The sequence below is a fragment of the Kitasatospora sp. NPDC059599 genome, assembly GCF_042735125.1.
Classification (GTDB): Bacteria; Actinomycetota; Actinomycetes; order Streptomycetales; family Streptomycetaceae; genus Kitasatospora.
Map to the genome: position 1 here is coordinate 1 of NZ_JBHWCL010000041.1, position 57671 is coordinate 57671.

General features: G+C 74.5%; 45 protein-coding genes (1 of these 45 running past the window's edge). 25 read left to right on the forward strand and 20 right to left on the reverse strand.

Features of this window, described 5'->3' with window-relative positions; translation table 11 throughout:
* Positions 1-265: 265 nt before the first annotated feature.
* A complete protein-coding gene (locus ACFV04_RS16780; protein ID WP_380347094.1) occupies positions 266-472 on the forward strand; it encodes a hypothetical protein in 207 nt (68 codons plus the stop codon).
* A gap of 2 nt (positions 473-474) precedes the next feature.
* Here the strand turns inward: ACFV04_RS16780 and ACFV04_RS16785 are convergent, their stop codons facing one another.
* A complete protein-coding gene (locus ACFV04_RS16785; RefSeq protein WP_380529750.1) occupies positions 475-1107 on the reverse strand; it encodes an AAA family ATPase in 633 nt (210 codons plus the stop codon).
* A 288-nt stretch (positions 1108-1395) separates the two neighbouring features.
* Between ACFV04_RS16785 and ACFV04_RS16790 the strand changes: the two genes are divergently transcribed.
* Together ACFV04_RS16790 and ACFV04_RS16795 are read left to right on the forward strand one after the other, a co-directional pair.
* Positions 1396-2991: an AMP-binding protein gene (locus tag ACFV04_RS16790; RefSeq protein WP_380529752.1), complete on the forward strand. Its 1596-nt coding sequence runs from the start codon at positions 1396-1398 to the stop codon at positions 2989-2991.
* Between the two features lie 151 nt (positions 2992-3142).
* Positions 3143-3325 carry a hypothetical protein gene (locus ACFV04_RS16795; protein ID WP_360255514.1) on the forward strand — a complete coding sequence of 61 codons (183 nt, stop codon included), beginning with the start codon at positions 3143-3145 and terminating at the stop codon, positions 3323-3325.
* A 159-nt stretch (positions 3326-3484) separates the two neighbouring features.
* Here the strand turns inward: ACFV04_RS16795 and ACFV04_RS16800 are convergent, their stop codons facing one another.
* The 3 genes from ACFV04_RS16800 to ACFV04_RS16810 form a co-directional block, all read right to left on the reverse strand.
* Positions 3485-4474, reverse strand: a complete 990-nt coding sequence (locus ACFV04_RS16800; RefSeq protein WP_380347097.1) for an ABC transporter ATP-binding protein — start codon at positions 4472-4474, stop codon at positions 3485-3487.
* Between the two features lie 190 nt (positions 4475-4664).
* Entirely contained in the window at positions 4665-7481 is a 2817-nt protein-coding gene (locus tag ACFV04_RS16805; RefSeq protein ID WP_380529755.1) for a hypothetical protein, read from the reverse strand.
* On the reverse strand, positions 7478-10681 hold the full coding sequence (locus ACFV04_RS16810; protein WP_380529757.1) for an FtsX-like permease family protein: 3204 nt from the start codon (positions 10679-10681) through the stop codon (positions 7478-7480). Before ACFV04_RS16810 ends, ACFV04_RS16805 begins: the two co-directional genes overlap by 4 nt.
* Positions 10682-11087: 406 nt before the next feature.
* Here ACFV04_RS16810 and ACFV04_RS16815 point away from each other — a divergent pair, with 406 nt between their 5' ends.
* Entirely contained in the window at positions 11088-11825 is a 738-nt protein-coding gene (locus tag ACFV04_RS16815; protein WP_380529759.1) for an ABC transporter ATP-binding protein, read from the forward strand.
* Positions 11826-12448: 623 nt separating this feature from the next.
* Here ACFV04_RS16815 and ACFV04_RS16820 read toward each other — a convergent pair.
* Positions 12449-14065: an alpha/beta hydrolase gene (locus ACFV04_RS16820; RefSeq protein ID WP_380347103.1), complete on the reverse strand. Its 1617-nt coding sequence runs from the start codon at positions 14063-14065 to the stop codon at positions 12449-12451.
* Positions 14066-14552: 487 nt separating this feature from the next.
* Here ACFV04_RS16820 and ACFV04_RS16825 point away from each other — a divergent pair, with 487 nt between their 5' ends.
* From ACFV04_RS16825 to ACFV04_RS16860, 8 genes are all read left to right on the forward strand, one after another.
* Positions 14553-15074, forward strand: a complete 522-nt coding sequence (locus tag ACFV04_RS16825) for a MarR family transcriptional regulator (protein ID WP_360255533.1) — start codon at positions 14553-14555, stop codon at positions 15072-15074.
* A gap of 179 nt (positions 15075-15253) precedes the next feature.
* The gene (locus ACFV04_RS16830) at positions 15254-15745 is read left to right on the forward strand and encodes a hypothetical protein (RefSeq protein ID WP_380529762.1); all 492 of its coding nucleotides are present in this window, start codon (positions 15254-15256) and stop codon (positions 15743-15745) included.
* Positions 15742-16608, forward strand: coding sequence for an NmrA family NAD(P)-binding protein (locus ACFV04_RS16835; RefSeq protein ID WP_380347105.1), 867 nt, complete (start codon positions 15742-15744; stop codon positions 16606-16608). Before ACFV04_RS16830 ends, ACFV04_RS16835 begins: the two co-directional genes overlap by 4 nt.
* Positions 16609-17013: 405 nt before the next feature.
* Positions 17014-20904: a Pls/PosA family non-ribosomal peptide synthetase gene (locus tag ACFV04_RS16840; RefSeq protein WP_380529764.1), complete on the forward strand. Its 3891-nt coding sequence runs from the start codon at positions 17014-17016 to the stop codon at positions 20902-20904.
* A gap of 47 nt (positions 20905-20951) precedes the next feature.
* On the forward strand, positions 20952-22277 hold the full coding sequence (locus ACFV04_RS16845) for a M1 family metallopeptidase (RefSeq protein ID WP_380529798.1): 1326 nt from the start codon (positions 20952-20954) through the stop codon (positions 22275-22277).
* Positions 22278-22377: 100 nt separating this feature from the next.
* Positions 22378-23757, forward strand: a complete 1380-nt coding sequence (locus ACFV04_RS16850; RefSeq protein WP_380529799.1) for a serine hydrolase domain-containing protein — start codon at positions 22378-22380, stop codon at positions 23755-23757.
* A 426-nt stretch (positions 23758-24183) separates the two neighbouring features.
* A complete protein-coding gene (locus tag ACFV04_RS16855; protein WP_380347107.1) occupies positions 24184-25038 on the forward strand; it encodes a GNAT family N-acetyltransferase in 855 nt (284 codons plus the stop codon).
* Complete coding sequence (locus tag ACFV04_RS16860; RefSeq protein WP_380347109.1) at positions 25035-25859, forward strand: lysophospholipid acyltransferase family protein; 825 nt, start codon at positions 25035-25037, stop codon at positions 25857-25859. Before ACFV04_RS16855 ends, ACFV04_RS16860 begins: the two co-directional genes overlap by 4 nt.
* A gap of 75 nt (positions 25860-25934) precedes the next feature.
* On the opposite strand, the gene ACFV04_RS16865 is transcribed toward ACFV04_RS16860, so the two are convergent.
* Positions 25935-27509: an MFS transporter gene (locus ACFV04_RS16865; RefSeq protein ID WP_380529766.1), complete on the reverse strand. Its 1575-nt coding sequence runs from the start codon at positions 27507-27509 to the stop codon at positions 25935-25937.
* Between the two features lie 126 nt (positions 27510-27635).
* On the opposite strand from ACFV04_RS16865, the gene ACFV04_RS16870 reads away from it, so the two are divergent.
* From ACFV04_RS16870 to ACFV04_RS16880, 3 genes are all read left to right on the forward strand, one after another.
* Positions 27636-28418, forward strand: a complete 783-nt coding sequence (locus ACFV04_RS16870; protein ID WP_380529768.1) for a TetR/AcrR family transcriptional regulator — start codon at positions 27636-27638, stop codon at positions 28416-28418.
* A gap of 90 nt (positions 28419-28508) precedes the next feature.
* On the forward strand, positions 28509-29462 hold the full coding sequence (gene pip, locus ACFV04_RS16875) for a prolyl aminopeptidase (RefSeq protein WP_380346875.1): 954 nt from the start codon (positions 28509-28511) through the stop codon (positions 29460-29462).
* A 144-nt stretch (positions 29463-29606) separates the two neighbouring features.
* Positions 29607-30605, forward strand: a complete 999-nt coding sequence (locus ACFV04_RS16880) for a YdcF family protein (RefSeq protein ID WP_360255549.1) — start codon at positions 29607-29609, stop codon at positions 30603-30605.
* Between the two features lie 92 nt (positions 30606-30697).
* Here ACFV04_RS16880 and ACFV04_RS16885 read toward each other — a convergent pair whose 3' ends face one another.
* Positions 30698-31270, reverse strand: a complete 573-nt coding sequence (locus ACFV04_RS16885; protein ID WP_380529770.1) for a PaaI family thioesterase — start codon at positions 31268-31270, stop codon at positions 30698-30700.
* Between the two features lie 300 nt (positions 31271-31570).
* On the opposite strand from ACFV04_RS16885, the gene ACFV04_RS16890 reads away from it, so the two are divergent.
* Positions 31571-32371, forward strand: coding sequence for a hypothetical protein (locus ACFV04_RS16890; RefSeq protein WP_380529772.1), 801 nt, complete (start codon positions 31571-31573; stop codon positions 32369-32371).
* Positions 32372-32416: 45 nt separating this feature from the next.
* Here the strand turns inward: ACFV04_RS16890 and mca are convergent, their stop codons facing one another.
* Entirely contained in the window at positions 32417-33370 is a 954-nt protein-coding gene (gene mca, locus ACFV04_RS16895) for a mycothiol conjugate amidase Mca (RefSeq protein ID WP_380529774.1), read from the reverse strand.
* A gap of 220 nt (positions 33371-33590) precedes the next feature.
* Entirely contained in the window at positions 33591-35045 is a 1455-nt protein-coding gene (locus tag ACFV04_RS16900) for an MDR family MFS transporter (RefSeq protein ID WP_380529776.1), read from the reverse strand.
* Between the two features lie 163 nt (positions 35046-35208).
* Here ACFV04_RS16900 and ACFV04_RS16905 point away from each other — a divergent pair, with 163 nt between their 5' ends.
* Positions 35209-35862 carry a TetR/AcrR family transcriptional regulator gene (locus ACFV04_RS16905; RefSeq protein WP_380346882.1) on the forward strand — a complete coding sequence of 218 codons (654 nt, stop codon included), beginning with the start codon at positions 35209-35211 and terminating at the stop codon, positions 35860-35862.
* A gap of 186 nt (positions 35863-36048) precedes the next feature.
* On the forward strand, positions 36049-36729 hold the full coding sequence (locus ACFV04_RS16910; protein ID WP_360255563.1) for a DUF6445 family protein: 681 nt from the start codon (positions 36049-36051) through the stop codon (positions 36727-36729).
* Positions 36730-36854: 125 nt separating this feature from the next.
* Here the strand turns inward: ACFV04_RS16910 and ACFV04_RS16915 are convergent, their stop codons facing one another.
* Positions 36855-37478: an endonuclease gene (locus ACFV04_RS16915; protein WP_380529778.1), complete on the reverse strand. Its 624-nt coding sequence runs from the start codon at positions 37476-37478 to the stop codon at positions 36855-36857.
* A gap of 61 nt (positions 37479-37539) precedes the next feature.
* On the opposite strand from ACFV04_RS16915, the gene murQ reads away from it, so the two are divergent.
* The gene (gene murQ, locus ACFV04_RS16920; RefSeq protein ID WP_380529779.1) at positions 37540-38559 is read left to right on the forward strand and encodes an N-acetylmuramic acid 6-phosphate etherase; all 1020 of its coding nucleotides are present in this window, start codon (positions 37540-37542) and stop codon (positions 38557-38559) included.
* A 48-nt stretch (positions 38560-38607) separates the two neighbouring features.
* On the opposite strand, the gene ACFV04_RS16925 is transcribed toward murQ, so the two are convergent.
* Positions 38608-39237: a hypothetical protein gene (locus ACFV04_RS16925; protein ID WP_380529781.1), complete on the reverse strand. Its 630-nt coding sequence runs from the start codon at positions 39235-39237 to the stop codon at positions 38608-38610.
* Positions 39238-39653: 416 nt separating this feature from the next.
* Between ACFV04_RS16925 and ACFV04_RS16930 the strand changes: the two genes are divergently transcribed.
* Positions 39654-41012 carry a cytochrome P450 gene (locus tag ACFV04_RS16930; RefSeq protein ID WP_380346888.1) on the forward strand — a complete coding sequence of 453 codons (1359 nt, stop codon included), beginning with the start codon at positions 39654-39656 and terminating at the stop codon, positions 41010-41012.
* Positions 41013-41022: 10 nt separating this feature from the next.
* Here ACFV04_RS16930 and ACFV04_RS16935 read toward each other — a convergent pair whose 3' ends face one another.
* The 4 genes from ACFV04_RS16935 to ACFV04_RS16950 all read right to left on the reverse strand — a co-directional run bounded on the left by ACFV04_RS16935 (position 41023) and on the right by ACFV04_RS16950 (position 44139).
* Positions 41023-42027: a MerR family transcriptional regulator gene (locus ACFV04_RS16935; RefSeq protein ID WP_380346890.1), complete on the reverse strand. Its 1005-nt coding sequence runs from the start codon at positions 42025-42027 to the stop codon at positions 41023-41025.
* A gap of 3 nt (positions 42028-42030) precedes the next feature.
* Entirely contained in the window at positions 42031-42702 is a 672-nt protein-coding gene (locus tag ACFV04_RS16940; RefSeq protein ID WP_380346892.1) for a HEAT repeat domain-containing protein, read from the reverse strand.
* 182 nt (positions 42703-42884) lie between these two features.
* Positions 42885-43397, reverse strand: coding sequence for an isochorismatase family protein (locus ACFV04_RS16945; RefSeq protein WP_380346893.1), 513 nt, complete (start codon positions 43395-43397; stop codon positions 42885-42887).
* Complete coding sequence (locus ACFV04_RS16950; RefSeq protein WP_380529784.1) at positions 43384-44139, reverse strand: TetR/AcrR family transcriptional regulator C-terminal domain-containing protein; 756 nt, start codon at positions 44137-44139, stop codon at positions 43384-43386. Before ACFV04_RS16950 ends, ACFV04_RS16945 begins: the two co-directional genes overlap by 14 nt.
* 142 nt (positions 44140-44281) lie before the next feature.
* Between ACFV04_RS16950 and ACFV04_RS16955 the strand changes: the two genes are divergently transcribed.
* Both ACFV04_RS16955 and ACFV04_RS16960 read left to right on the forward strand, forming a co-directional pair.
* Positions 44282-45592, forward strand: coding sequence for an MFS transporter (locus tag ACFV04_RS16955; protein ID WP_380529786.1), 1311 nt, complete (start codon positions 44282-44284; stop codon positions 45590-45592).
* A gap of 369 nt (positions 45593-45961) precedes the next feature.
* Positions 45962-47461 carry a hypothetical protein gene (locus tag ACFV04_RS16960; RefSeq protein ID WP_380529788.1) on the forward strand — a complete coding sequence of 500 codons (1500 nt, stop codon included), beginning with the start codon at positions 45962-45964 and terminating at the stop codon, positions 47459-47461.
* Between the two features lie 51 nt (positions 47462-47512).
* On the opposite strand, the gene ACFV04_RS16965 is transcribed toward ACFV04_RS16960, so the two are convergent.
* Positions 47513-48994 (reverse strand): glutamate synthase subunit beta, encoded by a 1482-nt coding sequence (locus tag ACFV04_RS16965; protein ID WP_380346899.1) that lies wholly within the window; start codon positions 48992-48994, stop codon positions 47513-47515.
* A 178-nt stretch (positions 48995-49172) separates the two neighbouring features.
* On the opposite strand from ACFV04_RS16965, the gene ACFV04_RS16970 reads away from it, so the two are divergent.
* Complete coding sequence (locus ACFV04_RS16970; protein ID WP_380529790.1) at positions 49173-49871, forward strand: response regulator transcription factor; 699 nt, start codon at positions 49173-49175, stop codon at positions 49869-49871.
* Positions 49868-51250: an ATP-binding protein gene (locus ACFV04_RS16975; RefSeq protein WP_380346903.1), complete on the forward strand. Its 1383-nt coding sequence runs from the start codon at positions 49868-49870 to the stop codon at positions 51248-51250. The genes ACFV04_RS16970 and ACFV04_RS16975 overlap by 4 nt, the downstream gene beginning before the upstream one ends.
* 85 nt (positions 51251-51335) lie before the next feature.
* Here the strand turns inward: ACFV04_RS16975 and efeB are convergent, their stop codons facing one another.
* The 3 genes from efeB to ACFV04_RS16990 form a co-directional block, all read right to left on the reverse strand.
* Positions 51336-52697 carry an iron uptake transporter deferrochelatase/peroxidase subunit gene (gene efeB, locus ACFV04_RS16980; protein ID WP_380529792.1) on the reverse strand — a complete coding sequence of 454 codons (1362 nt, stop codon included), beginning with the start codon at positions 52695-52697 and terminating at the stop codon, positions 51336-51338.
* Complete coding sequence (gene efeU / locus ACFV04_RS16985; RefSeq protein ID WP_380346907.1) at positions 52697-54799, reverse strand: iron uptake transporter permease EfeU; 2103 nt, start codon at positions 54797-54799, stop codon at positions 52697-52699. Before efeU ends, efeB begins: the two co-directional genes overlap by 1 nt.
* Positions 54800-55061: 262 nt before the next feature.
* Entirely contained in the window at positions 55062-55382 is a 321-nt protein-coding gene (locus ACFV04_RS16990) for a hypothetical protein (protein ID WP_380346909.1), read from the reverse strand.
* 409 nt (positions 55383-55791) lie between these two features.
* Here ACFV04_RS16990 and ACFV04_RS16995 point away from each other — a divergent pair, with 409 nt between their 5' ends.
* On the forward strand, positions 55792-57414 hold the full coding sequence (locus ACFV04_RS16995) for a cytochrome bc complex cytochrome b subunit (RefSeq protein ID WP_380346959.1): 1623 nt from the start codon (positions 55792-55794) through the stop codon (positions 57412-57414).
* Positions 57415-57504: 90 nt separating this feature from the next.
* On the opposite strand, the gene ACFV04_RS17000 is transcribed toward ACFV04_RS16995, so the two are convergent.
* Positions 57505-57671, reverse strand: partial view of a hypothetical protein gene (locus tag ACFV04_RS17000; RefSeq protein WP_360255605.1) — the 3' end only. 235 nt of this gene lie beyond the right edge of the window; only the last 167 of its 402 coding nucleotides appear in the window; its start codon lies beyond the right edge, outside the window; the stop codon is at positions 57505-57507.

Genomic DNA, 57671 nt, shown 5'->3' on the forward strand with positions numbered 1-57671 from the left:
TGCGCGTTGCGCGTTGCGCGTTGCGCGTTGCGCGTTGCGCGTTGCGCGTTGCGCGTTGCGCGTTCGGCGCGCCGAGCGTAGGGCCGGGGGCGGGCCCGGTGCGAGCGGATTTTCCGCCCCCGGCGGCGCCGCGTCCCGGCAGGATGTCCCCATGCGCGAGCCCGACACCGACTGGATCACCGTCGCCGCCTACGAGAACCTGCCCGGCCGCCTCACCCCGTGGGCCGCCGTCCGCGCTTGACTGCGCGACCGGGGCATCGACTGGATGCCGTTCGCCACGAACTCGGTGCGCTGGGGCCTGACCTGTGGGATCGGCCCGGACGGCCACTGGCGCGGCTGGTTCGACGTCCAGGTCTCGGCCGATGCCCTGCGCCCGCTGGGGCTCCACCCCGAGCAGCCCACCGCCGCCGTCGATGGGCCCTCCCCGCCCGGCTGGTGGCACGCCGAGGCCGAGCGCCGCGCCCACCGCTGAGCTCAGCGGTCCACCCCGAACCGCACCGCCTCGGCGCGGGAGCGGGAGGCGGCGTCCAGCAGCAGCACCGAGGAGGCCTCGGGCGTCGGCAGCGGCCCGCCGGCGCGCACGTGCCGGGTGAAGGCGTCCAACAGCCGTTCCAGGCCGCGGTGGTGGCGGGCGAACACCCGGCTGGAGGAGTGCCGGCCGCGGGCTCGCTGGCCGTCCAGCGCCGTGGCCGCGCCGACGTCCAGCAGCACCAGGTGCAGTTCGCGACCGCGACGGCCGGCCTCCCGGGCCAGCCAGCGCCGCATCCAGGCGCGGCTGCCGCAGTCGTGCACCAGCAGCGGCCCGCCGCGCCGCACCGAGGAGCGCAGCAGCCGGAAGTGCTCCAGCCGGGCCCACGGCCGGTAGACCGCGTACGGCAGGCTCGCCGGCATCACCGCCTCGCAGGCCTCGTGCACGGTCCGCGGGTCCACCGCGCGCACCGCCGTCCCGGACCACCGGCGCAGCAGCGTGCTCTTCCCGGCGCCCGGCAGGCCGGACACGACCACGACGGCGTCCGCCGGGTAGGCCACGACGAACCCTGCCCCGGCCTCGCCCCGCAGGTCGACCACCGCGTGCGGCACCACCACCGCGTCCACCCTGCCGCCCACCGTTTCCCCCGTTTCCCCCGTTTCCCCCGTTTCCGTCCGACCGGGAACCCTAACAACTGCGCGCGGCGGCCCCACGTCAACCCCCGGCCCTCGTCAACCCCCGGCCCGCGCCGTCACCCGCGCGCCGGGGGCTGCTCCCGGCGATGGTGCCCAGGCGCCGTGTCCGGTCCGGCGGCCCGGTCCGCGCCCCCGCCCGGCCGACGGTGCTCCGGTGGCTCCGGGCGACCGCGGTGCGCTCCCGGGCCGCCCGTCCACTAGGCTGACGCACCGTCAGACGGGAGGCGGGTCATGGCGGATGTGGCTTCGACGTACACCGGGCTGGTGCTGGACGGGCTGGCGCGGGACCCGGGGCGGGTGGCGGTCCGGTCCGGGGTTGCCGGGGAGTCCGCGCTGACCGGGCAGGACTGCCTGGACGCGGTCCACCGCACGGCCCGGGCGCTGGAGCGGGTCGGGCTGGGGCGCGGGGACGGGGTGACGGTGCTGGCCGGGAACCGGCCGGAGGCGCTGCTGGTGCGGCTCGCCGCGAACCTGCTGGGCTGCCGGGTGGCGATGCCGTTCCCGGACGGGCCGGTGGCGGAGCAGGTGGCGCTGGCGGAGTTCGCCGGGACCTCGGCGCTGGTCTTCGACCCCCTGCGCTGCTCGCCCGCGGCCGCCGGGGTCGCGCGTGCCGTGCCCGGGGCCGCCCTGCTGTCCCTCGGCCCGGTGCCGCTCGGGCTCGGCGAGGACCTGCTGGGGCTCGCCGCCGACTGTTCCGCCGCCCCGTTCGCCCCCCGGTACGGGCCCGAGGACGTGATGGCGGTGCGGTTCACCGGCGGCACCACGGGACGGCCGAAGGGCGTGCTGCGGCGCTTCGCGCGGCCGCCGCGCCCGCTGCTGCCGGCCGGTTCGACGTTCCTGCTGTGCACGCCGCTCTGCCACGGCGGCGGCACGACCGCCGACCTCGCGCTGGCGGCGGGCGGCACCGTGGTGCTGCAGGAGGGCTTCGAGGCCGGGGCCGTGCTGGCGGCGGTCGAGCGGTTCCGGGTGTCCCGGATGTACCTGCCGCCGCACCTGTTGTACCGGCTGCTGGACCATCCCCTGCTGCCCGCGACCGACACCGGCAGCCTGCGCCGTATCGGCTACACCGGCTGCCCGCCCTCGCCCCGGCGGCTGGCGGAGGCGACCCGGCGGCTGGGCCGGGTGCTGCACCAGACCTACAGCCTGACGGAGTGCGGGCCGGTCGCCCGGCTGAGCCCGGACGAGCACCTGGACCCCCGGCTGCTGGTCACCGCCGGGCGCCCGTACCCGGACACCGGGGTGCGTGTCCTGGACGAGGACGGGGCGGAGCTGCCCCCGGGGCGGACCGGGGAGATCTGCGTCCGTACGCCGACGGCGATGGTCGGCTACTGGCGCGACCTGGAGTCCACCGCCGCGATGCTGCGGGACGGCTGGCTGCACACCGGTGACCTGGGCAGCCTGGACGCCGCCGGCTACCTGACGGTGGCGGGGCGGCGGGATCCGATGGCGATCGTCGAGGGGCACAATGTGTTCCCCCGCGAGGTCGAGGAGCCGCTGCGCGCCCACCCGGACGTCCACGAGGCGGTGATGTTCACGACCACCGACCCGGACCGGCTGGAGCGGGTCCACGCCGCGGTGGCCCTCGCGGAGGGGTCCCGGACGACGGCCGGGCAACTGCGGCGCTGGAGCCGGGAGCACGGCGGCACGCGGTGCGCGCCGGACACCGTCCTCCTGCTGCCCGCCATCCCGCTGAACGGCCTCGGGAAGCCGGACCTCGGCCTCCTGCGCGCCCTGGCGGCCGACCGCGGCCGACCCGGCAACCGGAACGGCCCGACCGGCGGCAGCGGCCGGACCGCCGCCACGGCAGGGGCGCGCGAGGGGGCGTGACACGCCCCGGCCGTGCTTCGAGCGCCCAAGCGGGCCACCGCTCGCCCGGCACCCGGCGGGAAGAACCGTCCGTGGGCACTCGACCGTGCGGGCCCGCCTGCCGATACATCCCCGGCAGCGTTCCCCGCACCGTCCCCCAGGAGGCACTACCTTGACCTGGCTACGCGTCCTGACCGCACTGGGCATCCTCGCCGTGGCGGCCAGTGCCCTGCTCGTCTTCGCCCTGTGCACCTCCGCGTCGCGCGGAGAGCGCGCCGCGGAGGAGACACCGCCCGACCTCCGTTCGGACGCCGAGAACAGCGGCCTCTTCCGGCGGATGGGCGACGACGACTGACACCGTCCGCCGCCGTCGCCCGGAAGCCGTCTCCCCGAAACCGGCGCCCGGCCACCGGAAGCCGGCAGCCCGTGACCTGGCGACCGGAAGCCGACGACCCGTGACCCGGCCACCGGAAGCCGACGACCCGTGACCCGGCGACCGGAAGCCGGACCCCGGTCAGTGCCCCGCGATGTCGTCCGGGCGCACCTCGATGTGGTCGGCCGCGAGGTCGACCGCGACCCGGTGCTCCATCCCCAGCGCCTCCAGGAACTTGACCGGCAGCTGCACCCGGCCGGTGCGGTCCAGCATCACGTACTCGCGCTCGTTGACCGACTCCTCGCCGTGCTCGTCCGTCACGGTGCGGCGCAGCACCTCGCTGCTGGTCCGGCCGTCCCGGATGGCGACGGTGCGGCGCACCTCGCCCGCGACCATCGGGTCGTGGGTGACGATGACGACGGTGGCGCCGAGTTCGCGGTTGACGGTGCGGAAGGACTCGAAGATCACCCCGGCGGTCTCGGAGTCCAGCTCACCGGTGGGCTCGTCGGCGAGCAGCACCGGCGGGTTGTTGGCCATCGCCACCGCGATCGCCACCCGCTGCTGCTGGCCGCCCGAGAGTTCGTTGGGCTTGCGGTGGGCGAGCTCGCCGATCTCCAGCGCCTCCATCAACTCGGCCACCCGGGCCGCCTGCCGCTTCGCGCCGGTGGCGCCCGACCGGCGGCCGCGCAACTGCATGGGCAGGGCGATGTTCTCGGCGGCGGTGAGGAAGGGCAGCAGGTTGCGCGCGGTCTGCTGCCAGATGAAGCCGACCACCTCGCGCCGGTAGCGCAGCCGTTCCTTGACGGACATCTCCAGCAGGTCGCAGCCGGCCACGGTGGCGGTGCCGGCGGTCGGCACGTCCAGCCCGGCGAGGATGGTGAGCAGGGTCGACTTGCCGCTGCCGGAGGCGCCGACCAGGGCGACCAAGTCGCCCTGCCGGATGGTCAGTTCCAGGCCCTGGAGCGCCTGGACCTCGACGCCCTCGGCACTGAAGATCCGCACCAGCCGGTCGCAGACGATGGCCGCGCCCTCGCCGTAGGCCTTGGGCGAGGCCGCGGCAAGCGCCCGCTGCCGGAGTTCCTGCAGGCTGGGGGCCTCGACGACCGTCTGCCCCTGGGGGGTGCTGTTCACCGCTCGTCTCCTGTCTCGACTGTGTGCTTCATCGTGCCGGTTCCCACGGCCCCGGCGGCGTTCGCCGGTGTCACGAAGCGGTCCGCCGCCGCGGCCCGTGGCAGCGTTTCCCGTGCCACCGCTTCGCGTGTCATTGCTTCGTGTGTCATTGCTTCGCGTGTCATTGCTTCGCGTGTCAACGCCACGTGTGTCATTGCTGCTCCCCCGCGCGCAGTTCGGTGGCGATCTGCCGCCGGCCGGCGACCAGCGTCTCCGCCACCACCCCGAGGCCGACCAGCAGGGCCAGGCCCGCGGTGGGCAGCAGCACCGGCATCAGCGCGGGTTGCAGGGCGTCGCCGACCTTGGCGCCGACCAGGGTGGAGATGTCGAACGCGGGCCCGAGCAGGGCGACCGCGGCCGCGGCGACCAGGCCGCCGCCGACGGCTGCCGCCAGGGTCTGCGGGAGTGCCTCGGCGACGATCAGCGCCAGCCCCTGCCGGGGCCGCAGGCCCATCGTCCGCAGCCGGGCCAGCACCGCCGTGCGGTCGGGCGCGGCCCGGAACAGCGTCAACAGGACGGCGAGCAGGGCGAATCCGCCGCCGGCGGCGGCCGCGTACCAGAACAGCCGGCCGGCGGCGTGCTGCAGCGGGTCGTCGGCGAGGTCCGCGGCGGTCTCCCGGCTGCTGTGCACGGTGTATCCCGCGGGCAGGCCGTGGGTGGCCTTGCCGGCGGCCGCGGCCTCGTCCGCGATCAGCTTGGCCATGCCCGTCGGCTGGGTCACGCCGCCGTCCCTGAGGACCGCCCGGACCTGCTCGGGGTCGGGGTCGCCGACCGCGAACCACTTGTTCACCCGGCCGAGTTCCGGCAGGCGTTCGGTGGCGGGGCCGGCCGGCAGCACGATGAACGGCTTGCCCGGGTCCGGCAGCGCGGGGGTCGCGGCGACCGTCCCGGCGACGGTGGTGCGCACCTGGTTCCCGCTGGGCACGCGGACCTGGGGATCGCCGGCGGCCAGGCGCGCGGCCAGGTCGCGGCTGAACAGCGCGGGCACCGCGGTGTCCGGGCTGCCGGGCGCCCCGGCCAGCTTCGCCGGGTCGAACTCGCCGCGCCCGGTGGTCCGGGCGATCTCGGCGTACGCCGTCGGCTCGGCGACCACCAGGTAGGCCTCGGTGGACTGCTTGTCGGCGCCGATGAACAGGGCCTTGCCCTCGACCCGGATCCCGGTCGCGGCGCGGACCCCGGGCAGGGCACCGGCGGCCTTGGTGAACGACTCGGACAGGGTGGCGTACTCCGGAATCGCCACCGAGGCGTCCCCGCCGGTGGCGATGCGGGCGGCACGCGTCCGGACGTGGTCCACGGTGTCGAGCACGGTGGCACCGAAGCCGGCCGTGGTGACGGCGATCAGCAGGGCGAGCAGCGGAAGCGCGGAGGGGCGCCGCCGGCCCGAGTTGTCACGGGCCGCCCGGGCGAGGCCGAGGAAGCCGATCAGGCCCCGGCCGCGACCGGTCAGCGCGGCCAGCCAGCCGACCACCACCGGTTCGATCCGGGCCAGCAGCAGCCCGCCGGTGACGGCGAGCAGCAGCGGGGCGGCCACCAGCAGCGGGTCCACGCCGACGCCGGAGTGTCCGACCCCGCGGCGCCGGACCTCGGCCACGGCCGCGGCGGTCACGGCCAGGACGGCGAGTTCGCCGATCGCCCGGCGCCAGCCGCCGACCGTACGGCGGCGCGACCACAGCAGGGCCGCCCGGGCCGGGAAGGCCAGCAGCGCGAGCAGGGCCGCGACGAGGGCCGCCAGGACGGCGTACTCCCACCGGGGGGTGGGCAGCAGCACCAGGGCGAGGGCCGTCCCGAGCACGGCGGCCGGCAGGACCGTGGCCGCACCCTCGCCGAGCAGGCGCAGCAGCACGCCGCCGCGCGAGCCGCCGCGGGCCTGGAGCAGCCGGATCTCGGCGGTGCGCCGGTCGGTGGTCAGGGCCGCGGCCAGGAACAGCACCACCACGGCGACCCCGGCGACACCCGCCGGGCCGATCGCGCTGAGCGGCATGGCGGCCTGGTAGCGGGCGTCCGCCCGGGTGAGCAGGTCGGACAGGTTGGAGGTGGTGTGCAGGTCCGCGCGCTTGGTGGCGTCGACCAGGTCCGAGGCGCCGCGTCCGGTCTGGAAGGACGCGAGGGTGGCGCGGGTGTGGTCGAGCTGGTCGGCGCGCAGCGAGGAGGCCTCGACCGGCAGGCGCCAGAAGTTGTCGCCGCCCGAGCCCCAGAGCGCCAGCGCGGCGATGCTTCCGCTGTCGACGAAGCCGGTGGTCTGCCACCAGTTGGTGCCACCGGGCCCTATGTGCAGGCAGGCCCGGGCCGGGCAGCCGAGGTCGTCCCAGAACGGGTCCAGCGGGTCGTTGACGCGGTAGAAGCCGGTCACCACGCTGTTCGCCCCGGTGCCCGGTCCGCCGGCGCCGTTGTCGACGGTGTCGCCGAGCTTGATGCCGACGGTCGCCGCGGCCTTCTCGCTGACCACGATCGGCAGCGGGGCGCCGACCGCCGCCGGGGCGGGCCCGGGCCAGGTCCCGGCGGTCAGGGTGACCCGGTCGGCCAGGCCGTGCAGGTAGAGCAGGGAGATCGTCGGCGCGGCGTTGTCGGACAGCCGGGCGTAGCCCGGGTTGTTCATCCTGGCCTCGGTCTGCGCCTTGGTGCCGTAGGCCTCGCCGGGCCGGGACAGCGTCAGTTCCCGGCCGATCCGTGCGGTGATCTGCTCGCGCGCGGTGTCCAGCCCGGCGGCGGTGTCGCCCGTCCGGGTCTTGGTGGCCGTCTGCAGGCTGGTCAGGTTCAGGCCCTGGTGGCTCACGTAGTCCCGCAGGGCGGCGTCCGCGCCCCGGTCCGCGACGCGGGGGAAGGCCGCCGCCAGGAAGACCGTCACCAGGGTGAGGGCCGCCATCAGCAGCGCCGCCGCGGGGTTGGCGCGCAACCTGGTGCGGACCCAGCTCGCGGGCCGGTGGGCGGAGGCGGGGGTGGGCACGGGGGTGCCGGCCTTGGTGGTCACATCTCCTCCACGAGGCGCAGCCGGGCGGCCACGTTCCGACGACGGCGTCCGACGAGGAAGGCGGACAGCAGCGGGACGACGGCGATCGCGGCGGTGAGCAGGAGCGCCTGGCCCAGCGGCAGTTCGACCACTGCCTCGGGTAGCGGCCGGTGCGCGGCGGAGGTCAGCACGACGAACGGCACGATCAGGTGGACGAGCAGCGCCCCGAGGCCGAGTCCGACGGCTCCGCCGAGGGCGGCCAGGATGGCCGGCTCGGCCGTGGTGGTACGGGACACCGTCCGGCGGGGCGCGCCCAGGGCGAGCAGCAGGGCGGCGTCCTGGGAGCGCTGACGGGCGGAGCCGGCCACGGCGGCGCCGAAGCCGATCGCCGCGAGGAGGGCGGTGACGACCGCGATGGCCGTCAGCGCGCTCTGCGGGGCGGCGCCGACCGGGTCGCTGAGGAAGCCCTCGGCCACCTCGTCGTACAGCCGGACGTCCTGCGCTCCGGGGGCCGCGCGGAGGGCCGAGGCCGCCTGCGCCGGGGTGTGGTCGTCCGGGCCGGTGGCGGGCAGCCACCACTCGGCGTTGTTGGCGACCGTGCCGTGCTGGACGAGCAGCGCCCGCGCGGTGGTGGCCAGGTCGATCACGACCGCGTTGCGGCCCGCCACCGGCAGGGCCTCGACGGCGGCGGTGACCTTGATCGGGAGGGTGGCCCCGCCGAACGGCACCCGCACGGTGTCGCCGACCGAGGAGCCGATGGCCTTCAGGTAGTCACGGGTGGCGACACCCGGCACGGTGGCCGGTGCGCCGGCCTTGCCGCCGCTCCGGGCCCCCCAGGAGATGCCGGCCGGCAGCGGGACGGCCGTCGTGGGCCCGGCCTCGGTGTCGGAGACGGCCAGTGAGCGGAACGCGGTGTCGAGGTCGGTCTTGCTCCTGGCGGCGGCGGTCGCCCCGACGACGGTCAGGGGTGCGGCGACGGAGCCCAGCGGGGCGTCGACCAGTGTGCTCAGCGAGGCCGAGCCGCGCAGGCCGCCGTCGGTCGGGACGCCGTTGAACGGGAGCTTGTAGACGATGCCGAAGCGGTCCCGGACGAGGAGCGTCACCCGCAGGGACGGCTCGGTGGACGGGAACCCGGTCGAGTCGGTCGCGAGCTCGGCGTCGATCCGCAGCGGGTGACCGGGCACCGGCACCCCGTCCGGCGCACCGGCCGGGGCCGGAAGGGCGAGCGGACGGAACAGCTCGTCCCGGGTGTGCCCGTCCAGCAGGTCCTCGCGCACCGGGACGCGGTCGGCGAAGGCGGCGGTGTCCAGGGCGAGCACCTGTCCGGTACCGGAGGGCAGTTGCTGCTCCTCGCGCACCACGGGGACCAGCCGGTCGCCGCCGGGCAGGGCGCCGAAGCGGCCGGCCTGGCCCATCAGCGAACTGTGCGAGGCGGAGATGCGCAGGCCGCCGAGCGTGGTGAAGGCGGCCTGGTCCCGCTGGGAGACGTTCCAGGTGGCCTGCTGTCCGAGGGCGAGGACGCCGGTGGCGACGGCCATCACGAGCAGCAGCACCGGGCCGGTGGCACGGGCGGGTTGACGGGCCAGCTGCCAGCCGACCATGGCCGGGCCGAGGCCCCGGCCGCCGGCGGCGACCCGGGCGCCCAGCCGGGCGGCGAGCGGCAGCAGGCGCAGCACCACCAGGGTGCCCGCGCACAGTGCCAGGGTCGGGGTGGCGACCAGCAGGAGGTCGACGCCGAGCTTGCCCGAGGAGTCGGTGGACAGCCCGCCCCCGTACTGGCTCAGTTGCTGGTAAGCGAGGGCGGCCAGGACCAGCAGGGCGAGGTCGCCGCCGTTGCGCGCGATGCCGGAGACCACGGCCTGGCGGCTTCCGGCCCGGCGGCGCAGGGCCGCGCCGGCGCCGCGCAGCAGGCTGGGCACGGCGGCCAGCACGATGCAGGCGAGGGCGCAGAGCAGGGCGACGGGCCAGAGCGTCCAGCTGATGCCGGTGTCCAGGGCGACCTGGTGGGCCCTGCCGAGGCCGGCCAGGACGCGGACCAGGAAGGGGGTGAGCAGCGGGGCGAACAGTGCCGCGGGTGTTGCGAGCAGCACCAGTTCCAGGGCGGTGAAGCCACCGAGCCTGGCACCGGAGGCGCCGCGGGCCGCGAGCAGTTCGTTCTCCCACTCCTGACGGGAGGAGATCAGCCGGACGACCAGCAGCAGGGCCGCGGCGGCGAGGACGGCCAGTTGGAGCGCGCCGATCAGCAGGGTGGACCGGGCGACCATCATGCTCGCCGACAACTCGCGCATGACGTCTGCCAGTTCGGTCGTCACACCGAGCGAGGCGGCCTTCCGCAGGTCTGCGGTGAGGCCCGGGGCACGGTCGCCGATGGCCTGGGCGGTGTCCCGGTCGACGCCCGTGAAGTCCGCGTCGAGCAGCCAGCCGCGACTGCTCTGCAGCAGACCGCCCGCGGTGAAGGCGCTCTGGTCGACCATCATCGGGCCGAAGGTGGTGAAGCCGCCGACCTCGACCTCGTGGCCGCCGACCGGGTCGATCCGCCAGTACGGGGCGAAGGGGTCGACGGCCCGGTAGGCGCCGGTGACCCGGACGGTCAGCGGCTTGCCGTCGAACCGGTCGGTGAGGCGGACCTCGGCGGGCAGCGCCTGCTCGGTCAGGCCGAGCCGGCCCAGCATGCTCTGCGGGACGGCGACCTGCGGGCCGGTGGCGCCGACGGGTGCGGTGGCGGCGCCCGGCCACGCCCCGGCGACCAGCCGGACGCGGTCGCGGTCGAGGTCCGCGAGGACCGTCAGGTCCACCTTGGCATCGGCGGCCTGACCGGCCGTCCCGCCGGCTGCCGGCGTTCCCGGCGCCGCTCCGGGCGCCGTTCCTGCCGCGTCGGCCCCTCCCGCCGCACCGGCCGCGGTGCTGCCGGGCAGGCCGTAGGAACGGCTGCGCAGCAGGCTGTCGGTGCGCACGGGCAGGTCGCCGAACAGCTTCTGCCGGTAGGAGGCGAGCGCCTCCTCGTCCTTCTGCCGCTGGTCGAGCCCGTGTTCGGCGGTCACCACCACCGTGGTCCGGGCGTGGCCGGGACCCTGCAGTGCCTGCCGCAGGCCGGCCTGGCCGACGCTGCTGTTGAAGGTCACCAGGGCGGTGAGCACCGCCGTGGTGATCAGCACCGTCAGCAGGACGGCGGCAGCCAGCGGCAGTCGCCCGCGCAGTCGGCGCACGACGAAGCCGAGCATCAAGTTCCTCCCCCGGATCGCGTCCCCGGTAGCGTCCACCGGCACCGCCCATCGACCCGATCCGGACACAAATCGGCCACGGATGGACACATCGAGAGCACACCGACGCATTGAACACCGGCATTCGATCACCGGATAGCGGACGATGCTGTCAGATTCGATCCAGGAACGGAAGGGACTTGCGCGAATCAAGTAAGCAGTGAGCAAATTCCTTTCATTGGTAGCATCCCGGCCGAGGATGTGCCGTTGAAATGCCATGAACACTTCAGAACTCCGGCTCCACCGCGTTCCCACGGCCGCGGACTCCGCCTTCCCGGATTCCCGTCCCGGAACGTGAACCGGCGGAGCCACCGCATCCGTGGATACCGGATAGGACCGGGTCGCCACGCCCACAGGGGGACGCCGCATGACACAGGATCAGGCCGCCACCGCGACCGTCACGACCACCGAACCGATGGTGGCCGTGACCGACCTCCGGCGCAGCTTCGGCACCGGCGAGCGGACCGTGCACGCCCTGCGCGGCGTCTCCTTCACCGTCGGGCGCGGCGAACTCGCCGCACTCAAGGGCCGGTCCGGCTCCGGCAAGACCACCCTGCTCAACCTGGTCGGCGGCCTGGACTCGCCGACCAGCGGCAGCATCTCCCTCGACGGCATCGACCTCGCCGGGCTCGACGAGGACGGCCGGCTCGCCCTGCGGCGGGAGCGGATCGGCTTCGTCTTCCAGTCCTTCGGGCTGATCCCGATGCTCACGGCCGCCGAGAACGTCGGCGTGCCGATGCGGCTGCGCAAGGTCGCGGCCGCCGAGCGCGAGGAGCGTGCGCACACCCTGCTCGCCCTGGTCGGGCTGGCCGACCACGCCAACCAGCGCCCCGGCGAGCTCTCCGGCGGCCAGCAGCAGCGCGTCGCCATCGCCCGCGCGCTGGCCAACGAGCCCGGCCTGATCATCGCCGACGAGCCCACCGGCCAGCTGGACTCCGAGACCGGCCGCTCGATCATGGAGCTGCTGCGCGCGGTGGTGCGCAGCGAGGGTGTGACCGTGCTGGTCGCCACCCACGACCCGACGCTGATGGGGCTCGCCGACCGCGTGATCGAGCTGCGTGACGGGCGGGTCGTCGAGGAACAGTCGGCCGGGCAGGCCGCCTGACGGCAGCCGGCCGCGCGGCAGGTGGGCGTGGGGTGGGTGGGCGTGGGGTGGGTGGGTGCGGGGACGCCGAGCGCCTCCCCGCACCCGCCCACCGGCACGTCACGGGCCTTCTGCCGGCGGAACTCCGGTGGCGGTGACCGCCACCGCGAAAGGTGCACCGCGAAAGGTGCACGGCGAAAGGTGCACGGCGAGCCGCGCACTGCGGGCCGCGCACCGCTGAACGTGCACCGCGAGCCGGGGGAAATCCGATCCGGGTTCCCCGCGGCGCGCGGTCAGCGCTTTCCCGATTCGGGAGAAACCGGCGGGGCTCCCGTCGGCACGGGAATTCGACGTCGGGAAACGACGATCGAAATGTGACCCCACGTCCTTTTCCGGCGGTCCACGACGGCACCGATCTCGACCACCGCACCGGACCTCATTGCCGGCGGCACCGGCGGCACCGGCTGGGGTCGGCGCGACGCGGAGCGGCCCGCCCCGGGAAGGTTCGCCGACGATTGTCCGGGCATTCCGGGGCGGGTTCCGGGGCGGTCCCGGAACCCGCCCCGGAAACACGATTGTGGTGGCCGGCGCAGCCGACCACCACAATCGTCATCTCATCCTTCGGACTCCCGGGGGGTGGGTCCTCAGACCGCCGGGAAGATCTCCGCGTCCGGCTTCAGCAGCTGGCCCGGCTTCGGCGCGGTGCCGTCCACCAGGTAGCGGGTGACCAGGTCGTTCAGCGCCTTGCTGCGGCCGACGGCGCAGTGCTCGATGGAGTCGACGCTGACCAGCACCGCGTTGCCCAGCTCCTGCTGCATCTGCTGGGCGAACTTGTACTGGGTCGCCGGGTCGTAGAGGTTGCCGATGACCATCACGGTGTTGGAGGTCTTCTTGTTCCACGGGCCGGAGAAGCGCTCGGCGTCCCGGGCCGGGGCCGGCCAGCTCGCGCACGCGGGCGCGTCGAAGGCCTGGTAGCGGCCGAAGGTCGGCGACTCCTGCTCCCAGGTCTTGGCCACGTTCGCGAACACCCGGTCGTTCGACGGGTACGGCTTGTCCTGGCAGTTGACGCCCATGTAGGAGTCGTCGGCGGTGTACTCGGAGTCCGCCGGGGCCTCCCGCAGCGCCCGCGGCACGTTCACCGACAGGAGGTTGGCGTCCTCCTCCGCGACGTTCGCCTTCGGAGCCAGCAGGGTGGCGGCGTTCGGCTTCTGCAGCACCTGGTAGGTGGCCTGCAGCGACTTGGCCAGCGGGGCCAGCTTGGCCTGCGAGTACAGGGCGCTGGCGACCTCGCTGGTGAAGCTGCTCAGCGTCACCTTGGAGCCGTTCGGCAGCGTGATCGGGCTGGTCCGCAGGTGGTCGCGGAGCCCGTCGAACTTGGCCCGGGTGTCGCCCTCGCCGAAAGCGCAGCGCGGGGCGCCGGCCGCCTGGCAGCGCTTCAGGAACTCGTCCAGGGCGAGCTCGAAGCCGCCCGCGCGCTGGCGGTCGTACTCCAGGCCGTTGTGCAGGCGCAGGTTCGGGTCGACGTTGCCGTCGATGATGATCGCGCGGACCTTGTTCGGGTACATGTTGGCGTACGTCGAACCGATCAGGGTGCCGTAGGAGAAGCCGGCGAAGCTGAGCTGGGCGTCACCGACGGCGCGGCGCATCCGGTCGAGGTCGCGCACCACGTTGATCGTCGACATGTGCTCGATCAGCGGGCCCGCGTTCTTGCTGCACGCGTCCGTGTAGTCCTGGTCCGCGTCCAGCGTCTCGTTGACCTCGGCCTTGGTGACCGGGACGCCGACCATGCGGTTGTTGACCGCGTCGGCATCCTCCTGGGTCTTGAAGCACTTGAGCGGGTTGCTCCGGGCCACACCGCGGGGGTCGAAGCCGATCAGGTCGAACTTGGACTGCACCTCGGGGCCGAAGCGGCTGGTCGTCGCCCACAGGTAGCCGCTGCCGCCCGGGCCGCCCGGGTTGAGGAACAGCGAGCCGATCCGCTTCGACGGGTCGCTCGCCCGGCGCCGCATCATCGCGATGCCGACCTTCTCGCCCGACGGGTTGTCGTAGTCCAGCGGCACGGGGTAGACGGCGCAGTCGTAGATGCCCGGGTCCGGCTTGCTCGGGTCGGGGTTGCACGGGGCCCAGGCGACGGGGTCGACCTTCGCCTCGGCCAGGCCCGGGGCCCGGTCGATCGGCGCCGCCGAGGCGGCGACGGCGGAACCGGTGACAAGGGCGAGAGCGCAGGCGACTGCTCCGGCCGTCGTGGATATGCGGGACAAGGAACCTCCTCGGTACTGAAAAGGGCTGCCCCAGCCTGTCAGCCGGAGATCTCCGTGTGAAGACCTCGGGACCGCAGAATTGTCCGCACTCCATGCCGAAAACAACGGAATATTCTGTGAATGAACCAACTTGACGGTTCATTGACCTGACGGCCAATCATTAGCGGGTCGTTCTGACTCCCGCTCATCCCGGACTGACGCACCGTCGGCCAGGCCGCGGGCCGCCGACGCGACCCACGGCCGGCGCCGCTGCTGCGCGATCGGCTTCGACAAGCCGTCCTCGGCAGCCACCTGGTGGACGGCGTTCGGGCACGGCGGGCCGACCAGGTCCTCGATCCGCTCGAAGCGGCGCCCCCCGACCGGGGCGAGCCGCTCCATCCGGACCCGCATCGACTCCGGCCCGTGGTCACCGACGCCGTCCGCAGGCCCGCCCGCTTCTCCCGGGCGCACTTGACGAGAGATCTGATTAGGCGCCATATTACTTCTCGTGACGCAGCACTCCGAGTTCGACCCCGGCGCACCCACCCTCGACCAGGCCCGCCGCCAGATCGCCCGCTACGGCCTCGCGGCCGACCCGCAGGCGGTCCTGGTCGCGGCCCGACTGATGGCGGCGGGGGCCAGGATCGGACAGGCCGGCGAGGTGCACTTCGGCCGCTTCGGGCTCTCCACCGGCCGCTACCGACTGCTGGCCGACCTGGAGGACCACGGCGGCGAGAAGTCGCCGTCCCAGCTCGCGGCGAGCCTGGGCGTCTCCCGCGCGACCGTGACCGGCCTGGTCGACGGCCTGGAGCGGGAGGGTCTGGTGGCCCGCCGCCCGTCCACCGAGGACGGGCGCGGCAACGTGGTGATCCTCACCGCGCGCGGCGCCGACCGGCTGCGCGAGCTGGCACCCGAGCACTTCGCCCGGATGCAGGCGCTGGTCGGCGGCCTCTCCGTCGAGGAGCGCACCACCTTCCTCGACCTGCTGGCCCGGGTGGTCGCGGGCGTCGACGCGTTCACCGCGGACTGACCGCGGGGCCGTCCGCGACCCGACCTCGAACCTGGCACCCCCACCGCCACACCCCACCGGGCGGGCCGCAGCCGGCCCGCCTTCCCTTCGCCCCAATAGTTAGGTACCTAAGCACAAATACTTAGGTACCTAACCAGAAACCACCGGAACCACGGCAACCCGAACGTGAGGACAACCCCATGAGCAAGAAGGCTCCCGGCGCTCCGCCGCCGTTCGTCCTGTGGCGCGAGGTCCTGGTCGCCTACGTCATGCCCGCCGCGATGGCCGGCCTCGGCGGGGCGGTCACCCGGCAACACGAGCTGGTGGTCGCCGCACTCACCACCATCGGCGGCACCTCGGCCCTGGTGGCCGCCGCGCTCGGCGGCGTCCTGCGCGGGCGCCCCGTCCACCCCCGGCCCGCCCGGACCCCGCGCGCCCTCGCGGCAGCCGTCCTCGGCCTGATCGCCGCCGCCCTCGCCCTCGGCGTCGGCCTCGCCGCCGCGCACTGGCTCCCGCACCTCCCGGCCCTCGCCGACAGCCCCTGGCCGAAGCGGCTGCCGGTCGACCTGCCGGTCTCCGCCGCCATCGCCGCCACCATCACCACCTGGCACTGGCGCGCCAGCCGACGCACGCCCCGCGAACCGCAGCACCGACTCCACTCCGCACCGCAACCCGAAAGGCAGACGTCATGATCGTCATCATGGGCGCCGCCGGCGCCACCGGCGGCGCCACCCTGCGCAGCCTCTCCGCCCTCGGCGCCCCGAGCCGCGCGCTCAGCCGCGACCCCGGCCGGCTCGCCGCCTCACTGGACGGGCGGACCCTCGCCCGGACCGAGCCGTTCCGGGCCGACGCCGCCGATCCGGCGTCCCTCCGGGCGGCCTTCCGCGGCGCCCGCCAGCTCTTCCTCACCATGGCCAACAGCCCGGACCAGGTCCGGTACGAGCTGGCGGCGATCGACGCGGCGCTCGACTGCGGGGTGGAGCACGTCGTCAAGGTCTCCGCGCCCGCCGCCGAGCCGGACTCCCCCGTGGCCGTCTCCCGCGGCCACCACCTGATCGAGGAGCGCCTGCGGTCCTCCGGCGTCACCACCACCGTCCTGCGCCCGTACGCGTTCATGCAGAAGCTGCTGCTGCTGGCCCCCGGCATCGCCGCCGCCGGGGTGGTGCACGGCGCGACGGGGCAGGCCCGCTGCAACTACGTGGACGTCCGGGACGTCGGCGACCTCGCCGCCGACGTCCTCACCCGCCCGGAGCTGGCGGGCGGCACCTACCCGCTCACCGGCGGGCGGGCGTACAGCCACCCGGAGCTCACCGCGCTGCTGGGAGAGCTGCTCGGCCGGCCGGTCCGCTACGTCGACCTCGCCCCGGCCGGGCTGCACGCCCATCTGGTCGAACGTGCCGGGATGCCGGACTGGCTCGCCGCCCACGTGGTGGAGATCCAGCAGCTCGCCGTGGTGCGCCGGGAGACGCCCGACGGCGCCTTCACCGACGCCACGGGGCGCAGCCCCCGTACCCTGGAAGCGTTCCTCCGGGAGCACCTGCACGCCTTCGGCTGACCGTCCCGACCCTCGTGGCGGGCCCGGGCCGACCGGGGCCGCAGGGCCGAAAGAGTGCCGGAAACGGCCGAAACACCGGGCCCGCCACCCGAAGGGAGCAGTATTCGCTGTGGTGTGGATCACGATCGGAAATCCGGCCTGACGATCCGTCAGTTCGACTGACTCATCGTCACATCGGAGCAACACCGCCTCAGTTGTCGACTGACGGATCGTCAGATTCGGCCGCCCCCGGCGGAGTTGGGCCGCGCAACGACCCACCCGCCGACGGAGAACCGGAGCTACCATCGGTTGGGTTGTCCGCTCCGGCCCCGGAGTGGGGTCACCCGGTCCGGCGAGTGCTCCCACCGCCCCCAAGGGCCGGGCATCGGTCGGAACGGGGCGAGGACGAGGAGCGCACGGGCTGCCATGACAGCTGAACCGATCGAGCCGAACGAACCGAGCCGGCCGCACCGGCCCGCCGCGCCGCCGCACGCCCTGTTCCCGGGCCGCCCGGCCGCTGCACCGCGCACCCTGGTGGACCTCCTGGAGGCCACCGTGCGCGCCCACCCCGACGAGCCCGCCCTGGACGACGGCCGCACCGTGCTCGGCTACCGCGCGCTGGCGGCCGAGGTCGACCGGCTGCGCCGCCGGCTGGCCGCCGCCGGGATCGGCCCGGGCGACCGGGTCGGCGTGCGGGTGCCCTCCGGAACCAACGACCTGTACGTCTCGATCCTCGCCGTGCTCGCCGCCGGCGCCGCCTACGTCCCGGTGGACGCGGAGGACCCGGACGAACGCGCCGACCTGGTCTTCGGCGAGGCCGGGGTCGCCGGTGTGATCGGCGCCGGCCTCGTCCTCACCACCACGGCCGAGCGCGCTCCGGCCCCCGGGCACCGCCCCACCCCCGCCGACGACGCCTGGATCATCTTCACCTCCGGCTCCACCGGAAAGCCCAAGGGCGTCGCCGTCACCCACCGCAACGCCGCCGCCTTCGTGGACGCCGAGGCCGCGCTCTTCCTCCAGGACGAGCCGATCGGCCCGGGCGACCGGGTGATGGCCGGGCTGTCGGTGGCCTTCGACGCCTCCTGCGAGGAGATGTGGCTGGCCTGGCGGCACGGCGCCTGCCTGGTGCCCGTCCCCCGCGCCCAGGTCCGCAGCGGCGCCGACCTCGGGCCCTGGCTCGCCGAGCAGGAGATCACCGTGGTCTCCACCGTGCCGACCCTGGCCGCCCTGTGGCCCGCCGAGGCGCTCAACGAGGTGCGGCTGCTGATCTTCGGCGGCGAGGCCTGCCCGCCCGAGCTGGTGCAGCGCCTGGTCACCGAGGGCCGCGAGGTGTGGAACACCTACGGCCCGACCGAGGCCACCGTGGTCGCCTGCGCCGCCCTGCTGAGCGGTGAGGGCCCGGTGCGGATCGGCCTCCCGCTCGACGGCTGGGACCTCGCCGTGGTGGACGAGGCCGGCGCTCCGGTCGCCCCCGGCGGCACCGGCCAGCTGGTGATCGGCGGGGTCGGTCTGGCCCGCTACCTCGACCCGGAGAAGGACGCCGAGAAGTACGCGCCGCTGCCCTCGCTGGGCTGGGAGCGCGCCTACCGCAGCGGAGACCTCGTCCAGGCCGACCCGGCCGGCCTGCTCTTCCTCGGACGCACCGACGAGCAGATCAAGCTGGGCGGCCGCCGGATCGAGCTCGGCGAGGTCGACGCGGCGCTGCAGGCCCTGCCCGGCGTGGCGGGCGCGGCCGCCGCCGTCCGGACCGCGCGCGGCGGCAACCAGCTGCTGGTCGGCTACCTGGTGGTGCAGGACGGCTTCGACCGCGAGCAGGCCGTCGAGCGGCTGCGCGCCGAGCTGCCCGCCGCCCTGGTCCCGCTGCTCACGACCGTGGAGACCCTGCCCACCCGCACCTCCGGCAAGGTCGACCGCAACGCCCTGCCCTGGCCGCTGCCCGAGCTGGAGTCCGCCGGGCCGAGCGAGCAGCTGTACGGCACCGAGGCCTGGCTGGCCGAGCAGTGGTCCGAGATCCTCGGCATCACCGTCGGCGGCCCGCGCGACGACTTCTTCGCGATCGGCGGCGGCAGCCTGGCCGCCGCCCGGCTGACCACCCTGCTGCGCACCCGCTACCCGAGCGCGGCCGTCCTCGACATCTACCAGCACCCGACGCTGCGCAAGCTCGCCCGGCACCTGGAGCGCACCGCTCCCGACCGCACCGAGGCCCGCACCGTCACCCTGGTGCCGACCAGGGCCAAGCTGCTGCAGCTGCTCCTGCTGGTCCCGCTGTTCACCGTGGTCGGCCTGCGCTGGACGGTCGCCCTGCTGGCCGCCGGCAACCTGCTCACCCACCTCGGGGACTACCCGTGGGCGCCCACCGCCTCCTGGTGGTGGGTCGGCGCGGGCGCCCTGGCGCTGTACACCCCGGCGGGCCGGCTGGCCGTCGCGGCGGGCGGCGCACGGCTGCTGCTGCGCGGCGTGCGCCCCGGCAGCCACCCGCGCGGCGGCGCCGTGCACCTGCGACTGTGGACCGCCGAACGGCTCGCCGAACTCAGCGGCGCGGACTCGCTGTCCGGCGCCTGGCTGGTGCGCTTCGCCCGCGCGCTGGGCTGCAAGGTCGCGCCCGAGGTGGACCTGCACTCGCTGCCGCCGGTCACCGGGATGCTGAAGCTGGGCCGCGGCTGCGCGGTCGAGGCCGAGGTGGACCTGTGCGGCTACTGGCTGGACGGCGACCGGCTGCTGATCGGCCAGGTCAAGGTCGGCTCCGGCGCCGTGGTCGGCACCCGCTCGACGCTGCTGCCCGGTGCCCGGATCGGCAAGCACGCCCAGGTGGTGGCCGGCTCCAGCGTCACCGGCCAGGTGCCGACCGGCCAGCGCTGGGGCGGCGCGCCCGCCGTCAAGCTGGGCCGCGCCGAGCGCACCTGGCCCAAGGACCGCCCGGTGCGCCGGGCCCGCTGGGCCTCGCTGTACGGGGCGAGCGGTGCCGTGCTCGGCCTGCTCCCGGCGCTGCCCGCCGTGGCCGCGCTCGCCGTGCTGTCCCGCTTCGTCCAGCAGGGCGACGCCCTCGGCCCGGCGCTCGGCGGCGCACTGCTCGGCCTGCTGCCCGCGACCCTCGCGTACGGCGCGGTGTACGCGGCGCAGCTGCTGGTGCTGGTCCGGCTGCTGAGCATCGGCCTGGCGCCCGGAGTGCACCCGCTGCACGGCCGGGTCGGCTGGCAGGCGTGGACGGTCACCCAGCTGATGGACCGGGCCCGGGAGGTGCTGTTCCCGCTGTACGCCGGGCTGGTCACCCCGCTGTGGCTGCGGGCGCTGGGGATGCGGATCGGCCGCGGCGCCGAGGTGTCGACGGTGCTCGCGCTGCCCAGCCTGACCACCGTCGGCGACGGCGCGTTCCTGGCCGACGACACCCTGATCGCCCCGTACGAGCTGGGCGGCGGCTGGGTGCGGCTCGGCGAGGCGAAGGTCGGCGAGCGGGCGTTCCTCGGGAACTCGGGGATGACCGCGCCGGGCCGGTCGGTACCCAAGCGCGGCCTGGTGGGCGTGCTGTCGGCGACGCCGGCGAAGGCGAAGAAGGGCAGCTCGTACCTGGGCATGCCGCCGGTGCGGCTGCCGCGCGCGGCGGACCGGGCCGACCAGAGCCTGACCTACGAGCCGCCGGCCCGGCTGCTGTGGGCGCGCGGGCTGGTCGAGCTGGCCCGGGTGGTGCCGGTGCTGGCCTCGGGCGCGCTGGGACTGCTGACGGTGGCGGCGCTGTCCTGGCTGGCGGCCGGCTCGCCGCTGACCGCCGCGCTGCTGTCGGGCCTGGTGCTGCTGGGCGCCGGTGCGCTGGCCTGCCTGGTCGCGGTGGCGGCGAAGTGGCTGCTGGTCGGGCGGTTCCGGGCGGTGGAGCACCCGCTGTGGAGCGGGTTCGTGTGGCGCAACGAGCTGGCGGACACCTTCGTGGAGATGCTGGCGGTGCCGTGGCTGGTCGGCGCGGTGCCGGGCACGCCGGTGCTGAACCTGTGGCTGCGGGCGCTCGGCGCGAAGGTCGGGAGCGGCGTCTGGTGCGAGAGCTACTGGCTGCCGGAGGCGGACCTGGTCACCCTCGGCGACGGGGTCAGCATCAACCGGGGCTGCGTCGTGCAGACCCACCTCTTCCACGACCGGATCATGCGGATGGATACTGTGGTCCTCCGCGAGGGCGCCACCCTGGGCCCGGGCGGCATCGTGCTGCCCGGCAGCACGGTGGGCGCGCGCAGTACGCTGGGCCCGGCCTCGCTGGTGATGCGTGCCGAGTCCGTCCCCGCCGACACGCGGTGGCTGGGCAACCCCATCGAGGTGTGGCAGACCACGTCGTGACCACCCCGTCGACCACCCGTCCCGGCCCGCAGGAAGCGCTCGTCCCCGTGAAGTCCAAGCACGCCCCCGCGGCCGCCGGCGCCCCGGACCCGTATTTCCCGAACAGCGGCGACCACCGCTACCGGGTGCACCGCTACGAGCTGGCGCTGGACTACCGGCCCGGTCCCAACCGGCTGACCGGATCGGCCCGGCTGAGCGCGGTGGCGGACGCGGTGCTGGCCGAGTTCGCGCTCGACCTGGCCGAGTTCCGGATCGGACGGGTCCTGGTCGACGGCCGGGTCGCCCGCTACACCCACCGCGGCGGCAAGCTGCGGATCCGCCCGGCGAAGCCGCTCGCGGCGGGCGCGGCGTTCACCGTCGAGGTGCACTACACCGGCAACCCGCGCCCGGTGCGCAGCCCGTGGGGCGGCCTGGGCTGGGAGGAGCTGACCGAGGGCGCGCTGGTGGCCAGCCAGCCGGTCGGCGCGCCGTCCTGGTTCCCGTGCAACGACCGGCCCGCCGACAAGGCGACCTACCAGATCGCCGTCACCACGCCGTCGCCGTTCACCGTGGTCGCGAGCGGCCGGCTGCTGACCCGCACGACCCGGGCGTCCAGCACCACCTGGGTGTACGAGCAGAGCGCGCCGACCTCCACATACCTGGTGACGGTGTCCATCGGCCACTACCGGCCGGTGCCGCTGGCCGCCCGGCCGGCCGTGCCGCAGACCGGGTACGTGCCGGAGCGGCTGGCCACCGGGTTCGCCCGGGACTTCGCCCGGCAGCCCGAGATGACGGCCTACTTCGGCGAGGTCTTCGGGCCGTACCCGTTCGGCGAGTACGCGGTCGTCCTCGCCGACGAGGACCTGGACGTGCCGGTGGAGGCGCAGGGCCTCGCCACCTTCGGCGCCAACCACCTCGGCGGCGGCTGGGAGCGCGAGCGGCTGATCGCCCACGAGCTGGCCCACCAGTGGTTCGGCAACAGCGTGACGATCGCCGACTGGCGGCACATCTGGCTCAACGAGGGCTTCGCCAAGTACGCGGAGTGGCTCTGGTCCGAGCACACGGGCGGCCCTGCCGCGGCCACCCGTGCCGCCGCCGCGCACACCCTGCTGGCCGGGCAGCCGCAGGACCTGGTCCTCGGCCACCCCGGCCGGAAGCTGATGTTCGACGACCGGCTGTACCAGCGCGGCGGTCTCGTCGTGCACGCCCTGCGGCGGGCCCTGGGCGACGACGCTTTCTTCGCGATGCTGCGGGACTGGACGGGCATCAACCGGCACGGTGTGGTCGACACCGCCGACCTCCGGGCGCACGCCTCCCGGTACACCTCCACGCCGCTCGGCCCGCTCTTCGAGGCCTGGCTGGAACGGCCGGAACTGCCGCCGCTGCCGGGCTGAGCGGCCGGACGAGCAGCCGGTCGGGCGGCCGGAAAACCGGTCGGGGCCGGCGCCGGGCTGGGCTACTGTCCGTCACATGTCGATGAGTTCAGAAGCCCACATGACCGGCCTGCCCGACGAACTGCTGCCGACCACCCGCCGCGCCCTGCTGCACCTCCTCGCGGTCGCCCAGTCCGAGGGGCGCACTCCCTCGATGGTCGCCGGCGTGGTGCGCGGCGGGCGGCTGGTGTGGAGCGGCGCCCGCAGCATGGTCGACGGCCACGCGCCGACCCCGGACGTCCAGTACCGGATCGGCTCGCTCACCAAGACCTTCGTCGCCGTCCTGGTGCTGCGGCTGCGCGACGAGGGCCTGCTCGACCTCGCCGACCCGCTCGGCCGCCACCTGCCCGGCACCGCGGCCGACGGCGCGACGATCGCCCACCTGCTCTCGCACTCCTCGGGGCTCGCCGCCGAGACCCCCGGCCCGTGGTGGGAGCGGACCGACGGCTCCCTGCGGCCCGCCCTCGACGACGTCCTGGAGACCGGCCGGCCCGTCAAACACCCGGCCGGACGCCGCCTCCACTACTCCAACCCCGGCTACGCGCTGCTCGGCGCGCTGGTGGAGAAGGTGCGCGGTGAGCACTGGGGCGAGGTGCTACGCCGCGAGGTGCTGGCGCCGCTCGGCATGGACCGCACCACGCTGCTGCCCCGACACCCGCACGCCGGGGGCTTCGCCGTCCACCCGTGGGCCGACGTCATGCTGCCCGAGCCGCTCACCGACACCGGCCTGATGGGCCCGGCCGGCCAACTCTGGTCCACCGGCGCCGACCTGGCCCGCTGGGCGGCCTTCCTCGCCGCCGGCGACGACAAGGTGCTGCCCGCCGACACCCTCGCCGAGATGCGCCGCCCCGCCGTCGCCCCGGATGACGCCGGGTGGACCACCGCCTTCGGCCTCGGCCTGCAACTGCGCCGCCACGAGGGCCGGTTGCTGTACGGGCACACCGGCTCGATGCCCGGCTTCACGGCCGGCCTGTGGATCAGCGAGACCGACGGACTCGCCGCGTTCGCCCTCTCCAACGCCACCAGCGGCGGCAACGCCCCGCAGCTCGCCGCCGGATTGATCACCCTCACCGCCGACCACGAGCCCCCGCTGCCCGAGCCCTGGCGCCCGCTGCCCGAGGCCGACGAGGACCTGCTGGAGCTCACCGGCCCCTGGTACTGGGGCGCCGCGCCGAACACCCTGCGGCTGCGGGCCGACCGCGTCCTGGAACTCTCCCAGCTCGCCTCGACCGGCCGCGGCTCGCGCTTCCGGCCCGAGCCGGACGGCACCTGGACCGGCCTCGACAACTACTACGCGGGCGAGACCCTGCGGGTGGTCCGCAAGGCCGACGGCACGGTCAGCCACCTCGACGTCGGCTCCTTCGTCTACACCCGGGAACCGTACGGTCCGGCCGACGCCGTCCCGGGCGGCGTCGGCCCGGAGGGCTGGCACTCCATGTGACCGGGGCTGCACCGGTGAACCGGGGTGACTCAGGTGACCGGGGTGAACCGGGTGACCGGGGTGTCTCAGGTGACCGGGGTGACCCTGACCCGGTGAGTCCGGTGAGTCCGGTGACCGAGGTAGCCCGGTGAGTCCGGTGACCCGGGTGGGGCGGGCCCGACGGCGGGGGCGTACGGTGCAGCCGTACGCCCCCGTTGTCCACCCCCTGCGAACGAGCGCCCGGTGCCCGGCAGGTGACCGGCAAGCCACGGGTGGTCCCATTCAACAGGTGCACATCTGCGCTCCGCCGCGCCGCAACGTGGATGCCAACCGGCTCGGAGAGACATACCGAGACCGGTTCGCGTCCATGCCCGAACCACCTGCGGACCGGGACGGTGCCCTGGCGATCCTCGGCACCGCCGATCGTGCTGCCCTGGAGGGTCCGCCATGACCACCGTCCCCACGTACGCTCCGTCCGCAGTCGCCCCCACCCACGACGCCCCGGCGGTCCCCGCCCCCCGCCACCGGCCCGCCCCGGCCGTCGTCCCCACGCCCGCCCCGGCCGCCTACACCGTCTCCCTCGCCCGCGACGAGGACGACGTGCGGGCCGCCCAGCGGCTGCGCCACCAGGTGTTCGCCGCCGAGCTCGGCGCCGTCCTGCACAGCCCGGTCGCAGGCCTGGACGTCGACCCGTTCGACGAGCACTGCGACCACCTCCTGGTCCGTGAGGGCGAGCACGGCACCGTCGTCGGCACCTACCGGCTGCTGCGCCCCGAGGCCGCCCGCCGCGCCGGACGGCTGTACTCCGAGGGCGAGTTCGACCTCTCCGCCCTGGCGCCGGTCCGCCCCGGCCTGGTCGAGCTGGGACGCTCCTGCATCCACCCGGACCACCGGGGCAACGGCGCCGTCATCAACCTGATGTGGGGCGGCATCGCCCGCTACCTCGCCGACACCGGCAACACCTGGGTCGGCGGCTGCTGCTCGATCGGCCTGGAGGACGGCGGCGCCACCGCCGCCCGGGTCTGGGACACCGTCAGCGCCAAGCACCTGGCCCCCGCCGAGTACCGGGTCGCCCCGCGCCACCGCTGGGACGCCACCGGTGTGCCGCGCGCCGAGCGGGGCCCGCTGCCGGCGCTGCTCCGCGGCTACCTGCGGCTCGGCGCCTGGGTCTGCGGCGAGCCCGCGTACGACCCGGACTTCGACTGCGCCGACCTGTACGTGCTGCTCTCGCTGGAGCGCACCGACCCGCGCTACCTGCGGCACTTCCTCTCCGGGCTGCCCGGCCTGGGCTCCGCGTCGTGAGCGTCTGGCTGCCCACGGCGACCTGCCGGCCCGAGACCTGCCTCGCCGACCCCGCCCCGGAGGTCTCCCACCCCCGGCGGGCGCTGCGGCTGACGGCCTGCCTGGCGGCGGTGGTGGCCGGCGTCGTGCTCAGCCCGCCGGTCCGGCTGCTTCCGTACGGGGGGCGGGAGCGGCTGATCCGGCTCTGGGCGCGCGTCCTGCTGCGCACCCTCGGCGTGACCGTCCACCTCGCCGGGCCCGGCGCCCGGCCCGCCGGCGCGGGCGGCGGCGGGGTGCTCGTGGTGGCCAACCACGTGTCCTGGCTGGACATCCCACTGCTCGCCGCCGGCCGGCCGGGCCGCTCACTGGCCAAGACCGAGGTCCGGCGGTGGCCGGTGCTCGGCCCGCTGGTCGCCTGGGGCGGCACCGTCTTCCTGGACCGCGACCGGCTGCGGACACTGCCCGACACCGTCGCGGAGGTCGCCGAGGAGCTGCGCTCCGGACACCCGGTGATCGTCTTCCCGGAGGGCTCGACCTGGTGCGGGCGGGAGAGCGGGCGGTTCCGCCCCGCGCTGTTCCAGGCCGCGGTGGAGGCCGGGGCCTTCGTCCAGCCGGTGACGATCCGCTACCGGCTGGCGGACGGGCGGCCGACCAGTGTCCCAGCCTTCGTCGGGGACGACGGCCTGCTCACCTCGCTCGCCCGGGTGGTCGCGGCGCGCGGGCTGGTCGCCGACGTGACGTTCCTGCCGCCGATCCCGCCGCCCGCCCCGCGGGCCACCCGGTCCGGCGCGCGGCGCGAACTGGCCCGCGCGGCGCAGGCGGCGGTCGAGGGCATCCACTGACCGGCCGCCACCACGGCGGCCGGGCCGGCCCGGTCGACCCCGGCCGGTCAGGCCCGGCCCGTCAACCCCGGCCCGTCAGGCCCGCCGGGATCCGGCCGGCTCCGCCGGGTGCGGCCGCCGCCCGGCGGCGGCACCGGCCGGGACGACCGGTCGGGCCCGGCCGAGCAGGACGGCGACCAGCACGGCGGTGACGGCGAGCGCGGCCGCCCCGCACAGCACGGCGAGGTGGATGCCGTCGATGAACGCCCCGTCCACGGCGTCCCGGACGGGGCCGGGCAGGGCCGCCGTTCCCGGTCCGCCCCCGTGCAGCGCGCCGGTGGGCGCGTCCGCGACCGGGCCGACCACGTCCGGCGGGACGCCGAGCCGGTCCAGGGCGGCCGTCAGGGAACCGGTCAGCCGGTCGGTCAGCACGGCGCCCAGCACGGCGATCCCGAGCACGCCGCCGAGTTCGCGCAGCGTGTTGACGGCGGCCGAGGCCATCCCGGTCCGTTCCGGGGGGACCCGCATCATCACGGCGATCGACACCGGGGTGAAGGTCAGCCCCATCCCGAGGCCCATCGCGAACAGCGTCCACAGGTATTCCGGGTAGCGGGCGTGGTCGCCGTACAGCGCCAGCCCGCCGAGACCCGCCGCGCACAGCGCCAGGCCGAGCACCAGCGGCGGCCGCGGGCCGTGACGGGCGGTCAGCCGGCCGGACAGCGGCGCGGCGACCACCAGCATCGCGGTCATCGGCAGTCCGGCGTAACCCGCGGCGGCCGGTGACCACCCGAGGGTGCCCTGCATCATCAGCGGCAGGAAGAACAGGGCGCCGAACATCCCGAAGCTGACCATGAATCCGCTGAGCAGCGCACCGGCCAGTGCGCCGTCCCGGAACAGCCGCAGCTCCAGCATCGGCTCCGCGAGGCGCAGTTCGAGCACCAGGAAGGCGAGCAGCAGAACGGCGGCCGCCGCGCCGCCGCCGAGCACCCGGGCGTCCGTCCAGCCCCGGGACGGGCCCTCGACCAGGGCGTGGACCAGCAGGGTCAGCCCGGTGGCGGACAGTGCGAGGCCACCGAGGTCGATGCGGCGCGGGCGCGGCGGGATGTCCGGCAGGACGCGGGCGGCGAGCAGCAGCCCGACGGCCCCGATCGGCACGTTGATCCAGAACACGCTGGCCCAGCCGAGGTGCTCGACCATCGGGCCGCCGACCACGGGGCCCACCGAGAGGCCGAGCGCGGAGACCCCGGACCACGTGGCGACGGCGCCGGCCCGCTCGCGCTCGTCGGTGAAGACGTGCCGCAGCAGGGCGAGACTGCCGGGGGTGAGCAGGGCCGCCCCGACGCCCTGCAGCATCCGGGCGCCGACCAGCACCCCGATCATCCCGGCGAGGGCGGCGACGGCGGAGCCCGCCGTGAACAGGGCGAGACCGAGCCGGAACACCCGGGTACGGCCGTAGCGGTCGCCGAGCGTGCCGCCGGTCAGCAGGAGGGCGGCGTAGACGAGGCTGTAGCCCTCGGCGATCCACTGCAGGCCGCTGATCCCTGCGTGCAGGTCCTGCCCGATCCGGGGCAGGGCGTTGTTGACGATGACGTTGTCCAGCATGGACATGAACATGGTGACGCAGAGCGTGAGCAGCGCGAGCCGCCGTCGGCGGGCACTCGACCCGTCCATGGATCCCCTCCCGGAGATGAGCACCTAACACTGTTAGGGATTGGTTCGGCAGCCACAGAGTGCCCCTAACGGTGTTAGATTGCAAGCGGGAATTTCCACGACAGCGCTGGAGGCGTCCGCACAGCCATGCCGGAGAACGACACGACCACGCCGGGGAACGGAACAGCGGGGGCCGGAAACGGGACGGCCGGACCGGAGGGCGGGAGCGCCGGACCGGGAAAGGCGGCCGCCGGGCCCGGAAAGCCGGCCCAGGCCCCCGCCCTGACCAGGGACGCCCTTGCCCGGGCGGCCCTCCGGGTCCTGGAACGGGACGGCCTGGCCGGACTGTCGATGCGCAAGGTCGCCACCGAGGTCGGCGTCAAGGCGGCCTCGCTGTACTGGCACGTCCGCAACAAGGAAGAGCTGCTCGACCTGCTCAACGACGCGATCATGGCGTCGGCCGAACCCCCGCCGCGCGAGGGCGACTGGCGGGTACAGCTGCGCGGCTACTGCTGGCGCTACCGCAGCCTCCTGCACGACAACCGCGACGCCGCGAAGGTCGTCGCCGGCCGCCTCGCCCCGGGCCCCCACCTGTTCGGACTGCTGGAGGACCAACTGGACCGGCTGCGGGAGGCCGGCTTCTCCGACGCCCACGCCGCCCTGACCACCTACCTGCTGAGCTCCTTCGTACAGGGCTTCGTCCTCCAGGAGCAGTCACCCCTGTCGGCCGCCGAGGCCGACGGCGCCAGTCGGCTGGAGGTCGTCGGCGAGGTCCGCGACCGCTTCCGCGCCCTGCCCGTCGAGACCTTCCCCAACCTGGTCGAGCTCGCCGCCGACCTCACCGAACCCGATCTCGACGTCCGCTTCGAGTTCTGCGTGGAGCGCATCCTCGACGGGCTCGCCACGCTGCTCCCGCCGGAGCGGCGCTGATCCGGCGGCTCGACAGGCCGTACGGCGGCGCCCGGCCCCGGGGTAGGCTCACCGGGCACCCCCGTCCGTACGACCACGGAGGAGTCACCGATGCCCGCCACCTACCCCCTCTACGAGCCGTACGCCCAGGGCCTGTTGGACGTCGGTGACGGGCAACGGATGTACTGGAACGCCTCCGGGAACCCGGCGGGCACCCCGGCCGCGGTGGTGCACGGCGGGCCCGGATCCGGCCACAGCCCGGGCTCCCGGCGGTACTTCGACCCGGAGCGCTACCGCGTCGTCCAGTTCGACCAGCGCGGCTGCGGGCAGAGCCTCCCGCACGCCGCCGACCCGTCGACCCGGATGGAGCACAACACCACCGCGCACCTGATCGCCGACATGGAGCGGCTGCGCGAACACCTCGGCATCGACAAGTGGCTGCTGTACGGCGGCTCGTGGGGCTCCACGCTGATCCTCGCGTACGCGCAGGCACACCCGGAACGGGTCTCCGGGATCGTGATCTGCGGGGTCACCATGACCGACGCCGACGAACTCGACTGGCTCTACCGGGGCGTCGGCCGACTGATCCCCGGACCATGGGAGGACTTCCGGGACTTCCTGCCGGCCGCCGACCGGGACGGCGACCTCCTCACCGCCTACAGCCGGCTGCTCGACGACTCCGACGAGACGGTCCGACGGGCCGCCGCCAACGCCTGGGCCACCTGGGAGGACGCGGTCATCGCGCACGAGGCCCTGGGCAAGCCGAACGCCTACAGCGACCGACCCTCCGACGCCCTCATGGCCTTCACCCGGATCACCGCACACTACTTCTCCCACCGGGCCTTCCTGACTGACGGTCAACTGCTCCGCGACGCCGGGCTGTTGGCCGGGATCCCGGCCGAGCTCATCCACGGGCGGCTGGACCTCGGCGCCCCCCTCGGCATCCCCTGGAAGCTGGCCAAGGCCTGGCCGGACGCCCGACTGACGGTCATCGACGAATCCGGGCACACCGGGAGCCCGCGGATGACGGAGGCGGTCCTGGCCGCGATCGAGCGGTTCGCCTGACCATCCGGGACCGGCCGGGGCGAAGCGCGAGGGGCGAAGTGCTAGTCCGGGGCGGCGTGGACGTCGGGGGCGCCGGTACCGGCCTGGAGGTCCCGGCCATCCGTCACCCATGACCCATTCCGATGAACCCCTACGATACGACGCATGATCGCCTACGCCCCGGCCGCGCTGTTCTTCCTGTTGTTCGGAATCGGGGTACTGCGCGACCGCCGTCAGTTCAGCAACGCCGTCCTCCTCGGCATCGCCGTCTCACTCCTCCTGCTGGCTCTGCTCGCCGGACTCCGCAAGGCCCCCACTCTCGTGGTGGAGGTCGTCGCGGTGGCGATCATCCTGCTGCCGGCCCTCGGCACGGTGGCCCTGATCTGGTTCCTGATCTCCAACGGCATCACCATGATCCGCAAGGAGGGCACCCGGCCCGCCAACCTGCTGTCCCTGCTCGCCGGATCGGGCATGCTCGGCGTGATCGGGCTGCTGCTCGCCGCCCTCGTCACCGGCTCCAAGTCGCTGGCCGTGCTGGCGGGCACCGCCGTCCTGGTCGTCCTCTACGTCTCGTTCCTGTTCGTCTGCTTCGTCGGCTACGCCTTCCTCTACAGCCGCCACCGACCGCGCCGGAACGTCGACTTCGTGGTCGTGCTCGGCTCCGGGCTGATCGGCGGCGAACGCGTCCCGCCGCTGCTGGCCAGCCGACTGGAGCGGGGCCGCCAGGCGTACGAGAAGCAGGCCGCACGCGGCAACCCCCCGGTGCTGATCACCTCAGGCGGTCAGGGGCCGGACGAGAAGCTGCCGGAGTCCCACGCGATGGCCGACTACCTGGCCGAACGCGGCTTCCCTGCCGGGCAGCTGGAGCGGGAGGACCGCTCGCGCACCACCGAGGAGAACCTGCTCTTCAGCAAGGCCATCATGGAGCGGGCCAAGCCCGACTACCGCTGCGTCGTGGTCACCAACGACTTCCACGCCTTCCGGGCGGCGCTTCTCGCCCGCAAGACCGGAGTGAACGGGCACGTCCTCGGCTCACCCACCGCGCGGTACTACTGGCCGAGCGCGACCATCCGCGAGTTCGCGGCGGTGTTCCTCTCGCACAAGCTCGTCAACTTCGGGATCTGCGGCCTCCTCGCGCTCTGCGGGGTGCTCGCGGCGCTCTGAGCGCCCCCGGTGTCCGGGACCTTCCTCGGGCCTGGTCCCGGCAGCCTCGGCGGCCGGGACCAGGCGTTCCGCCCGCTCGGGACGTCGACCCGTCAGGCCACGGGCCGGGGCGCCAGGATCGCGCAGGTGGTGGTGGCGTGCGCGTAGAGCTTTCCGCTCTCCACACCGATCACTCTGGCCTCGGCGGTCGCCATCGTCCGGCCCAGGTGCAGCACCTCGGCCTCGCAGCGCACCGGCGCCGAGTCCGCGAACAACGGGCGCAGCATGTGCACGTTCAGCTGGGTGGTCGTGTAACCGAGACCGGCCGACAGCCTGCTCAGCACGGCGCAGCCGAGCGCCGAGTCCAGCAGAGTGGCCAGGTAGCCGCCGTGCACGGTGTTCATCGGGTTGTGGAGGTGGTCGCCGAAGTGGCCCTCGAACACCGCCGTACCCGGCTTCACCTCGGTGAGGTGGAAGCCCATGGTGCTGCAGATCGAGGGCTCCGGGATCCGCCCGGCGATCCACTCCAGCAGGATCTCCTCCCCGGTCAGGTGGGAGTACTCGGCGATCGGCGGACCGGCCGTCCAGGTGTGGGTCCGGGTGCGCAGTTCCCGGTCGGACGGGTGCTGCGGCTTCTGCTGCGGCTTCTGCTGCTGCTTGTCGGAGTCGATCTCTGAAGTCGTCATGGGATCAACCTGCCCGGTTCGGTGATCCGTCTCAAGTGCCTTCCGCGGTACGGCAGGGCAACCGCTGCCGGCCTCCCCGCCCCGGCTCCCCGCAACCTTCTCAAGGGGCCGAACACTCGCCCCCACAATCAACACCGCCTCGCTCGGCTCTTGTACGGCCCTTGTGCGGCCCTGAGGATGGTCGCCAGGGCGAGTCCTGCGGATCGGAACCGGGCCGGTGTCACCCGTTCGGAGCGGCGGGCGCAGAATGATCCCGTTGGTCCTGGTCAGGGTGTCGGCCCGTGGTGGTGTGTCGGAGGCATGGTGTTTCGCCGCTGGTGGTTCGTCAGACTGCTGACGGTTCCGCAGGAGCAGACCGATCGGCGTGGCCCGAGGCGTACGCGGGCCGAGCGGCAGCGCGCCGAGCGGGAGCGGCGGGAGCTGGTGCTGGGCGAGTGGGAGGTGCTCCGCGACCGGCTCGCACGGCTCGCCGCGCAGCGGGTGACCGCCGCGGGCGAACTCTTCCGGGCCGCCGAACTACGGCTTTCCGCCGAGGAGACCACCGGCTCCACGCAGTCCGCCGCACGCGCCGGGTACCTGTGGGCCCTGGAGACGTTCGAGGCCGCCGGGCGGCTGCTGGAGCAGGCCGAGGACCCCCACACCGACCTCCCCGGCCTCGCGGCCGCGGTCGTGCTGGCAGAACAGGCCGTCGAGCGGCTCGCCGCCGCCCACGCCCTGCTGGCGGGGCACCGCCCCGAGCAGCCGACCGTCCGCTGCTTCTACAACCCTTTGCACGGCCCGGCCCTCCCCGCCGCCACCGCCCCTCGGCCCGGGAAGAAGCAGCGCCAGCGCCCCACCCACGGTGCCCGGGAGGCCGCCGCGGACCGGCGTCCGGCCTGCCGGTCCTGCCGCAACGCCATCCTGGCGGGCCAGACCCCGGACGTGCTTCCGGCGTTGCTTCCCGCCGGGGCCACCGACCGGGGCAGCGGGCCGCACCTGGTGCCCTACTACACCGTGCCGCAGCAGTGGTCGGCCTGGTCCGCCACCGCCTGCGGAGCCTACGACCCCGATGCGCCCGCCCTCGTCCTGCGTGGTGATCACCACCGCCATCCGCCGCGCTGACGCCGTTCGGGCGAGCAGCGGTTCGCAGGGCGGCACGACAGATGGTCAGGAGGACACGGCCGAGCCCCCCTGGTCCTCCCGGAGCCCGGCGAACAGGTCGCTCTCGACCGCGCCGGCCGGGGCCGTCCCACCGGTCGCACCACCGGTAGCCCCACCGACCGCACCGGCAGCGACGGGCACCAGGCTCCGGGCCAGGTGGTAGTCCTCGGTCGGCCAGACCTCCCGCTCGATGTCCCGGGGGTGGGCCATGAACGCGGTTCCGGGTGCGACCTGGGTGGCGTGCGCCAGCATCGCCGCGTCCCGCACGGCGAAGTGCTCGGCGCACGCGATCCGGGTGGTGGTCGGCAGGGCGGGCGGCACATCGGGCCACTCGGCCAGCAGTTCGGCCATGGCCGACGGAACACCGCGCTCCGTCATGGCGTCGTGCAGGGTCTGGAACCAGGCCCGGGAGAGCGCCAGGTGGTAGTAGAGCTTGGACGCCTGCCAGGGCTCGCCCGTCCCCGGGTGGCGCGCCGGGTCGGCGGCGGCTTCGAAGGCGGCCACGGCGACCCGGTGGGTCATCACGTGGTCGGGGTGCGGGTACCCGCCGGTCTCGTCGTAGGTGATGACCACGTGCGGGCGGAACTCGCGGATCAGCGCGACCAGCGGCGCCGCCGCGACCTCGACCGGCTGTGCGGCGAAGCAGCCTTCCGGCAGCGGCTCGTCCGGCCCCGGCATGCCGGAGTCGACGAAGCCGAGGAACCGCTGACGCACCCCGAGGATCTCCCGGGCGACCGTCATCTCCTCGCGCCGGATCCGGGCGATGTCGGCCCGGACCTCGGGACGGTCCAACGCCGGGTTGAGCACCGAACCTCGCTCACCGCCGGTACAGGTGGCGACCAGGACCTCCACTCCCTCGGTGGCGTACCGGACGAGCGTGGCCGCGCCCTTGCTGGACTCGTCGTCGGGGTGCGCGTGCACGCTGAGCAGGCGCAGGCCGCCGGGGTGCTTGGTGAACATGGGGGTCTCCGTGGGAGTCAATCGAAAGTCGGTCAAACGTCGGTCGAGAGTTCTGCCGTTCGCGGGACCGGCTGCGGAACAGCCGGTCGAGAAGCGCCGAGGCCGAGCACCGCCGGAGTCACGCACCGCCGGTCGAGAGCCTCCGGTCGGAAGCCGCCGGGGCCGAGAGCCGTTCGGCGGCCGGGTTGACGGCCGGGCTGACGGCCGGGCTGACGGCCGTTCAGGTGGCCTCCTTGCGGGTGTTCGGATAGAGGCAGGCTGGCGCGATCGCCATCGCCGAGAGGGCCAGCACCCACCAGAATGTCTCCCCGAAGGCCGCGCCCGGCCGGTCCTGGTGACCGCTCTGCGCCTGCTGGAGGGCCAGGGTCAGCACCGCGGTGCCGAGCGCCCCGCCGACCCGGTTCAGGACGTTGACCGCACCGGCCGCCGCCGGCACCTGGGCCTTCTCGACGCTCCCGTACACCGCCGCCAGGCCGGGTATCGCGATGATCCCCATGCCCGCGCCGCGCAGCGCCAGCGAGCCGGCGATCAGCCAGGCGGCCGGTTCGGAACCGCTGCCCAGCCGGGTGAACGCGAGTGTGCCGGCCAGGGAGCAGGCGATGCCGATCATGATGAGCGGGCGCGGCGCGACGCGGTCCGTGATGCGGGCGGCCAGCATCGCGGTGACCGCCGTACCGAGGGCCTGCGGTGCCAGCAGCAGGCCGGCCTCCACCGCCCCGGCGTGCTTCACCTGCTGGTAGTAGAGCGGGACCAGGAACATCGAGCTGTAGAGCGCGGCCCCCTGCAGGAAGCTGTTCGCCGTCGCCACGCTGAAACCGCGCCGGGCGAACAGCCGTAGGTCGATCAGCGGCGCCCGGACCCCATCGCGCCCCACCCGCAGCGCGTACCAGCCGTAGGCCACCACCAGCACCGCGCCCGCCACCAGGGCGACCAAGCCGGCTGTTCCGCCGTCACCGACCGTCGAGAGCCCGTAGACCAGGCCGGTCAAGCCGGGTGAGAGCAGCGCCAGGCCCGTCACGTCCAGCCGGGGTTTCGGTGCGTCGGACGCCTCGTCGGAGGGCAGCCAACGGGCCGCCAGCAGCAGGGTCAGCAGGCCGACCGGCACGTTCAGCAGGAACATCCAGCGCCAGTCGAGGTGCTCCAGCACCAGCCCGCCGAGGATGGGCCCCAGGACCGGGGCCAGGCTGATCGGGAGCATCAGGGTGCCCATCACCCGCCCGATCCGGGACGGACCGGCCGCTTGTATGATGATGGTCTGGCCGAGCGGTTGAATCATCCCGCCGCCGATTCCCTGCAGCACTCGGAAGGCGATCAGACTGCCCGTCGACCAGGCCAGGCCGCACAGCGCCGATCCGAGGACGAACAGGACGACCGAGGCGAGCCACGCCCGCCGGGCCCCGAAGCGGCCCGCGGCCCAGCCGGAGAGCGGCATGGTCAGCGAGATCGCCAGCAGGTACCCCGTGGCCACCCACTGCACCGCCGCGATCGAGCTGTGCAGGTCGCGGCCGACGGAGTCGATGCCGACGTTGACGATCGTCGTGTCCAGCAGTGCCAGGATCGGACCCAGCGCGAGCACCGCGCCCATCTTCCACAGGCCCGGCGGAATCGGCTCCGACTGCTCGCCCTCCCCCCGGACTCCCCCTCGCCGGCCCTCCGCCGTGACTGGTGTGCTCATGCGCCCCTCCCCTGAGACGTGCCTCGGTCGAGTCGCCCCCGTGCCATCCGGCGGCCACCCCGGCGACCTCCTCGGCCGCCCGAGAAGAACTTAGGACGGACCCAGTCTCTGGGTCAAGCCTAATTACTGTGCTCGACCCAGCGAGCTGCGCTAGGCTCCCGCCATGACCGAGACCGGGACACCGCCGAACCTCCGCGAGCTCAACAAGCGCCGCACCCGCGAGGCGATCTCGCACGCCGCCACCAGGCTCTTCATCGAGCAGGGCTTCGACCGGACGACGATCGCCGAGGTCGCGGCCGCCGCAGGCGTCGCCAAGATGACCGTCACCAACCACTTTCCGCGCAAGGAGGACCTCTTCTTCGACCTGCACGAGGAGCTCGTCGACCGGCTCGCCCGGGTCGTCGCCGAGCGCGTGCCGGGCGAGTCCGCCCTCGCCGCGCTGCGTCGCGACTGCCTGGCCAGGCTCGACCGGCACGACCCCCGGCTCGGCTTCTCCGGCCCCGCCTTCGCCCGTACGGTCTTCGACAGCCCGGCCCTGGTCGCCCGGCTGCGCGAGGTGCACGAGCAGAGCGAGACCGCGCTCGCCGAGGCGCTCGCCGAGGCCGTGCACGAGAGACCCGTCGGCTTCGAGAGCCGGGTCGCCGCCGCACTGCTCGCCGCCGTCGACCGGGCGGTGTTCGGCGAGGTCCTGCGCCGCACCCTGGCCGGCGAGGAGCAGGCCGCGATCGCCGCCGCGGTCCGCCCGTCCGCCGTCCACGCCTACGGCCGACTGGAGGGCGCACTGGGTGGCTTCGCCGTGCGCGAGGCCCGGCAGTGAGCCCAGCGGTGAGCCTGCCCCTGGGCCCGGCGATGAACCGACGGTGAGCCCGGCACCCAGCACCGGACAGCCGGCACCCAGCACCGGACAGGGGGCCGAGCGGCTCACCCGAGCCGGAGCACCCTTGACGAAAAGTTGACCTGCTCACGGCAGAAGGTTGACGATCACCGCCTCTATCGTCGGCCCATGCCCTCACAGCCCATCAGGCCCACCACGCTGCCGGTCCTGCCGTACCGCAAGCCCACCCGGGGCCGGGACTACTGGGTCCTGAACGACGTCCTGTCCGACCCGGACGCCGTCCGCGAGCGCTGCCTGGCCCGCGGCGAGTGGACCGAGGGCTACCCGCACCGCCCCGAGACCTGGCCCGGCCTGCGCACCATGCCGGGCCTGGAGCCCGACGAGCTGACCCGGGTCGAGGCCTTGGTCCGCAAGGCCACCGGCGCCTCCCGGCTCTGGGTGCAGAGCACCCCGGGCGGTGGCACGCTCAATCACAACTGCGTCCAGGTCGTCGGCGCCGGAGAGTCCGAGTCCCGCCCGCACACCGACTCCCGCGCGCTCTGCCGCTACGCCGCCGTGCTCTACCTCAGCCCCGGCGCGCCCAAGGACGCCGGCACCAGCTTCTACCGCCAGCAGTTCCCCGGCGGCCGCCTCGGCGGCAATCTGGTCGACGCCCCGCACACCAACCTGGTCGAGGCGCTCGGCACCCGCCGCGTGCCCGCCGACCACTTCGTCGAGGACGTCCGCGTCCCCAACCGCTACAACCAACTGCTGCTCTACCACGCCAATCTGATCCACAGCGCCACCACCTACTACGGCGACGAACTGGCGGACCGCCGGATGACGGCGGTGTTCTTCTGGATGGCCTGACCCCGTCGGACGGCCCGACGCCGGCCGACGGTCCCTCATCGTCGGCCGGCCCCTCACCGACCGACAGCCCGACGCCGACCGACAGCCCGACGCCGACCAACGTCCCGACGCCCTGACATTCCGGCTCAGGCGGCCCCGACGTGCGCCGGTCCCGCCCGCGTCAGCGCCGCCGCCAGCCGGGCCAGATCCTCCGCCCCGACCAGCCCCGCCAGGCCCGCCGGACTCCCCGGCAGCCCGAGCGCCCGGGCCCGCGCCAGCACCCGCTCGTCGAAGTACGGCCGCAGCGACGGCCAGACCGCCTGCGCTTCGCGCCGGAAGATCCCGGCCCCGACCGGCCCGATCCGGGGGAACTCCCGCAACAGCCCGCCGATCCGCTCGGGCTCGCCGTCGGCCTCCTCCCGCAGCCGCCGCAGATCGCCGCTCCAGCGGTCGAGCAGCAGTTCGGCGCCCCGGACCAGTGCGGTGGCGGTGCTCTCGTCGTAGCGCACGTAGTGGGCCCGGCCGAGTGCCGCGACGAGCGTGCCACGCCGGGCGCCGGCCATCGCGCGCGGTGTCCGCAGTCCGGCGGCCGACAGCTCACGGGCCGCCGCGGTGGCGGTGCCGGCGCTGATTCGGGCCGAGCAGAGGACCGTCAGCACGAGCAGCCGGTAGAGCGGTGAGGGCTCGTCGCGCAGCGTGATCCCGGCCTCCTCCGCGTAGGTGCGGCCGAACCGGTCCAACAGCTCGGAAACGGTCGTGTCCACGGCCATCACCTCCTGCCTCCACGCTTGCCCCGATTCGGGCCCGGCGCACCGGGGGACGCTTCGCCGCATGGACCAGGACACCGCGGCCCACGACCGCACACACCGGCCGACCGCCCCGCCGACCGCCCCGGGGCCCGAGACCGGCCACCCCGGCCACCCCGGCCACCCCGGCCCGCCCTCCGCGCCACCCACCGAGGCGCCCACCGAGGCGATCCGCCCCGACTGGGCCGCCATCGACGAGTTGCCCACCGTCGACCTGCTCCGCCTGATGAACGCCGAGGACCGCACCGTCCCGGCGGCCGTCGCCGCCCAGGTGGAGCGGATCGCCGCCGTGGTCGACGCGGTGGCAGGCCGGCTGGCGGGTGGCGGGCGGCTGGTCTACGCCGGGGCGGGCACGGCCGGCCGCCTCGGGGTGCTGGACGCGGCCGAGTGCCCACCGACCTTCGGCACCGATCCGGCACTCGTCGTGGCCCTGATCGCGGGCGGCCGGACGGCCGTGACGGAGGCCGTCGAGGGCGCCGAGGACCGCCCCGAACTCGCCGTGGCCGACGTGGCCGCACTGGCCCTCACACCCGCCGACACCCTGGTCGGGGTCTCGGCCTCCGGCCGCACCCCGTACGCGGTGGCGGCGGTGCGGGCCGCCCGGGCCACCGGCGCGCTGACCGTCGCTCTGGCCTGCAACCCCGGTTCGGCACTGGCGGCCGCCGCCGACCTGGTCGTCGAGGTGGAGGTGGGCCCCGAGGTGCTGGCCGGCTCGACCCGGCTCAAGGCGGGCACGGCGCAGAAGCTGGTGCTCAACATGCTGTCGACGGCGGTGATGGTCCGCCTCGGCCGGACGTACGGAAACCTGATGGTCGACGTCCGGGCCACCAACGCCAAGCTGCGCGAGCGCGCCCGGCGGATCGTCGCCGAGGCCACCGGCGCCGACGAGGCGGCCGTCCGCCGCGCCCTCACCGCGACCGACGGACGGGCCAAGGACGCGGTCCTGCTCCTGCTCGCCGATGTGGACGCCCCCACCGCCTCCCGACTCCTCACGGCCGCCGACGGCCGGCTGCGCGAGGCCCTGCGGGCCGCCCGGACCGGCTGATCCGGACCGGTCCGCCTCCTCCCCCGTCTCCCCCGCCTCCCCCCGGTCTCAGTCGCGCTTCCCCTTCGCGTGGTGTCGCCGGTTCTGCGGTGCCGTCAGCCCCGCGACCAGCCTCCGCGCGGCCGCACGTCCGTCGGGGCGCGGTGCCGGCGCCCTCGGGCCCGCGAGGTCACGGCCGGTGAGCGTCCCGGCGCCGACGGCGGACCAGTCCGTGCGGCTCACCACCGCGACATGGCCCTCCCGGTGCGCCTTCGAGTCCTTCCAGTCATCGGGAGGGGCCATCAGGACCCGCAGGTCCCGGTCGTCCAGCCATTCGACCCCGAGGACCTGTCGGCCACGGTCGTGCTCGATCAGCGACCGCACGGTGCCGGTCTCCAGGTCCACGAGCAGGAGCTCGCCCTCGAAGAAGTAGCCGCCGTCGTACTCACCCGTCCCCACGGCGAGCAGCGGGCGCGTCGGATGGAAGGCCATCGCGTGCACGGGGTACCCGGAACGCAGCAGCCGGCGGCGCCTGGCCCGATCGGTGACGTGGAAGACGCCGACCGTCCTCGCCTCGTCGTATTCGTCCGCGCCGGCCACCGCGAGCAGGCCGCGGCGCTTGTCGGCGACGGCCAGCACGGGATCGCCGAGCTCGGAGAAGGGGTGGTCGCCGCCGCGGTCGACGGGAATCCGGGTCACACCGATGATCTTCGCAGGATCGCCGGAGCCGCGGATGTCCGCACCCGCCCCGGACACACCCGCCCCGGAGGCACCCGCACGGACCGGACGTCCGCGGCCGAGCGGACGGCCAAGCCGTCGCCGATGCCGATGCCGATGCCGGTGCCAGCACCGGGGACCGCCCCCCGTACCCCGCGAGCGGAACGGCCGGGCGGTGCCGGCGCATCACGACGGAACACCCCTGCGGGTGATGTCGCCGGAACGGCCGCGCCCGACCCGGGCGGGAGCAGCGGACCCGAACGGGCCGACGCCACACGGCGGTCGGGCACCACGGGCGGACGGTCGGCGCCGGGCACACCGTGCGACCCGCGCCGGCCGCACCGACCCGCGGGACCGGCGGGCAGGCAGAATCCGACCGGTCGTCACGAGGAGGTCCGATGAACATCCCCGGTCCCGAGCCCCAGCCGGACGGCGGGGTGGGCGCCATCGCGCGGGCGGGCGGACTGCACACCTACCAGCTGTGGCTGCACGCCGAGTTCGGGCCCGTCGTACGGTTCCAACTGCCCGGTGCCGAGACGGCCGTGTCGATCGCCGATCCGGTGCTGCTGGAGGCGACGGTCCGCCTCGACGAGCGGCCGGAGCGGCTGTTCTCCTTCCTGGACCCGCTGTTCGAGGCGGGCAACCTCCAGGTACTCCCGGCCGGGGAGCACGCCCGGTGGCGCCGGCTGTTGCTCACGGTCCTGGCCGGACGGCCCTCGCACGAACGGCACTTCGCCCGTTTCACCGCCCTGGCGACCGGACTCGCCGACCGCTGGGCCGCCCGGCCCGCCGACCGGCCGATCGAACTCCAGCGGGAGCTCACCGGGCTGTCCCTCCGGATGATCTGCGCCTTCGCGCTGGGCGGAGACGCCGACGGCCCGGACGGCGGCCCCGACGACCCGGACGGTGTGGTCGAAGCCTTCGACGTGGTCCTCACCGACCACCTGGAGCGCCTCTACCGGGTGCCGCCCGGGGCCGGCACAGCCCCGCCGCGGAACGCCGAACGGACCGCTCGGGCGCTCGCCCACCTGCGGGCGACGGTCGACCGGGTGATCGCGGCGCACCGCCCGGGCCTCCCCGGCGACCGCAGCGACCTCGTCGGCGCCCTCGTCGAGGCCGGCGAGCCCCCCGCGAGGATCCGCGACACCGTCCTCGCGGTGATGCTGGCCGCCCACCACACCACGGGCGTGGCCGTCTCCTGGACGTTGCACCTGCTCGGTGGGCATCCGGAGGCGGCCGCCCGCGTCGCCGGGGAACTCGACCGCGTCCTCGGCGACCGAGCCGCGCCGGACTACGCCGACCTGCGCCGGCTGCCCTACCTGGAGATGGTGCTCCGGGAGTCGCTGCGCCGCTGCCCGCCCGGCCCGTACGGCGCCCGGCTGACCCCGGAGCCGCTGGCCGTCGGCGGGTACGTGGTCCCCGCCGGGGCGGTGGTCTTCTACCCGTTCTGGGCCGTCCACCTGAACCCCGCGTACTGGCCCGAGCCGGAGCGGTTCCGGCCCGAGCGGTTCGGCGCGGAGGAGTCGGCGGGACGCCCGAGGCTGGCCTGGATCCCGTTCGGCGTGGGCCCGCGCGGCTGTGAGGGGGCCGGTCTGGCGACGGTGGAGGCCCTGTCGGTGCTGGCCGTCCTGCTCAAGCGCTTCCGCTTCCGGCCCGAGCCGGGCCACCGGGTGGTCCCGGTCGACCGCTTCGTCCTCCGGGCCGCCGACGACGTCCGCATGCGGGTGAGCCCGAGGACCGCGGCGGACGCCCCTTGAACGAGGTCCGTCACGGCGCCCCGCGCAGCCGCAGGACGTAGGTCGCGGTGAGCGCGACGGCCGGGTCCCCGTCATGCGTCAGACCGGCGAGGGCACCTGCCGCGGTGGCCCCCGGGATGTCCGCGAGGGCCTGGGTCAGCCGTCGGCGTGCCGAGGAGCCGGGGGCGGCGCGTGCGAGACAGTCGACGAGCCCGGTGGCGATCCGGTCCGCCGCGGCGGGGTCGGCCGCCAGCGCGCCGAGCGCGTCGGCCGCGTCGGCGTCGTTCCTCGCCCCGTCGACCATGTCGATGAGCGTGGGAACGGCGTCGGTCACGCCGCGGGCCCCGAGCGCCAGCGCCGCGTACCCCCGCACCACCGCGTCGGGGCCGGTGAGGGCGTCCCGCAGCAGTGCGGTCGCCGCGTCGTCCGCGATCTCGGCGATGGACCGGACGGCGCGTTCGCGCACCTCGGCCACGGGTGAGCCGAGGCCCTCCGCGAGCGGTGCCAGCGCGTCGGCGCCCGCCTGCGCGAGGGCCCAGCGGAGCGCCCCGGAGACGTTCGGGTCGGACTCGTTCAGCGCGGCCTCGGCCAACGCCTCCACCGGCACGGCGACGTCGTCCGCGGCGGACAGGGCCGCGCGCTGCCGCGCCCCGGGGCTCGTCGACTGCAACGCCTGGAGGAGCGAGACGATCCGGAGGACGTCCTCCCAGCCGGCGGGTCCGGCGGCGCCGATCCGCCGGAGCCGGGTGAGCAGTTCGGTCTCGGCCGCCATGCGGTCCAGCGTCCTTCGGATGAGGTCGTCGACGAGTTCCGAGGGCGCGAACCCGGGGTCGTCGAGCGCGCGCCCGACGTCACTCAACGACAGGCCCAGCGACCGCAGGCTCTCGATGTGGAAGATCCGCCGGATGTTCTCCTCGGAGTACTCCCGGTAGCCCGAGCCGGTGCGACCCGACGGCCGCACCAGGCCGAGCGATTCGTAGTGCCTGAGCATGCGGGCGCTGACCCCGGACCGCTGGGCGACGTCACCGATCAACACTGCCTACCGCTCCTCCCGGCCCGGCCCGCCGAGGACCGCGACGCGCTTGGCCTCCTCGACCGCGAGCTCGAATCCGGCGTCCGGGTCGCGCCGCAGCCGTTCCGTGGCGACCGCGTGCGCGCGCACGCCGGGGTCGGGATCCGTCGCCGCGGCGTCCACGGCCGGCACCGCCGCCTCCCCGAGCGCGATCAGCGCCCGGCTGAGGCTCAGTCGCGTCTCGCGCCCGCCGCGCCCGAGCTGCGTCGCCAACCCTACGGCCAGCCGGTGCTCCGCACCGTCGGGTACGAGCACGACCGCGGCCCGCCAGGCGCTGCGGGCCACGTCCTCGTCGGCGTCGGCCAGCAGCTCCGGCGTGACCACCGGCCACGCCCGCCGGTCCCCGATCTTGGACAGCGTGTGCAGGGCCTGGCTCCGCGCCTGCGCGCGCTCCGAGCGGACTTCGTCGACCAGCACCGGGACCGTCGCGGACGCCGAGTGGCGGGTGAGCGCCCACGTGAGCATCTCGCGCACGGAGAAGTCGGGTTCGACCGCGCACCGCTCGACGAGCGTTCCGACGGACCCCGGGTCCGGGGCCGTGCCGATCGCCAGCGCCGCCCGCAGCCGGACGGACGGGTCGTCGTTCTCCAAGCCCCGAAGGGCTCGCACCGTGGCGGTGTCCTTCGTCGTCATGGTCATCGGGACCACCTCCTCGGCCACAGTGAAGGCCTTGTCACGGTGTCAAGGTCAAGCGCCGCCACCGACCCACCGACCCACCGACCCGCTGACCCGACGTCCCGGCAGGCCCCCGACGGCCCGCTGACCCGCTGACCCGACGTCCCGGCAGGCCCCCGACGGCCCGACGGCCCGAAGCCGACCGCCTAGCCCAGCCGCACGTCCTCCGCCACCACGACCTCGCCGAGGCGCGGGAAGTCCAGCTCCACCGCCGCCCGGTGCTCCTCCGCCGTGAGCCCGGTCATCGCGTCCTCGACGAACACCAGCTCGTACCCGTGGTCGGCGGCGGCGCGGGCGCTCGACTCCACCCCGAGGTTGGTGGCGATCCCGGCGAACACCAGGGTCTCCACGCCCCGTGCCCGGAGCAGTTCGTGCAGGCCGGTGCCCTGGAAGGCGCCGATGGTGCGCTTGACCACGATCTCGTCGGCCACCGCCTCGACCTCCGCGAGCAGGTCGCTCCCGGGCGGCTGCTCGGCGACGTTCGGCCGCTCGACCCGAACGGCGACGACCGGGGCCCCGGCGGCCCGGAAGGTCCGGGCGAGCTCCAGCGAGGTCGCGACCACCTCCGAACCGGCGTGCGGCGCGAGCGGGTTGGCGACGATCCGGTCCATCAGGTCGATCAGGACCAGGGCCGTGCTGCGGGGATCAAGGGCGGTCATGGCGCCAACCTAGCCCATCCTCCGCGCCGGCCGGCCTCGCTTCCCTCGCCGCCCCTGCTTCCCTCTCCGGAGCCGGCTCCCCCGCCGGACCGGGCTCCCCCTCCGGAGCCCGCTCGCCCGTCTCCCGGGCGATCTCCGCCCGGAACCCCTCGACCAGCACGCGCAGCCCGTACTCGAAGTCGGCGTCGTGGTCGGTCATCCGCAGCACGTCGGCCGCCTCGCGCAACAGCGGCAGCCCGCGCAGTGCATCGTCCGGGAACGGCGGCCGCTCCTGGCTCTCGGCGTCCTGCTGCCAGGCCTGCTCCTCGGTGACCCAGCCCATGACGTACCGGTCGACGGTCAGCAGCAGCCGCAGGGCCGTGCGCGGCCGCAGGCCGGCCGTGCAGAGGGCGCTCAGTTGGGCCTCCACGGCCGGGAGTTCGTCCTCGGTGGGCAGGGTGCCGGCGTGCACCCGGGCACCGTCGCGGTAGGCGAGCAGGGCGTGGCGCTTGGCCCGGGCGTCGGCGGCGATCCACTCCGGCCAGCGGTCCGGGCCGGGCTCGCGGTCCGGTGGGAGGACCTCGGCGAGCATCGCCTCGGCCATCAGGTCGAGCAGCTCCCGCTTGCTCTTGAAGTGCCAGTACAGCGCCGGCGACTGGACGCCGAGTTCGCGGGCGAGCCGTCGGGTGGTCAGCCCTTCGATGCCCTCCTCGTTCAGCAGGCGCAGCGCGGTGCGCACCACCTCGTCGCGTTGCAGCGCCATCCGTTCGGCCTCCCGGTTAATCGCTTGCCAGGCCCACCTTATCGCCGATAAGTTCCCGAGCTGGAATTTATCAGCGATAAGGACCGGCCGCCGCCGCGCCACCGGCGCGCCACGCGTCGGCCACGAAGGGACCAACGCCCGCATGACCTCCGCCCCCGACCGTTTCCGGTCCCGGCTGCTTCCGGACACCGCGCCCTGGCGGTCCTCCCGGGACTTCCGCCTGACCTGGACCGCCGGCACGGTCACCCTGTTCGGCTCGATCTTCACGATGACGGCGATCCCCCTGCAGATCGCCGACCTCACCGGCTCGCCGTGGGCCGTGGGCGCGGTCGGCGCGGTCGAACTCGTGCCCGCCGTCCTGTTCGGCCTGTACGGCGGCGTCCTCGCGGACCGCGCGGACCGCCGCACGGTGGCCCTGGTCTCCGAGGTCGCCCTGGCCGCGCTCAGCGCCCTGCTGCTGGCCGACGCGCTGCTCGACACCCCCGCCGTCTGGCCGCTCTACGTCGCCGCCGGACTGGCGGCGGCCCTGCAGGGCGTCCAGCAGCCCGCGGTGGAGGCGATGGTCCCGCGGCTGGTGCCGCACGACCAGCTGGTGGCGGCGGGCGCCCTGCTCTCGCTGCGGTGGAGCGTCGGCGGGGTGGTGGGCCCGGCCGCCGCCGGGCTGCTGATCGCGACGGCCGGAGTGCCGGCGGCCTTCCTCGTCGACCTCGGCACCTTCCTGCTCTCGATCGCCCTGCTCGCCCGGGTCCGGCCCGTCCCGTCGGAGCGGGACGCCGAGAAGCCGCGGCTGGGCGCGTTCGTCGAGGGCGCCCGGTACGCCGCTCGGCGGCCCGATCTGATCGGCACCTACCTGGCCGACCTCGCGGCCACCGTCTTCGCCCTGCCCACCGCGCTGTTCCCGTTCCTGGCCGTGGAGCTGAACGCGACGTGGGCGCTCGGCCTGTTCTACTCGGCCGGTGCGGTGGGCAGCCTGATCGCCGCGGCGACGAGCGGCTGGACGGGGCGGGTGCACCGGCACGGCCGGCCGGTCGTGCTCTCCGCCGCCCTGGTCGGTGCCGCGACGGCCGCGGCCGCCTTCGCCCCGGGCCCGTGGACCGTCCTGCTCTGCCTGGTCGTCGCCGGCAGCGCGCACTGGATCGGCGACACCTTCCGCAGCGCGATCTGGAACCAGTCCGTACCGGACGGGCTCCGGGGTCGCGCCGCCGGGTGGGAGATGCTGATCGGCGCGGCCGGGCCCGCCCTGGGCGACCTGCGGGCCGGCGGTCTCGCCGCCCGGCAGGGCATCCGGGCCGCGCTGCGCACCGGCGGCCTGCTCTGCTTCGGCAGCGCCGCCGTGCTGTCCGCCGCGGTCCCCGCACTCTGGCGCTACGACCAGCGCGAGCACCGCGTCAGGTCGGCGGCCGACGCCTCCACCGCGCCCTCCGCGGAGCCGCTCACCGGGCCCGCCCCTTGACGCGCCGCACCGTCGGCACCACGACCGCCGACCACCCACGTCCAGAGCCGGAGCCCCGGACCGAAGACCCGAGCCCCCGCCCATGCCCCGACTCCCGAGTCCGCACCCGGCACCCAGCACCCCAAGCCCCGCGCCCCAAGCCCCGATCACCGTACGCACATCTCCCGATCGCCGCCTCACCGGATCGCAGCACGGCCCGTACGTGCTCGACCCGTCCGTGTCCAGGGCGTCGTGGAGTGAATGCGCCACTCCCGGCGCGCAACCGTTGACCGTCCGCCCCTCCCGACGGTTGGCTCACCCCGAGCCGGCCGCCGGGGAGTTCGGCGCCACCGCCGACGCGGCACGGCCGATCCCAGGGGAGGGAACCAGATGACCCGCTTCCGCCGCCCACTGCGCGCGGCCTGCATCCTCGCGGCCACCGCACTCGCCGTCGCCGGTGCCGCACCCGCGCAGGCCACCCCGTCCCGGCCCGGCCGGCCGACCCCCCGGACCGAACGGGTGTCCGTCGGCCTCGGCCAGGCCCAGCCCGACGGCGCCTCACAGGCCGGTGGTCTGAGCGCCGACGGCCGCTACGCCGTCTTCACCTCGGACGCCACCAACCTGGTCCCCGGTGACACCAACGGAAAGTCCGACGTCTTCGTCCGCGACCTGTGGACCGGCCGCACCGAGCGGGTCGACACCGGCCCGGACGGCGCACAGGCCGACGGCGCCTCCTACGAGGCCACGATCAGCGGCAACGGCCGCTACGTGGCGTTCAGCTCCTCCGCCACCAACCTCGCGCCCGGCGCGGTCCTCGGCGCCCAGGACGTCTACGTCCACGACCGCTGGACCGGCGGGACCAGGCTGGTCTCCACCGCCAGGACCCCGGGGGCGCCGCAGCCGAACAAGGTGTCCGCCCAGCCCTCGATCAGCTGGGACGGCCTCACCGTCGCCTACCAGTCCAACCGCAGCGACCTCGCCCCCGGGACGGTCACCTGGTTCGGCGGCAACATCTACGTCTCCGACCTACGCACCGGCACGACGGCCCTGGTCAGCGTCGGCGCGGACGGCAAGGAGGCGGACGCCTCCTCCACCGACCCCGAGATCAGCGCCGACGGCAGCACCGTCGTCTTCATCTCCAAGGCCACCAACATCATCGGCGCGGGCCGGCCCGATGCCCTCTCCCCGGACGCGGTCGCCCGGCTCGCCGCCGGCTCCGACGCGGAGTTCACCGCCGACACCCTGCAGCCGAACGTCCGACAGGGCGTCCGGCAGGATGTCCGACCGAACGTCCGCCAGGATGTCCGGTCCGATGACAAGGCGAACATCCTCAAGCCGCGCACCTACCCGCTGTACGTCCGCGACCTGCGCGCCGCGCGGACCCGCCTGGCCAGCCCGGACGGCAGCGGCGGCTACCGGGGCGTGGTCAACCCCTCGATCAGCCCGGACGGCCGCTACGCCGTCTACTCTTCCTGGGTCCTGCACGGCGACAGCGAGTGGGACCGCCACTTCGAGGTCTACGCCCGCGACCTCGCGCTGGGCACCGAGACGCTGGTCAGCGTCGGCCTGCCCGGGACGAAGACCACTGCGGGCTCCTACGCCGGCCGGATGACGGCGGACGACCGCTGGGTCTTCTTCTCCTCGGAGGCGGACAACCTCGTCCCCGGCGACACCGACCAGGCCTCGGACGTCTTCCGCCGCGACCTGTGGACCGGCCGCACCGAGCGGGTCGACCTGGCGGACGACGGCTCCCAGGGCGCCGGCTCGGACGCTCCGTTCGTCGACGCCTTCGGCACCGCGGTGGTGTTCACCTCGTCCGACGGCTCCCTCGTCCCCGGTGACACCAACCACGTCCCGGACGTCTTCCTCCGCCGTCTGCCACTGTTCTGACACCCGGTCCGGCGGCTCCGGCCGGACTCCCGACCCCGATCAGGACGGCCCTCACGGCGTGAGCGGCCGCTCCGAGGCCCGGATCGGCGACGGGAGTTCGGTCCGCCCCCGCAGGTAGCGGTCCACCGCGGCAGCGGCCGCCCGCCCCTCGGCGATCGCCCAGACGACGAGGGACTGTCCGCGCCCGGCGTCGCCCGCCACGAAGACGCCCTCCGCCGCGGTGCCGAAGCCGTCGTCCCTGGCCAGGGCGCCCTCCGGCCCGATGGCGAGGCCGAGTTGGGCGAACAGCCGCTGGTCCGGTTCCGGCCCGGTGAAGCCCAGGGCAAGCAGCACGAGCTGCGCCGGGAGGGTCTGCTCGGTGCCGGGCCGCGGGCTGCGGTCGGCGGGTTCGGTCTCGGCGAAGCGGACGGCGGCGAGCCGGCCGTCCGGGCCCGCTTCGAAGCCCACGGTGGTCGCCGCGAACACCCTGGGCCCGGCTGCGACGGCGCCGGACTCCTCGTGCGAGGTGGTCTCCCGGTACACCTTGGGGTGGACCGGCCAGGGCTGCCCGGGTGCCCGGCGCTCCGGCGGGCGCGGGTTGATGTCCAACTGGGTGACGGAGGCGGCGCGCTGGCGCAGCGCCGTGCCCAGGCAGTCGGCCGCCGTGTCCCCGCCTCCGACGATCACCACGTGGCGGCCCTCGGCGGAGACCGGCGAGGCCGGGCAGTCGCCCTCGTCCGTCCGGTTCGCCCAGGTCAGGTAGTCCATCGCCTGGTGCACCCCGGCCAGTTCGCGTCCGGGCACCGGCAGTTCCCGGCAGGCGGTGGCGCCCACCGCGACGACCAACGCGTCGTACCCGGACCGCAGTTCCTCCCCGGGCACGTCCCGGCCGACCCACACCCCGGTGCGGAAGTCGGTGCCCTCGGCCCGCAGCTGGTCGAGCCGGCGTTCCAGCCGGTGCTTCTCCAACCGGAACGGCGGGATGCCGTACCGCAGCAGTCCACCCGCGCGGTCGGCCCGCTCGTAGACCGTGGTGGCGTGTCCGGCCCGGGTCAGCTGCTGGGCGGCGGCCAGCCCGGCCGGGCCCGACCCGATCACCGCGACCCGCCGCCCGGCGTCGCGCCCACCGCCCCGCCCGGGCGGCAGGGGGCCGTCCCAGCCCTCCTCCCAGGCCCGGTCGGCGATCGCCAGCTCCACGTTCTTGATGGTCACCGCGGCTCCGCCGATCGCCAGGACACAGGCGCTCTCGCAGGGCGCCGGGCAGAGCCGCCCGGTGAACTCCGGGAAGTTGTTCGTGGCCAGCAGCCGGGCCGCCGCGGCCCGCCAGTCGTCTGCCGCCACCAGCCGGTTCCAGTCCGGCACCAGGTTCCCCAACGGGCAGGCGCTGTGGCAGAAGGGCAGTCCGCAGTCCATGCACCGCTCCGCCTGCCCGCCGACCACGGGCAGCAGTGCCCCCGGCCGGTACACCTCCCGCCGGTCCCCCAGCCGGTCCCGGGCGTCCCGCCGCGCCCGCTCCGCACGGGGGGTGGTGAAGAAGGCCATCCGGTCTGCCATCGCGGCCTCCGGCAGGGCGTGCCGACACTGACCCGGCGGCCCGCCCGGCGGCACGCCACCGTGTGGCCACCGTACGCCCGCGAAGCAGCACGCGAAAGCGGCGACCGGACGTACCCGTCCGACCGGCTCCACCGACCCGCCCCGGGCCGTCGTGAGCACGCCAGGGAGAATCCTCGTCATGACCCACACCGTGCTGATCGCCGAGGACGACCGGGCCATCCGCGACTCGCTCGTCCGCGCGCTGATGCTGGAGGGCTACCGGGTGCGGATCGCCACGAACGGCACCCAGACCCTGGCCGTCCTCGCCGAACAGCGCCCGGACGTCCTGCTGCTCGACGTGATGATGCCCGAGCCGGACGGCCTGGAGGTCTGCCGCCGGCTGCGCGCCGTCGGCGACCGCACCCCGGTGCTGATGCTCACCGCCCGGGTCGAGGTCCCGGACCGGATCGCCGGGCTCGACGCCGGTGCCGACGACTACCTGGTCAAGCCCTTCGACGTACACGAGCTGTTCGCCCGGCTGCGCGCCCTGCTGCGTCGCCACGAGCCGACGCCCACGACCGGGGGCCCGCCCGTCGTCGAGGTCCTGACCGTCGCCGACCTGCGGATCGAGCCGCCCGCCCGGCGGGCCTGGCGGGACGGCGAGGAGCTGGAGCTGTCCCGCACCGAGTTCGATCTGCTGGAGCTGCTGACCCGGCACGCCGGCGCCGTCCTCGACCAGGCCACACTGTACGAGCGGATCTGGGGCTACGACTTCGGACCCGGCTCGAAGAACCTCGCCGTCTTCATCGGCTACCTGCGCCGCAAGCTCGACCGCCCCGGCATGCTCCCGTTGATCCACACCGTCCGCGGCGTCGGCTACACGCTGCGCGAGCCGTGACCGGCCAGGCACGCCGCCCGCGCCTGCCGCGCCCGGGCCTGCACGCCGCTCTCTCGCTCGCCTTCGCCGCGATCGCCGCCCTGGTCGCCGTGCTGATCGGCGCCCTCGGCTACCACGCCGCCGCCCGGCTGATCCGCGACGACGAGACCGCCGACTTCGGCGCGGCCGTCGCCTCCGTCGACCGGCAGGTCGAACAGGAGGTCCTCTTCCCGGGCGACTTCGCCGGCCCCAGCGGCCTAAGCGACGACCTGCTGCGCCCGATCCGGGTGACCTCGCAGGCGCTCGACCCCGATGCCCGGGTGCTCCCCGGCACCGCCCGGCTCGACCTGCCGTCGACCCCGGAGGACCTCCGACTCGCCCGGTCCGACGAGCCGGGCCGCACCGCGACCGGGCTGCGCGTCCTGCACGGCGACACCCTCCGGGTGGGCGTCGTCTCGCTCGGCGGCCACCGGGGCGCGGTCCAGATCATCCAGCAGGTCGGTCCGACCGAGCACCTGCTGGCCGTGCTGCGGATCCGCACCGCCCTCCTGGTGGCGATGGTCGCGGTGCTCGCGGGCGGGGCGGGCTGGCTGCTGGCCCGGGGGATCTCGGGCCGGCTGGTCCGGCTCACCGCCGCGGCCGAACTGGTCGCCGCCAGCGGCCGGTTGGACGTCCCGGTGCCCGCCGCCGGTACGGACGAGGTGGGCAGGCTCGGCCGTGCCTTCGACCGGATGCTGGTCCGGCTCGCCACCGCCAAGGAGAACCAGCGCCGTCTCGTCCAGGACGCCGGGCACGAGCTGCGCACCCCGCTGACCAGCCTGCGCACCAATCTCGCGGTGCTCCCCGCCCTGGACCGGCTGCCGCCCTCCGAGCGCGCCGCGTTGATGGCCGATCTGGCCGAGGAGGCGAGGGAGTTGACCCAGCTGGTGGAGGAGCTGGTGGCGCTGGCCGCGGACCGCCGGGCGGACGAGCTGCCGACCGAGGTGGTCCTGGCCGATGTGGTCCGCGGGGCCGCCGCCCAGGCCGGGCGGCGCAGCGATCGGGAGATCCTGGTGGACGCGGACGACACCGTGGTCACCGCCCGCCCCGACGCGCTGGCCCGCGCGGTGGGGAACCTGCTCGACAACGCCGCCAAGTTCGACCCGGCCGGCGCGGGCCCGATCGAGGTGGTGGTGCGCGGCCCACGGGTGGAGGTGCGCGACCGCGGCCCGGGCATCGACGAGGCCGACCTCGACCGGGTCTTCGACCGCTTCTACCGGGCCACCGCCGCCCGCAGCCTGCCCGGTTCCGGGCTGGGCCTGGCGATCGTGCACGAGGTGGCCAGGTCGCACGGCGGCGCCGCGTTCGCCGCCAACCGGGAGGGCGGCGGTGCGGTGATCGGCTTCACCCTCGGCGACTGACGGATGCGGACGGGCCCGGTGCACGGAAGCGGCACCGGGCCCCGACGGACGTCAAACCCGGACGAACATCAGGCCCCGACGGACGTCAAACCCCGACGGATGTCATCAGCCCCCGCCCGAGCCAGTCGGACTCGTCCTTCACACCCGGCAGGACGAAGAAGTACCCGCCACCCGTCGGCGAGATGTAGTCCACCAGCGGCTCGCCGATCAGCCTGGTCTGGGTGGCCTCGAACTGCCGCACCACGTCCTGCTGGTAGCAGCAGAACACCAGGCCCATGTCCAGGTTGCCCGCCTTGTCGACGCCCCGGTCGTAGTTGAAGCCGCGGCGCAGGATGCGCGAGTCGTCGGTGTCGGAGGTGCGCGGGTTGGCGAGGCGGATGTGCGCGTCGAGCGGGATCGCCTTGCCGTCCGGGTCCTTGGCGTAGTCCGGCGCGTCGGTCTCCTGGTGGCCGTCGAGCGGCGCGCCGGTGTCGCGGCGGCGGCCGAACATCTTCTCCTGCTCGGTGAGGGTGACCCGGTCCCAGAACTCGATGAGCATCCGGATGATCCGGATCACCTGGTAGCTGCCGCCGACGGCCCAGGCGGGCTCGCCCGTCGCACCGTTCACCCAGATCAGCCGGTCCATCTCCCGGGCCGACCCGGTGTCCGGGTTGACGATCCCGTCCTTGAAGCCGAGCAGGTTGCGCTGGGCGCCGTCGGGGCGGGACTGGTTCTGGAAGCCGTCGATCCGCCAGAGGATCTGCATCGCACCGCGGGTGTGCCGGGTGATGTCGCGCAGCGCGTGCAGCACGGTGTCCTGGCGGTCGGCGCAGATCTGCAGCGAGAGGTCGCCGTGCAGTTCGGCGGCCTGCAGGTTGTCGTTGGGGAAGGTCTTCATCGGCGTCAGCTTGAGCGGCTTGGCCTTGGCCAGCCCGTAGCGGTCGTCGAAGAGCGAGGCGCCGACGCCGACGGTGACGGTCAGGTTGTCGGTGGGGACGGTGGGGCCCAGGATGCCGCTGTCCGCGGGCGGCGCGCCGACACCGGCGTCGGGCGGGGTGCCGCCGGCGGTGAGGAAGCGGATCCGCTCGGTCAGGGTCTTCAGCAGGCCTTCGAGTCCGGTGCGGTCCTGGGCGATCACCTGGCAGGAGACGAAGGCCGCGTAGCCGGGGGCCGGGGTGGTGATCCCGGCCTGGTGGGCGCCGTGGAACGGCACCGCCCCGCCCTTCGTCGGGTGGGCGTCCCCCGCGGCGGCCGGACCGGCGGCGAGGGTGAGGCCGCCGCCGGCGAGCACGGCCGCGCCGGCACCGGCGCCGAGCGCGGCCCGGACGAAGCTGCGCCGGGCCGGTCCGGCCGGACAGCCGCTCTCTGCGGGAGCCGCCGGAGCTGCGGGAGCCTCGGAAGCCGGGGCGACGGCCTGGGCGGCGTGCGGGAACGGGCAGGAGCCGGCGGCTGCGGTGTGGTCGGTCATCAGGCGGCCTTCCGGATCTCGAGCAGGGCGGGAATGGGGGCGAGGTCCTCCAGCAGCTGGCCGGTGGCACCGTTGAGCTGACGGCGGGTGTCGGCGGGCAGCCGGTCGACCGGGGTCCAGCCGTCGGGCGTGCGGGCGGCGGCGACGAGGTCGCCGACCCGCTTCATCCCGGCGTTCACCCGGACCGACAGCTGCGGGTCCCGGTCGTCGAGCAGCGGCTGCAGCAGGGTCAGCAGTTCCTGGGTGCCCGCCAGGTTGGCCTGGGCGGTGGCCAGGTTGGTGCCGCTGCCCATGTCGGTGTCACCGGTCAGCTCGAACTGGAGGGTGTTCTCCAGGATCTCGTGGGCGCGCAGCGGCAGGTCGGCCGGGTCGAAGTCCTGGGCCGGGAAGTCGTGCACCAGCTTGGCGACGTTCTGCGCCAGCTCGTCCGCGACGGGCGTCAGGTCGGCGGCGGACTGGCCGTGCCAGAGGCCGTACTCCAGGCGCAGGAAGCCGGTGAAGCCCGGGTCCCGGTACTTGTCGGCGAGGCCGTCCGGGCGTCCGTCGATCTTGCCGTCGAGGTCGGCGAAGGTGCCGTAGGCGGCGCCGAGCGAGGCGTACTGCAGGTGTGCGGTGAGCCAGTCGGTCCTGGCGGTGGCGAGGTCGCCGGAGTGCACGTCGGCCTGCAGCTTCTGGGTCTGCGTCATGAGGGTCGCGAGGCCCTGCTCGACGTACGCCTTGTAGCTGTCGAGCGGGCCCTTGAGGTCGTCCTCGGAGACCGGCTTGACGGCCTTGGCCTCGCTGCCGCCGGCGATGTGCACGGCGGCGGAGGTGACGGCGTTCCCGCCGGTGGGAACGCAGCGCCAGGCGTAGTCGCCCGAGCCGATGGTGGCGGTGAGCGCCCGGGTGGTGCCGGGGGCCAGACCCTCGACCTCGCCGTAGACCGCGCCGGTGCCCGGGTCGACCAGGTACACCTCGGAGACCTTGTCACCGGTGTTGTGCATCTGGAAGACCTGCTGGCCGGGCTGCGGGGTGCCGAAGCCCCGGCCGCAGTCCCGCTCGGAGACGGTGACGGTGGCGGAGCCGTTCTGCTTGCCGTCGCCGAGTGCGATCACGGCGCCGGCCACCACGACCGGGACGGCGACCAGGGCGGTCGGCAGCACCCAGCGCGGACGGCCGGGGCGCACCGGCCCGGCCTGCTCCCCGGCGGGCGCCGCGGTCGCGTCGTCCTTCGCGTCGTTCCCGGCTTCCTTCCCGGCGCCGTTCCCGGCGTCCTTCGCAGCGTCCTTCGCGGGCGCCGGAGCACCCGCACCGCCGCGGACACCCTCGATGAACATCGTCATCACCACGCCCAGGTACGCGACGTACCCGACGACCTGCAGCACCGTCATGGTGACGGTCAGGTTGAGCGTGCCCTGGACGAGGGTGGCGTACCAGGACGAGGCGTCCAGGTGCCCGCTCAGGTCGAAGGCGTACGTGCTGCCGCCGCCGACCAGGCCGGACTCCTGCAGGTCGCGCAGGCCGTAGCCGAGCACGCCCGCCGCCACGACGATCAGCCCGGCCCCGGTGACGGTGAAGAACCGGGTGAGGTTCATCTTCAGCGCCCGCCGGTACAGGCCCCAGCACAGTCCGGTGGAGAGCACCAGGCCGACGGCCGCGCCGAGCAGCGGGCCGGTGGACTCCCCGGCGGTGCGCACGTTGGTCCACAGGAAGAGCGAGGTCTCCAGGCCCTCGCGGGCGACCGCGAGGAAGCTGGTGAGGACCAGTGCGCCGGCGCCCACCGCCAGCGAGGCCTGGACCTTCTCCTTCAGTTCGGCGGAGAGGGTGCGCGCCGAGCGGCGCATCCAGAACACCATCGCGGTGACGAAGCCGACCGCAATCAGGCTGAGCACCCCGCCGAACGCCTCCTGGGCGTGGCCGGAGAGGTTGGCGGCGGTGAAGGTGAGCACGGCGCCGAAGCTCAGGCTCAGCGCCACGGCCGCCGCGACGCCGGTCCACACCTGGGGCAGCCGGGCCTTCTGACCCGCCCGGACCAGTGTGGCGACCAGGATCGACACGATCAGTCCGGCTTCCAGACCCTCGCGCAACCCGATCAGGAAGCTGGGAAACGCCTCATCCCACATGCAGCGGGCTCCTCCCCCGGGCCGCCCCGGGCCGTCACCTGTCTCGCCCCGCCGCGGTGGCGGTGGAGCGGCACAGCCGAACGCCCCGGACGTCGTGGTCCAGGGCGCTTCGGCTTAGCTTAGGCAAACCTTAGGGCCGCGCTGGTCAACTGCACCCCCGCTTCGGGTAAGGGTTCGGTATGGGTACTCCCGTGCGTTCACCAAACCGGCGCGTCGGAGCGGTCGAGGGGTGGTGCGCGTCACCCCGCCCGCGCTCGCACCGTCACCCCCACCACTGCTCGGGCACGGGCTCCGGCTCGGCCGGGACCGTCACCGGTTCGGCGGAGCGCACCAGCAGGTCGCCGGACTCGGTCTCGGCGACCAGGTAGCCGCGCTCGCGCAGCACGAGCGCGGCCGCGCCGCTCAATGCCGCGCACGCCTCCCGGGTGGGCGGCCCGTCCGGCTCCGCGCCCGGTTTCCAGCCGACCACCACGCCCTCGGGGTGGCGGTCGATCCACAGCGGTGAGGGGCCCGGCGCGGTGTCGAACCCGGCGCGGGCCAGGGTTTCGGTGACGTCCTCGAAGAGTTCACGGTGATCCACCATTGGCGCAGCGTAGGCCGTGGAGCGCACGACCCCCGGGCGCGGCACGCGCCGGACCGGTCCAACGGCACCCGACCGCAGCATCGGCACCCGTTGGGCCGACCGGCGGCCAGCCGATCGGGCGTCAGGAACGCCCGTCCGGCCCGACACGAGCGGCCGGACGGGCCGATGGACGTGCACAGTCGGCCCCCTGCCGACAGCATGTCAGAGTAAGCGCTCCATCACCCTGAGCAACGTGTCCAGCGGGCCGGCCCGGTCCGCGCGCCGGCTCGACCGGCGGGCCCGTATCGAGAGGTCCCATGATCACAACACTTCGCCGGCCGGCGTTCCCGCCGACGGGGCTCCAGCACGGCACGCCGAGGACGCCGGGGAGCCCGTCGTGAGAGCCGACCAGCAGTCGCAGCCGGGACCGGTGACCAGCACGCGCGCCAAACCCGCGAACACGGCCGAGGCCCTCGCCGACTGGACCGACGGCCGGCTCGGCATCTACGCCCTGGCCAAGTCCAACCTGCGCAAGATCTTCCCGGACCACTGGTCCTTCATGCTGGGCGAGATCGCGCTCTACACCTTCGTGATCATCATCATCACGGGCGTCTGGCTGACCATGTTCTTCCAGCCGAGCATGAGCGAGGTCGTCTACGAGGGCTCGTACGTACCGCTCAAGGGCGTCACCATGTCGGAGGCCTACGCCTCGACGCTCGGCATCAGCTTCGACATCCGCGGCGGCCTGCTGATCCGCCAGATCCACCACTGGGCGGCGATCGTCTTCGTCGCCGCGATGCTGACGCACATGATGCGCGTCTTCTTCACCGGCTCGTTCCGCAAGCCGCGCGAGATCAACTGGATCTTCGGCGCCCTGCTGCTGTTCCTCGGCATGTTCGACGGCTTCATGGGCTATTCCCTGCCGGACGACCTGCTCTCCGGCACCGGCATCCGGTTCATGGAGGGCGCGATCCTGGCCGTCCCGATCGTCGGCTCCTACCTGCAGTTCTTCATCTTCGGCGGACAGTTCCCCGGCTTCGTCATCGTGCCGCGGCTGTTCACCGTCCACATCCTGCTGATCCCGGGGATCATGGTGGGCCTGCTCGCGGCGCACCTGATCCTGGTCTTCTACCACAAGCACACCCAGTTCGCCGGGCCCGGCCGCACCAACAAGAACGTGGTCGGCATGCCGCTGCTGCCGGTCTACACGGCCAAGGCGGGCGGCTTCTTCTTCCTGGTCTTCGGCGTGGTGGCGGTCATGTCGGCGATCGCCACGGTCAACCCGATCTGGGCGTACGGCCCGTACCGGCCCGACCAGGTGTCCACCGATGCCCAGCCGGACTGGTACATGGGCTTCTCCGAGGGCCTGGTCCGCGTGATGCCGGGCTGGGAGGTCAGCGTCTGGGGCGGCCACACCCTGAACCTCGGGGTGTTCATCCCGCTGGTCGTCTTCCCGACCGTGCTGATGGCCATCTGGTCCTGGCCGTTCCTGGAGGCGTGGGTCACCGGGGACCGCGGTGAGCACCACATCGCGGACCGACCGCGCAACGCGCCGGTGCGCACGGCCTTCGGCGCGGCCTGGATGGGCCTCTACCTGAGCCTGCTGGCGGGCGGCGGCAACGACCTGCTGGCCACCCACTTCCACCTCTCGATCAACACCATCACCTACGCCGTGCGGATCGGCTTCTTCGCCGTGCCGGTGATCGTCTTCGTGATCACCAAGCGGTGGTGCCTGGGCCTGCAGCGCCGGGACCGGGAGAAGGTGCTGCACGGACGGGAGACCGGCGTCATCCAGCGGCTCCAGCACGGCGAGTTCGTCGAGGTCCACGCCCCGCTGCCGCCGGGCCGGCTCTTCACCCTCACCGCGCACGACCAGCCGCAGCCGACGGTCCTACCGCCGGAGGTGGACGAGAACGGGGTGGTCCGCAAGGCCGGACTGTTCACCCGCGCCCGGGTGAAGCTGTCCCGCGGCTTCTACGGCCAGGGCAGCCAGATCGCCAAGCCCACCGCCGAGGAGCACGCGGAGGTCACCAGCGGCCACGGCCACCACTGACCCCCGCTCCGGGCACGACGAGGGCCCGCAGCGCCGTTGCCGGCGCGGCGGGCCCTGGTCGTGCGTGCGGGTCCGGACGGCCCTGCGGGCTCAGCCCCGCAGGACTGCCGGGACGACGGCGAACAGCGCCGCCGCCAGCGTGACGGAGGCGCAGAGCGCCGCCCAGCGGGCGCAGATCCGGCGGCACTCGGCGCGGTACCGGGCGGCCAGCCGGCGGCAGCGTTCGACGGCGCGCTCCACGACCTCCTCGGCGTAGC

Coding starts and splice junctions, on each gene's coding strand:
- ACFV04_RS16780 (WP_380347094.1), top strand. CDS start 266: ATGCCGTTCGCCACGAACTCGGTGCGCTGGGGCCTGACCTGTGGGATC.
- ACFV04_RS16790 (WP_380529752.1), top strand. CDS start 1,396: ATGGCGGATGTGGCTTCGACGTACACCGGGCTGGTGCTGGACGGGCTG.
- ACFV04_RS16810 (WP_380529757.1), bottom strand. CDS start 10,681: ATGCTCGGCTTCGTCGTGCGCCGACTGCGCGGGCGACTGCCGCTGGCT.
- ACFV04_RS16815 (WP_380529759.1), top strand. CDS start 11,088: ATGACACAGGATCAGGCCGCCACCGCGACCGTCACGACCACCGAACCG.
- ACFV04_RS16830 (WP_380529762.1), top strand. CDS start 15,254: ATGAGCAAGAAGGCTCCCGGCGCTCCGCCGCCGTTCGTCCTGTGGCGC.
- ACFV04_RS16835 (WP_380347105.1), top strand. CDS start 15,742: ATGATCGTCATCATGGGCGCCGCCGGCGCCACCGGCGGCGCCACCCTG.
- ACFV04_RS16840 (WP_380529764.1), top strand. CDS start 17,014: ATGACAGCTGAACCGATCGAGCCGAACGAACCGAGCCGGCCGCACCGG.
- ACFV04_RS16850 (WP_380529799.1), top strand. CDS start 22,378: ATGACCGGCCTGCCCGACGAACTGCTGCCGACCACCCGCCGCGCCCTG.
- ACFV04_RS16855 (WP_380347107.1), top strand. CDS start 24,184: ATGACCACCGTCCCCACGTACGCTCCGTCCGCAGTCGCCCCCACCCAC.
- ACFV04_RS16865 (WP_380529766.1), bottom strand. CDS start 27,509: ATGGACGGGTCGAGTGCCCGCCGACGGCGGCTCGCGCTGCTCACGCTC.
- ACFV04_RS16870 (WP_380529768.1), top strand. CDS start 27,636: ATGCCGGAGAACGACACGACCACGCCGGGGAACGGAACAGCGGGGGCC.
- pip (WP_380346875.1), top strand. CDS start 28,509: ATGCCCGCCACCTACCCCCTCTACGAGCCGTACGCCCAGGGCCTGTTG.
- ACFV04_RS16880 (WP_360255549.1), top strand. CDS start 29,607: ATGATCGCCTACGCCCCGGCCGCGCTGTTCTTCCTGTTGTTCGGAATC.
- ACFV04_RS16885 (WP_380529770.1), bottom strand. CDS start 31,270: ATGACGACTTCAGAGATCGACTCCGACAAGCAGCAGCAGAAGCCGCAG.
- ACFV04_RS16890 (WP_380529772.1), top strand. CDS start 31,571: ATGGTGTTTCGCCGCTGGTGGTTCGTCAGACTGCTGACGGTTCCGCAG.
- mca (WP_380529774.1), bottom strand. CDS start 33,370: ATGTTCACCAAGCACCCCGGCGGCCTGCGCCTGCTCAGCGTGCACGCG.
- ACFV04_RS16900 (WP_380529776.1), bottom strand. CDS start 35,045: ATGAGCACACCAGTCACGGCGGAGGGCCGGCGAGGGGGAGTCCGGGGG.
- ACFV04_RS16905 (WP_380346882.1), top strand. CDS start 35,209: ATGACCGAGACCGGGACACCGCCGAACCTCCGCGAGCTCAACAAGCGC.
- ACFV04_RS16910 (WP_360255563.1), top strand. CDS start 36,049: ATGCCCTCACAGCCCATCAGGCCCACCACGCTGCCGGTCCTGCCGTAC.
- ACFV04_RS16915 (WP_380529778.1), bottom strand. CDS start 37,478: ATGGCCGTGGACACGACCGTTTCCGAGCTGTTGGACCGGTTCGGCCGC.
- murQ (WP_380529779.1), top strand. CDS start 37,540: ATGGACCAGGACACCGCGGCCCACGACCGCACACACCGGCCGACCGCC.
- ACFV04_RS16930 (WP_380346888.1), top strand. CDS start 39,654: ATGAACATCCCCGGTCCCGAGCCCCAGCCGGACGGCGGGGTGGGCGCC.
- ACFV04_RS16940 (WP_380346892.1), bottom strand. CDS start 42,702: ATGACCATGACGACGAAGGACACCGCCACGGTGCGAGCCCTTCGGGGC.
- ACFV04_RS16945 (WP_380346893.1), bottom strand. CDS start 43,397: ATGACCGCCCTTGATCCCCGCAGCACGGCCCTGGTCCTGATCGACCTG.
- ACFV04_RS16950 (WP_380529784.1), bottom strand. CDS start 44,139: ATGGCGCTGCAACGCGACGAGGTGGTGCGCACCGCGCTGCGCCTGCTG.
- ACFV04_RS16955 (WP_380529786.1), top strand. CDS start 44,282: ATGACCTCCGCCCCCGACCGTTTCCGGTCCCGGCTGCTTCCGGACACC.
- ACFV04_RS16960 (WP_380529788.1), top strand. CDS start 45,962: ATGACCCGCTTCCGCCGCCCACTGCGCGCGGCCTGCATCCTCGCGGCC.
- ACFV04_RS16965 (WP_380346899.1), bottom strand. CDS start 48,994: ATGGCAGACCGGATGGCCTTCTTCACCACCCCCCGTGCGGAGCGGGCG.
- ACFV04_RS16970 (WP_380529790.1), top strand. CDS start 49,173: ATGACCCACACCGTGCTGATCGCCGAGGACGACCGGGCCATCCGCGAC.
- efeB (WP_380529792.1), bottom strand. CDS start 52,697: ATGACCGACCACACCGCAGCCGCCGGCTCCTGCCCGTTCCCGCACGCC.
- efeU (WP_380346907.1), bottom strand. CDS start 54,799: ATGTGGGATGAGGCGTTTCCCAGCTTCCTGATCGGGTTGCGCGAGGGT.
- ACFV04_RS16990 (WP_380346909.1), bottom strand. CDS start 55,382: ATGGTGGATCACCGTGAACTCTTCGAGGACGTCACCGAAACCCTGGCC.